Annotated in this window: 58 protein-coding genes (1 of these 58 cut by a window edge); 36 read left to right on the top strand and 22 right to left on the bottom strand. The window is 32.5% G+C overall.

Annotated features, from left to right (window positions below):
- Positions 1–224: the start of an N-acetylmuramic acid 6-phosphate etherase gene (gene murQ / locus FLAPXU55_RS21680; RefSeq protein WP_053473658.1), read on the bottom strand. The gene continues 589 nt to the left of window position 1, outside the view; 224 of the gene's 813 nt are visible here — the first part of the coding sequence; the start codon lies at positions 222–224; the stop codon falls past the left edge of the window.
- Between the two features lie 179 nt (positions 225–403).
- Here murQ and FLAPXU55_RS21675 point away from each other — a divergent pair, with 179 nt between their 5' ends.
- Together FLAPXU55_RS21675 and FLAPXU55_RS21670 are read left to right on the top strand one after the other, a co-directional pair.
- Positions 404–1,546: a helix-turn-helix domain-containing protein gene (locus FLAPXU55_RS21675; RefSeq protein ID WP_180861296.1), complete on the top strand. Its 1,143-nt coding sequence runs from the start codon at positions 404–406 to the stop codon at positions 1,544–1,546.
- Between the two features lie 157 nt (positions 1,547–1,703).
- The gene (locus tag FLAPXU55_RS21670) at positions 1,704–4,091 is read left to right on the top strand and encodes an outer membrane beta-barrel family protein (RefSeq protein WP_180861294.1); all 2,388 of its coding nucleotides are present in this window, start codon (positions 1,704–1,706) and stop codon (positions 4,089–4,091) included.
- A gap of 73 nt (positions 4,092–4,164) precedes the next feature.
- On the opposite strand, the gene FLAPXU55_RS21665 is transcribed toward FLAPXU55_RS21670, so the two are convergent.
- Both FLAPXU55_RS21665 and FLAPXU55_RS21660 read right to left on the bottom strand, forming a co-directional pair.
- Complete coding sequence (locus FLAPXU55_RS21665; RefSeq protein WP_053473655.1) at positions 4,165–4,833, bottom strand: ZIP family metal transporter; 669 nt, start codon at positions 4,831–4,833, stop codon at positions 4,165–4,167.
- A 96-nt stretch (positions 4,834–4,929) separates the two neighbouring features.
- Positions 4,930–5,694, bottom strand: a complete 765-nt coding sequence (locus FLAPXU55_RS21660) for a class I SAM-dependent methyltransferase (protein WP_053473654.1) — start codon at positions 5,692–5,694, stop codon at positions 4,930–4,932.
- 135 nt (positions 5,695–5,829) lie between these two features.
- Between FLAPXU55_RS21660 and FLAPXU55_RS21655 the strand changes: the two genes are divergently transcribed.
- The 3 genes from FLAPXU55_RS21655 to FLAPXU55_RS21645 all read left to right on the top strand — a co-directional run bounded on the left by FLAPXU55_RS21655 (position 5,830) and on the right by FLAPXU55_RS21645 (position 8,030).
- The gene (locus FLAPXU55_RS21655; RefSeq protein ID WP_180861292.1) at positions 5,830–6,993 is read left to right on the top strand and encodes a THUMP domain-containing class I SAM-dependent RNA methyltransferase; all 1,164 of its coding nucleotides are present in this window, start codon (positions 5,830–5,832) and stop codon (positions 6,991–6,993) included.
- Positions 6,994–7,082: 89 nt separating this feature from the next.
- Positions 7,083–7,319: a hypothetical protein gene (locus FLAPXU55_RS21650; protein WP_053473652.1), complete on the top strand. Its 237-nt coding sequence runs from the start codon at positions 7,083–7,085 to the stop codon at positions 7,317–7,319.
- 18 nt (positions 7,320–7,337) lie between these two features.
- Positions 7,338–8,030 (top strand): aspartate/glutamate racemase family protein, encoded by a 693-nt coding sequence (locus FLAPXU55_RS21645; RefSeq protein WP_180861290.1) that lies wholly within the window; start codon positions 7,338–7,340, stop codon positions 8,028–8,030.
- An 85-nt stretch (positions 8,031–8,115) separates the two neighbouring features.
- Here FLAPXU55_RS21645 and FLAPXU55_RS21640 read toward each other — a convergent pair whose 3' ends face one another.
- Genes FLAPXU55_RS21640 through rlmD form a run of 3 tightly spaced genes read right to left on the bottom strand, consistent with a single transcriptional unit; the run spans position 8,116 to position 10,911 of the window.
- Complete coding sequence (locus FLAPXU55_RS21640; protein ID WP_180861288.1) at positions 8,116–8,940, bottom strand: DUF6048 family protein; 825 nt, start codon at positions 8,938–8,940, stop codon at positions 8,116–8,118.
- Complete coding sequence (locus FLAPXU55_RS21635) at positions 8,912–9,484, bottom strand: DUF6452 family protein (protein ID WP_180861286.1); 573 nt, start codon at positions 9,482–9,484, stop codon at positions 8,912–8,914. The genes FLAPXU55_RS21640 and FLAPXU55_RS21635 overlap by 29 nt, the downstream gene beginning before the upstream one ends.
- A gap of 14 nt (positions 9,485–9,498) precedes the next feature.
- A complete protein-coding gene (gene rlmD, locus FLAPXU55_RS21630; RefSeq protein WP_180861284.1) occupies positions 9,499–10,911 on the bottom strand; it encodes a 23S rRNA (uracil(1939)-C(5))-methyltransferase RlmD in 1,413 nt (470 codons plus the stop codon).
- A gap of 333 nt (positions 10,912–11,244) precedes the next feature.
- Between rlmD and FLAPXU55_RS21625 the strand changes: the two genes are divergently transcribed.
- On the top strand, positions 11,245–12,120 hold the full coding sequence (locus FLAPXU55_RS21625; RefSeq protein WP_235992134.1) for a sensor histidine kinase: 876 nt from the start codon (positions 11,245–11,247) through the stop codon (positions 12,118–12,120).
- A 280-nt stretch (positions 12,121–12,400) separates the two neighbouring features.
- Here the strand turns inward: FLAPXU55_RS21625 and FLAPXU55_RS21620 are convergent, their stop codons facing one another.
- The 4 genes from FLAPXU55_RS21620 to epsC all read right to left on the bottom strand — a co-directional run bounded on the left by FLAPXU55_RS21620 (position 12,401) and on the right by epsC (position 16,461).
- Complete coding sequence (locus FLAPXU55_RS21620; protein ID WP_180861280.1) at positions 12,401–13,480, bottom strand: hypothetical protein; 1,080 nt, start codon at positions 13,478–13,480, stop codon at positions 12,401–12,403.
- A 147-nt stretch (positions 13,481–13,627) separates the two neighbouring features.
- Positions 13,628–14,614: an aldo/keto reductase gene (locus FLAPXU55_RS21615; protein ID WP_180861278.1), complete on the bottom strand. Its 987-nt coding sequence runs from the start codon at positions 14,612–14,614 to the stop codon at positions 13,628–13,630.
- Positions 14,615–14,780: 166 nt separating this feature from the next.
- Positions 14,781–15,668 (bottom strand): cysteine synthase CysM, encoded by an 888-nt coding sequence (gene cysM, locus FLAPXU55_RS21610; protein ID WP_180861276.1) that lies wholly within the window; start codon positions 15,666–15,668, stop codon positions 14,781–14,783.
- A gap of 1 nt (position 15,669) precedes the next feature.
- Positions 15,670–16,461, bottom strand: a complete 792-nt coding sequence (gene epsC, locus FLAPXU55_RS21605; protein WP_053473643.1) for a serine O-acetyltransferase EpsC — start codon at positions 16,459–16,461, stop codon at positions 15,670–15,672.
- Between the two features lie 190 nt (positions 16,462–16,651).
- Here epsC and FLAPXU55_RS21600 point away from each other — a divergent pair, with 190 nt between their 5' ends.
- Positions 16,652–17,353, top strand: coding sequence for a DUF1003 domain-containing protein (locus FLAPXU55_RS21600; protein WP_180861274.1), 702 nt, complete (start codon positions 16,652–16,654; stop codon positions 17,351–17,353).
- Positions 17,354–17,368: 15 nt separating this feature from the next.
- Here the strand turns inward: FLAPXU55_RS21600 and FLAPXU55_RS21595 are convergent, their stop codons facing one another.
- On the bottom strand, positions 17,369–17,635 hold the full coding sequence (locus tag FLAPXU55_RS21595) for a DUF2752 domain-containing protein (protein WP_317169660.1): 267 nt from the start codon (positions 17,633–17,635) through the stop codon (positions 17,369–17,371).
- A gap of 122 nt (positions 17,636–17,757) precedes the next feature.
- On the opposite strand from FLAPXU55_RS21595, the gene FLAPXU55_RS21590 reads away from it, so the two are divergent.
- Entirely contained in the window at positions 17,758–17,943 is a 186-nt protein-coding gene (locus FLAPXU55_RS21590; protein ID WP_180861270.1) for a hypothetical protein, read from the top strand.
- Entirely contained in the window at positions 17,933–18,484 is a 552-nt protein-coding gene (locus FLAPXU55_RS21585; RefSeq protein WP_180861268.1) for a Smr/MutS family protein, read from the top strand. Before FLAPXU55_RS21590 ends, FLAPXU55_RS21585 begins: the two co-directional genes overlap by 11 nt.
- A gap of 120 nt (positions 18,485–18,604) precedes the next feature.
- On the opposite strand, the gene FLAPXU55_RS21580 is transcribed toward FLAPXU55_RS21585, so the two are convergent.
- Positions 18,605–19,615: a hypothetical protein gene (locus FLAPXU55_RS21580; RefSeq protein WP_180861266.1), complete on the bottom strand. Its 1,011-nt coding sequence runs from the start codon at positions 19,613–19,615 to the stop codon at positions 18,605–18,607.
- Between the two features lie 86 nt (positions 19,616–19,701).
- Here FLAPXU55_RS21580 and FLAPXU55_RS21575 point away from each other — a divergent pair, with 86 nt between their 5' ends.
- The gene (locus FLAPXU55_RS21575) at positions 19,702–20,826 is read left to right on the top strand and encodes a cysteine desulfurase family protein (RefSeq protein WP_180861264.1); all 1,125 of its coding nucleotides are present in this window, start codon (positions 19,702–19,704) and stop codon (positions 20,824–20,826) included.
- Positions 20,827–21,041: 215 nt separating this feature from the next.
- Here FLAPXU55_RS21575 and FLAPXU55_RS21570 read toward each other — a convergent pair whose 3' ends face one another.
- Both FLAPXU55_RS21570 and FLAPXU55_RS21565 read right to left on the bottom strand, forming a co-directional pair.
- Entirely contained in the window at positions 21,042–21,614 is a 573-nt protein-coding gene (locus FLAPXU55_RS21570) for an L-threonylcarbamoyladenylate synthase (protein ID WP_053473636.1), read from the bottom strand.
- A 39-nt stretch (positions 21,615–21,653) separates the two neighbouring features.
- Entirely contained in the window at positions 21,654–22,730 is a 1,077-nt protein-coding gene (locus FLAPXU55_RS21565; RefSeq protein WP_180861262.1) for a DegT/DnrJ/EryC1/StrS family aminotransferase, read from the bottom strand.
- Between the two features lie 251 nt (positions 22,731–22,981).
- Here FLAPXU55_RS21565 and FLAPXU55_RS21560 point away from each other — a divergent pair, with 251 nt between their 5' ends.
- The 7 genes from FLAPXU55_RS21560 (at position 22,982) to FLAPXU55_RS21530 (ending at position 28,796) form a co-directional block, all read left to right on the top strand.
- On the top strand, positions 22,982–23,212 hold the full coding sequence (locus FLAPXU55_RS21560; protein ID WP_056206255.1) for a phosphopantetheine-binding protein: 231 nt from the start codon (positions 22,982–22,984) through the stop codon (positions 23,210–23,212).
- Positions 23,213–23,216: 4 nt separating this feature from the next.
- Positions 23,217–24,272 (top strand): ketoacyl-ACP synthase III, encoded by a 1,056-nt coding sequence (locus FLAPXU55_RS21555; RefSeq protein WP_180861260.1) that lies wholly within the window; start codon positions 23,217–23,219, stop codon positions 24,270–24,272.
- 1 nt (position 24,273) lies between these two features.
- Complete coding sequence (locus FLAPXU55_RS21550; RefSeq protein WP_180861258.1) at positions 24,274–25,011, top strand: SDR family NAD(P)-dependent oxidoreductase; 738 nt, start codon at positions 24,274–24,276, stop codon at positions 25,009–25,011.
- A 5-nt stretch (positions 25,012–25,016) separates the two neighbouring features.
- Entirely contained in the window at positions 25,017–26,105 is a 1,089-nt protein-coding gene (locus FLAPXU55_RS21545; protein ID WP_180861256.1) for an aromatic ring-hydroxylating oxygenase subunit alpha, read from the top strand.
- Positions 26,095–27,102: a 3-oxoacyl-ACP synthase III family protein gene (locus FLAPXU55_RS21540; protein ID WP_180861254.1), complete on the top strand. Its 1,008-nt coding sequence runs from the start codon at positions 26,095–26,097 to the stop codon at positions 27,100–27,102. Before FLAPXU55_RS21545 ends, FLAPXU55_RS21540 begins: the two co-directional genes overlap by 11 nt.
- A gap of 2 nt (positions 27,103–27,104) precedes the next feature.
- A complete protein-coding gene (locus FLAPXU55_RS21535) occupies positions 27,105–27,740 on the top strand; it encodes a PglD-related sugar-binding protein (RefSeq protein ID WP_180861252.1) in 636 nt (211 codons plus the stop codon).
- A gap of 87 nt (positions 27,741–27,827) precedes the next feature.
- Complete coding sequence (locus FLAPXU55_RS21530) at positions 27,828–28,796, top strand: glycosyltransferase family 2 protein (protein WP_180861250.1); 969 nt, start codon at positions 27,828–27,830, stop codon at positions 28,794–28,796.
- 3 nt (positions 28,797–28,799) lie between these two features.
- Here the strand turns inward: FLAPXU55_RS21530 and FLAPXU55_RS21525 are convergent, their stop codons facing one another.
- Positions 28,800–29,819 (bottom strand): glycosyltransferase family 2 protein, encoded by a 1,020-nt coding sequence (locus FLAPXU55_RS21525; RefSeq protein ID WP_180861248.1) that lies wholly within the window; start codon positions 29,817–29,819, stop codon positions 28,800–28,802.
- Between the two features lie 119 nt (positions 29,820–29,938).
- On the opposite strand from FLAPXU55_RS21525, the gene FLAPXU55_RS21520 reads away from it, so the two are divergent.
- Positions 29,939–30,802 (top strand): hypothetical protein, encoded by an 864-nt coding sequence (locus FLAPXU55_RS21520; protein WP_180861246.1) that lies wholly within the window; start codon positions 29,939–29,941, stop codon positions 30,800–30,802.
- A 3-nt stretch (positions 30,803–30,805) separates the two neighbouring features.
- Here FLAPXU55_RS21520 and FLAPXU55_RS21515 read toward each other — a convergent pair whose 3' ends face one another.
- Complete coding sequence (locus FLAPXU55_RS21515; RefSeq protein ID WP_180861244.1) at positions 30,806–31,879, bottom strand: glycosyltransferase family 4 protein; 1,074 nt, start codon at positions 31,877–31,879, stop codon at positions 30,806–30,808.
- 85 nt (positions 31,880–31,964) lie between these two features.
- Between FLAPXU55_RS21515 and FLAPXU55_RS21510 the strand changes: the two genes are divergently transcribed.
- A complete protein-coding gene (locus FLAPXU55_RS21510; protein WP_180861242.1) occupies positions 31,965–32,735 on the top strand; it encodes a Kdo domain containing protein in 771 nt (256 codons plus the stop codon).
- Here the strand turns inward: FLAPXU55_RS21510 and FLAPXU55_RS21505 are convergent.
- From FLAPXU55_RS21505 to FLAPXU55_RS21495, 3 genes are all read right to left on the bottom strand, one after another.
- Positions 32,713–33,501 (bottom strand): glycosyltransferase family 2 protein, encoded by a 789-nt coding sequence (locus FLAPXU55_RS21505; protein WP_180861240.1) that lies wholly within the window; start codon positions 33,499–33,501, stop codon positions 32,713–32,715. The two genes, FLAPXU55_RS21510 and FLAPXU55_RS21505, sit on opposite strands and share 23 nt — an antisense overlap.
- A 2-nt stretch (positions 33,502–33,503) precedes the next feature.
- Positions 33,504–34,568, bottom strand: coding sequence for a glycosyltransferase family 9 protein (locus tag FLAPXU55_RS21500; protein WP_235992132.1), 1,065 nt, complete (start codon positions 34,566–34,568; stop codon positions 33,504–33,506).
- Positions 34,569–34,675: 107 nt separating this feature from the next.
- The gene (locus FLAPXU55_RS21495) at positions 34,676–35,491 is read right to left on the bottom strand and encodes a 2,3,4,5-tetrahydropyridine-2,6-dicarboxylate N-succinyltransferase (RefSeq protein ID WP_053473621.1); all 816 of its coding nucleotides are present in this window, start codon (positions 35,489–35,491) and stop codon (positions 34,676–34,678) included.
- 274 nt (positions 35,492–35,765) lie between these two features.
- On the opposite strand from FLAPXU55_RS21495, the gene FLAPXU55_RS21490 reads away from it, so the two are divergent.
- The 5 genes from FLAPXU55_RS21490 to FLAPXU55_RS21470 all read left to right on the top strand — a co-directional run bounded on the left by FLAPXU55_RS21490 (position 35,766) and on the right by FLAPXU55_RS21470 (position 39,116).
- Complete coding sequence (locus FLAPXU55_RS21490; RefSeq protein ID WP_180861238.1) at positions 35,766–36,398, top strand: PAS domain-containing protein; 633 nt, start codon at positions 35,766–35,768, stop codon at positions 36,396–36,398.
- A 138-nt stretch (positions 36,399–36,536) separates the two neighbouring features.
- Positions 36,537–36,767, top strand: a complete 231-nt coding sequence (locus FLAPXU55_RS21485) for a hypothetical protein (RefSeq protein WP_180861236.1) — start codon at positions 36,537–36,539, stop codon at positions 36,765–36,767.
- Positions 36,757–37,038, top strand: a complete 282-nt coding sequence (locus FLAPXU55_RS21480; RefSeq protein ID WP_180861234.1) for a type II toxin-antitoxin system RelE/ParE family toxin — start codon at positions 36,757–36,759, stop codon at positions 37,036–37,038. The genes FLAPXU55_RS21485 and FLAPXU55_RS21480 overlap by 11 nt, the downstream gene beginning before the upstream one ends.
- Before the next feature lie 43 nt (positions 37,039–37,081).
- On the top strand, positions 37,082–37,498 hold the full coding sequence (gene ruvX / locus FLAPXU55_RS21475; protein WP_073482460.1) for a Holliday junction resolvase RuvX: 417 nt from the start codon (positions 37,082–37,084) through the stop codon (positions 37,496–37,498).
- 124 nt (positions 37,499–37,622) lie between these two features.
- Complete coding sequence (locus FLAPXU55_RS21470) at positions 37,623–39,116, top strand: malate:quinone oxidoreductase (protein WP_180861232.1); 1,494 nt, start codon at positions 37,623–37,625, stop codon at positions 39,114–39,116.
- Between the two features lie 366 nt (positions 39,117–39,482).
- Here FLAPXU55_RS21470 and FLAPXU55_RS21465 read toward each other — a convergent pair whose 3' ends face one another.
- A complete protein-coding gene (locus FLAPXU55_RS21465; protein ID WP_180861230.1) occupies positions 39,483–41,705 on the bottom strand; it encodes an FUSC family protein in 2,223 nt (740 codons plus the stop codon).
- Positions 41,706–41,904: 199 nt separating this feature from the next.
- Here FLAPXU55_RS21465 and def point away from each other — a divergent pair, with 199 nt between their 5' ends.
- From def to mazG, 4 genes are all read left to right on the top strand, one after another.
- Positions 41,905–42,495, top strand: a complete 591-nt coding sequence (def, locus tag FLAPXU55_RS21460) for a peptide deformylase (RefSeq protein WP_053473614.1) — start codon at positions 41,905–41,907, stop codon at positions 42,493–42,495.
- Positions 42,496–42,559: 64 nt separating this feature from the next.
- The gene (locus FLAPXU55_RS21455; RefSeq protein ID WP_056206213.1) at positions 42,560–43,048 is read left to right on the top strand and encodes a DUF5606 family protein; all 489 of its coding nucleotides are present in this window, start codon (positions 42,560–42,562) and stop codon (positions 43,046–43,048) included.
- A gap of 234 nt (positions 43,049–43,282) precedes the next feature.
- Complete coding sequence (locus FLAPXU55_RS21450; RefSeq protein ID WP_180861228.1) at positions 43,283–44,092, top strand: carbonic anhydrase; 810 nt, start codon at positions 43,283–43,285, stop codon at positions 44,090–44,092.
- 92 nt (positions 44,093–44,184) lie between these two features.
- The gene (gene mazG / locus FLAPXU55_RS21445) at positions 44,185–44,955 is read left to right on the top strand and encodes a nucleoside triphosphate pyrophosphohydrolase (RefSeq protein ID WP_180861226.1); all 771 of its coding nucleotides are present in this window, start codon (positions 44,185–44,187) and stop codon (positions 44,953–44,955) included.
- A 1-nt stretch (position 44,956) separates the two neighbouring features.
- Here the strand turns inward: mazG and FLAPXU55_RS21440 are convergent, their stop codons facing one another.
- A complete protein-coding gene (locus tag FLAPXU55_RS21440; protein WP_180861224.1) occupies positions 44,957–45,637 on the bottom strand; it encodes a Crp/Fnr family transcriptional regulator in 681 nt (226 codons plus the stop codon).
- 198 nt (positions 45,638–45,835) lie between these two features.
- On the opposite strand from FLAPXU55_RS21440, the gene FLAPXU55_RS21435 reads away from it, so the two are divergent.
- The 8 genes from FLAPXU55_RS21435 (at position 45,836) to FLAPXU55_RS21400 (ending at position 55,058) form a co-directional block, all read left to right on the top strand.
- Positions 45,836–48,223, top strand: a complete 2,388-nt coding sequence (locus FLAPXU55_RS21435; RefSeq protein WP_180861222.1) for a heavy metal translocating P-type ATPase — start codon at positions 45,836–45,838, stop codon at positions 48,221–48,223.
- Positions 48,224–48,338: 115 nt separating this feature from the next.
- Positions 48,339–48,530 carry a cbb3-type cytochrome oxidase assembly protein CcoS gene (ccoS, locus tag FLAPXU55_RS21430; RefSeq protein WP_053473608.1) on the top strand — a complete coding sequence of 64 codons (192 nt, stop codon included), beginning with the start codon at positions 48,339–48,341 and terminating at the stop codon, positions 48,528–48,530.
- Positions 48,531–48,533: 3 nt separating this feature from the next.
- A complete protein-coding gene (ccoN, locus tag FLAPXU55_RS21425) occupies positions 48,534–50,717 on the top strand; it encodes a cytochrome-c oxidase, cbb3-type subunit I (protein ID WP_180861221.1) in 2,184 nt (727 codons plus the stop codon).
- 7 nt (positions 50,718–50,724) lie between these two features.
- Positions 50,725–50,919, top strand: a complete 195-nt coding sequence (locus FLAPXU55_RS21420; RefSeq protein ID WP_053473606.1) for a CcoQ/FixQ family Cbb3-type cytochrome c oxidase assembly chaperone — start codon at positions 50,725–50,727, stop codon at positions 50,917–50,919.
- A gap of 2 nt (positions 50,920–50,921) precedes the next feature.
- Positions 50,922–51,860, top strand: coding sequence for a cbb3-type cytochrome c oxidase N-terminal domain-containing protein (locus tag FLAPXU55_RS21415; protein ID WP_180861220.1), 939 nt, complete (start codon positions 50,922–50,924; stop codon positions 51,858–51,860).
- A 10-nt stretch (positions 51,861–51,870) separates the two neighbouring features.
- Positions 51,871–53,289: a cytochrome c oxidase accessory protein CcoG gene (ccoG, locus tag FLAPXU55_RS21410; RefSeq protein WP_180861219.1), complete on the top strand. Its 1,419-nt coding sequence runs from the start codon at positions 51,871–51,873 to the stop codon at positions 53,287–53,289.
- A gap of 13 nt (positions 53,290–53,302) precedes the next feature.
- Complete coding sequence (locus FLAPXU55_RS21405) at positions 53,303–53,752, top strand: FixH family protein (protein WP_180861218.1); 450 nt, start codon at positions 53,303–53,305, stop codon at positions 53,750–53,752.
- A 604-nt stretch (positions 53,753–54,356) separates the two neighbouring features.
- Positions 54,357–55,058: a sulfite exporter TauE/SafE family protein gene (locus tag FLAPXU55_RS21400; protein ID WP_180861217.1), complete on the top strand. Its 702-nt coding sequence runs from the start codon at positions 54,357–54,359 to the stop codon at positions 55,056–55,058.
- Here the strand turns inward: FLAPXU55_RS21400 and hemN are convergent.
- The gene (hemN, locus tag FLAPXU55_RS21395; protein WP_180861216.1) at positions 55,055–56,419 is read right to left on the bottom strand and encodes an oxygen-independent coproporphyrinogen III oxidase; all 1,365 of its coding nucleotides are present in this window, start codon (positions 56,417–56,419) and stop codon (positions 55,055–55,057) included. The genes FLAPXU55_RS21400 and hemN overlap by 4 nt on opposite strands.
- Positions 56,420–56,608: the final 189 nt, after the last annotated feature.

Here is a 56,608-nt window from a genome sequence, read left to right as displayed (position 1 = left end):
CCTAAACGTCCAGATGTTCCTGCACCAATATAAAATATTTTACCTCCTAATTTTAGTTTAGCAACAACTTGAGCTACTAAAGCTTCAATTTGCGGTATTGCTTTTTCTACAGCATTAGGAACAGTTTTGTCTTCGTTATTAATATTTGTCAGCAGTTCGTGAACTGACATTTTCTCTAAATGTTCGTATTTTGAAGATTGTTCGGTTGTTTTTGTAAAGGTCATTTTTTGTCGAAATAGTTATCCTCCAAAATTAAACTTTTTTATGGCAAATAGGGAAAAACTAGAAAGCAAAGTCGCTAAGTTTTAAAAACTTTTTCAGGTGATTTTCTTTTAGATCAAACCACTTTATAAATCTTGTTAAAAGAACTAAAATATTATATTTGTTAAATAATGAAAGTTAAATGGATAAATTAGATTTATTACAAGGGATTGGCAGAATCTCGGTTTTTGTGTCTTTACTGCTCGCCTTTTTTTTATTTACGGTCAAAACAGAGAATAAATTGGCTAATCGCTTATTTGCCTGGTTTTTTATTTTTTCTGCGGTAGATCTTAGTGGCTTTTTTATTGAGACGACTACTCGCAGAGAACTAAATTTTGAGATTTTTAGATCGACAACCTGTTTGTTTGAAATGCCTTTGTTTTATCTTTTTGTGTTGGCTGTCTGTTATTCAGATTTTAGGTTAAAATGGAAACATTTAGTTCATTTACTGCCTTTTGTAATTGTCAATTTAGTTTTTATTCCGAGAATTTATCTAAGTGTAGATGTAGACAAAGATACTTTCGCTTCGGGACTTAATTTAATGCCGGAGATTTACTTTATCCAGATTTTAGTAGAATGTCAATATGTATTTTATATTGTATCTGTATTTTTGATTGTAAAAAAGTACAGAGAAATCTATTTAGAAAATTATGCAAATGCAAGCACAGCAACTTATAAATGGCTTTTTCAAATTACATGCGTATTTCTAACGGCACATATTATTGTGGCATTAAAAAATTTATTGCGTTACAGTGGTTTTAGTGAAATATTTCTGTGGGCAAATGTTCTTGTGGGAACCATTGCTTTATTTATCACTTGTTGGTTTATAATGAAAGCTTTAAATCATCCTGAGCTTTTTAGAGGAGTTAATTCGAAGCTGAAACTTACAAAAGACATTCTGCCGGAAGTTGAAGAAAAACCAGAATTAGTAAATGCTCAAAACGATTTGATTAACAATCAAATAACAACTTTGAAACAATATATGACAGAGAAAGAACCTTTTCTTGATCCGTCGCTTACCATTCAGGAATTGGCAAATCAAATTGATATTCCGGTTCGGGATTTATCAATTTTGATTAATCATCAAATGGATCAGCATTTTTTTGATTTTGTGAATGAATATCGCATTCAAAAAGCCATGCAGATACTAAAAGATCAGTCTAAAAGTCAGCTGACCGTTCTGGAAATTTTATATGAAGTTGGTTTTAACTCTAAATCTTCGTTTAATACTTCTTTCAAAAAATACACTAATTTAACACCTACAGCTTACCGAAACGCTTCATAATAAGTAGTTTGTAAAAAGTCGTACTTCGTGCTTAATAAAGTCGAACCAATTTCCTAAATAGAAATTGGTTCGACTTTTTTTTGTCGGTCGCGTATGGAGATTTTCTAAGGCAACTTTGCTTCAAATTAATCGAAACAAGTTTAAAAATTTAGAAATCATGAAAAAAGCAAACCTCCTTATCTTTTTATTATTGCCTTTATTTTGTTTAGCACAAGCATCATTTAAATTGAAAGGAAAGATAACAAGCGAAACAAGTTCATTAGAATGGGCAGATGTTTCCATCTTAAATTCAGAAGGAAAAATTATTGATGGAACGACAACGAAACAAGATGGAAATTTTGAATTTAATCTTAAAAAAGGATCTTATAAAATAGGAATCAATCTTTTGGGATTTACAGATTATGAAAAAGAAATTTTAATTGAAAAGGATACTGTTTTAGGAACAATTATTTTGAAAGAAAGCGCCACTAATTTAGTAGAAGTTATTATTCAGTCAAAAAACAAAACAGTGGAACAAAAAACAGATCGATTGGTTTATAATCCTGAAAAGAATGTTACAACGGTTGGCGGAGATGCTTTAAACGCTATTAATACGGCGCCTGGAGTTGTGGTAAAAAATGATGTGATTACGATTTTAGGAAAAGGAACTTCCAGAGTTATGATTGACGGAAGAATGATAGAACTGGCAGGTGAGGAATTGAATAATTTTTTGAAATCTATTTCGGCAAGTGATATTAAAAATATTGAAATTATAAGTAATCCGCCGGCAAAATACGAAGCGGAAGGAGCTGGAGGATTAATCAATATTATTATGAAAAAAGGAATGCGTGATTCCTGGAAAAACACAACGACTGTTTCTTACGACCAGAATAAATACGGAATTTACACTTTGAGAGATAATTTCTATTATAACAAAAATAAATTTAGATTTTCTGCGAGCGTTAATGGAAAAACAGGTTATAAAAATGCAGATGAATCTTTGGAAATGTATTTTCCCGACGGACTTTCAGTTATGAAAAGTGAAACGAAAGTAAAAAATGAAAATCTTTCTGGAAAATTGGCTTTAGATTATGATTTTTCAGAACGTACAACTGTTGGTTTTCAGTTTTTGAATGACAGAAATAATCCAGATTTTGGATCGGATATTAGAATTGAAAAGTATAATACTCAAAATCAATTAGACAATGTTACACTGAATAATAGTTATACAGATAAAGGTTCTGGAAATCAAACTTATAATGCGCATTTGATCACTAAATTAGATTCTTTGAATAGAAAGTTATCTTTTGATGTGGATTATTTCAATTACAATTCAAAGTTCGATAGAAGTTTTATTGCTAATAATTATACGCCGGATATGACTTTTGTAGATGTAAATCAGTCGGGAAGAAATATCTCAAATCAGGATATTGACAACTGGAGTTTTAAGGCCGATATAGAACATCCGCTTCAGGCTTTAAATTTATCTTATGGTGCTAAAATGAGTTTTACAAATAGTATAAGTGATGTGCTTTATTATAATACAATTACCGGAACTCCGGAATTAGACCCAGCGCAATCAAACCGATTTAAATACACTGAAAATAATCAGGCAGTTTATATTAACGGAGATAAGAAAATGGGTGAAAAATGGAATTTTCAAATGGGTTTAAGATTAGAAAATACACAGACAAACGGATTTTCTGAAACAATGAATCAGGAAACAGTCAATAATTATTTGAAATTATTTCCAACAGTTTACGCTTCGTACAAGAAAAATGAAAACAATACTTTTAGTTTAAATTATGGGAAAAGAATCAACAGACCTCGTTTTGACTTATTGAATCCGTTTAAGGTTTATATTAATAGTAATAGTTATTCTGAAGGGAATCCGTTTTTGAGACCTTCATTTAGTGATAATTTTGAATTTGCTCATTCTTATAAAGAAGTCTTAAGAACAAGTGTTTTTGTAAATGTAATTACAAATGGTTACGGAGTTTTGTTTACTTCAAATCCCGAAACAAATACACAAATTGTAACGCGTGAGAATTATTTTAAAAACATAAATTATGGTATTGGTGAAAGTTATTCGGCGAATTTTGCAGAATGGTGGTCAAGTGAAAATTCATTGTACTTTTTAGGTGCAAAAACAGAGTTTATAAAGAATATTAATTCCACTCCGTCAAATAGTTTACAAATTGATTTTTCGACAAATAATACTTTTGTATTAGGCAAAACAACAAAACTGCAAGTTGATTTTAGTTATAGTTCGCCTTTTAAAAGTGGTTTGTATAAAGTAGGATATGTATCGAGTTTTGATATTGGTTTTAAACAGGATTTGTTTAATAAAACAATGCAGATTGCGCTTTTGGCAAATGATATTTTTAATACGTCTTATTTAAAAGATTTTGCTTCGGTTGTAAATGGGGTAAAACAAGTTTATAGCCAGAATGAGAGTAACAGGTTCGTTCGTTTTTCTGTGGTTTATAATTTTGGAAACAAAAAAATCAACATAAAAGAGCGCGCTTTTGGAAATCAGGATGAGAAAAAGAGAACGGGAAATTAAATCAGATAATTAGAAAATGTGTCAATTAGAAAATTATCTCATTATTTAATTGACACATTTTCTAATTAATTTATTATAAAAAGAATGCCAATAAAATTCCCAAAACAATCATGGATACTTTGGCAACATTAAATTTATGTCCTTCGCTGCTTTCAAAAATAATTGTTGACGAAATGTGGAATAATATACCAATTACAATTGCAGTTATTTCGGTATAATAATCGTTTAATATTGGGAGATATTCAGATGCAACGGTTCCAAGCGGCGTCATGATGGCAAAAGTCAGCATGAAAGCAAAAATGGCTTTTTTGTTTAAATCGGCATTGATGAAAAATGTCGTTAAAATCACGGCAATTGGCAAATGATGAATCGCAATTCCTACGGCTAAATCGTGATGATGGCTTACCGGAAACCCTTCTAAAAAGGCATGAATGCAAAGGCTTATAAATAAAAGCCAGGGAATTTGCGACATTTTTGCGTGGCCGTGAACGTGTCCGTGTTCTGCGCCTTTGGAGAAAAACTCCAAAACGATCTGAAACAGAATCCCGACCATTATAAACAAACCAATTTTATGATTGTGCGAACTGTAAACTTCTGGCAGCAGATGCATTACGGTTAGCGATAACAAAAATGAACCGCTAAATGCAAGCAGTAATTTTAAATTGGTTTTGTTGGTTGGTTTTAAAAACAAAGCCACACTATATCCTAAAAGTACAGAAAATAAGGGTAGTAGATAATTCATTTTTGTTTAATCGGGTTTTTGTTTAATCGTTTAATCGGTTTTTTCTGTGTCAATTTGTTCAGGCAATTAAACAAATTAACAGTTAAACGATTAAAGCTATTTAAAAATCATGATTAATCTTTCGCTTTCAGTTTTATGGAATTTTTTGAGTTTGTAATCTCCAAAAATATCTAAAAGATAAATTCCGGCTTCATCCATTAAATCCTGAAAATCTTTTAAAGTCAGGGCTTTTACTTTTTCGGTAAAATGAAATTTTCTGCCTTGGTCTTCAAAATCAATTTCTTTAAAAATATGACCGTCTTCAACATATCTTTTGATGTGAAAATCAATTCCGTCAACGGTTTTAACCTCTTGAGGAACCAAAGTTTCAATTACCTGATTCACATTCATAAAATCAATAACGGCAAATCCATATTCAGATAAACTTTCTTTGATGGCTTTAAGCGTTGTTAAGTTGTCATCGTCACTTTCGAAGTAACCAAAACTAGTAAAAAGGTTAAAAATAGCATCAAATTTTTCTTCAAAAGGTTCGCGCATATCGTGCACTTTAAAATGAAGATGTTCGTTACTATTTTTATTGGCTTCGGCAATGCTGTTTTCAGATAAATCAGCACCTAAAACATTAAACCCTAATTGATTCAGGTAAATAGAATGACGTCCTTTTCCGCAGGCTAAATCCAGCACTTTTGCTTTTTCGGGAAGATTTAGATAATGCGTTAAATTGTCCATAAAAATCTGAGCTTCTCTATAGTTTCTATCCTTGTACAGAATGTGATAATATGGAGTATCAAACCATGATGTAAACCAGTTTTCGGTATTTCTATCCTGATTTGGTGTTGATGAGTTGGGTGCGTCAGACATTTATTCTATTTCAATTAATATAAAGTACCGCAAATTTAGTGTATTTTTGCCGAAAAATAACTATTTCGCAAGGATACCTAAATAAACGTTGGCATCTGCCTGCGATTGGAGTTGTTTTTTAATACAAAAATAAAGATGGAAGAAAATTTTAGAATGATAGCCAAATGTTTTTTTGGCTTTGAGGAGATATTAGAACAGGAATTGCGTACGCTTGGGGCTCAGGATGTTGAAAAAGGAGTGCGAATGGTGAGTTTTAAAGGAGATAAAGGTTTTATGTACAAAGCTAATTTATCGCTTAGAACGGCACTAAAAGTCCTAAAACCTATTTACTCTTTTAGAGCTAATAATGAGCAGGCACTATATAAAGGAATTTCGGGAATAAACTGGTCTAAATTATTGAATGCCAATCAAACTTTTGTGATTGATGCTACGGTGCATTCGACTTATTTTAACCATTCTGAGTTTGTTTCTCAAAAATGTAAAGATGCAATTGTCGATCAGTTTAGAGAAAGAACAGGACAAAGACCAAGCATTGATAAACAATATCCGGATTTGAGAATCAATATTCATATTGATAAAGATCAGGTTTCGGTTTCATTAGATACTTCAGGAAATTCGCTGCACCAGCGCGGTTACAGAACGGCAACAAATATTGCGCCTATAAACGAGGTTTTGGCAGCTGGAATTTTATTATTATCGGGCTGGGAAGGACAAAGTCACTTTTTAGATCCAATGTGTGGTTCTGGAACTTTCCTTGCCGAAGCGGCGATGATTGCCTGCAATATTCCGGCAAACATTAACCGTAAAGAGTTTGCGTTTGAAAAATGGAAAGACTGGGACAACGATTTATTTGATCAGATTGTAAACAGTTTGATGAAGAAAACCAAAGAGTTTCATTACACTATAAAAGGTTTTGATAAAGCGCCAAGTGCGGTAAGCAAAGCCAAAGATAATATCAGAAATGCAAATCTTGAAGATTACGTAACGATCGAAGATAACAACTTTTTTGACAGCGAAAAAGCGGTTGAAGGAAAGCTTCATATTGTTTTTAATCCGCCGTATGATGAACGTTTAGATATTCATATGGAAGAATTCTACAAAAACATAGGCGATACTTTAAAGAAAAATTATCCGGGAACAAATGCCTGGTTTATTACTGCAAATCTTGAAGCTTTAAAATTTGTTGGATTAAAACCGTCAAGAAAAATCAAACTTTTTAACGGAAGCCTTGAAGCACGTTTGGTAAAATACGAAATGTACGAAGGAAGTAAGAGAACGAAATTTCAGGTTTCTGAATAGTAACAAAGGGACAAAGGTTCAAAGGAGCAGAGGTTTAAAAACTTTGTCTCTTTGAACCTTTGTAACTCTGAACCTCAAAAAAGAAAAAAATGACAAAACTACAAGTAAGAGCGTTTCTATACCAATTAGGAAGTTTCGCGATTCTGTTTATTTTAGGAAGATTTATAATTGCAGAATATACAGGATTAACCGGAATCTGGATTCCGATGACATCGTTTGTTGCGGCGACAATTATTGCGCCTAAGTTTCAGGCTGTGAAAACAAAAGACGGCGAAAAACTTTTTATGAAATGGATTTTTATAAAAGGCATTAGAGTTATTGGATAAATTTTTAAAATCAGCAATATGAGGAAAATTGGACTTATTGGCGGTATAAGCTGGGTTTCGACTACAGATTATTACAAACTTATAAATCTGGGAATTAACGAAAAGCTGGGAGGGTTAAACTTCTCTGAATGTTTGGTTTATTCTTTTAATTATGCTGATATAAAAAGAAATAACGACAATAACGATTGGGATTCGACTTTTAAGATGCTTTTTAAAGGCTGTGAATTTTTAAAATCGGGTGGGGCAGAAGCTATTATTTTATGTGCCAATACCATGCATTTAATTGCAGATAAACTTCAGGACGCGATCGATTTGCCTGTTATTCATATTGCGGTTGAAACGGCAGTAGAAATTCAAAAACAGCAATTAAAAAAGGTTGGTTTATTGGGAACTAAGTTTACAATGGAACTGGACTTTTTTAAAGATAAATTGGCTGCTCAAGGTATCGAAGCCATAATTCCTGCCAGCGAAGATGATAAAGATTTTATTCATTATACGATTTTCGAAGAGTTGGGAAGAGGAATTGTAACCGATGAAATGAAAAAACGTTATATAGAAATTGCTAATGAACTGATTCAAAACGGTGCAGAAGGAATTATTTTAGGTTGTACCGAAATTCCTTTGGTAATAAAAGAAGGAGATTTATCGGTTCCTATTTTTGATACAACTTTAATACACGCAAAATCGGCTGTTGAATTTCAGTTGTCTTAAATAAAATAAGTATAAAAAAAAGCCACGAATTCAGTAATTTAAAATATTAGATTCTTGAATTCGCGGCTTTTAATTTTTTGTAAAACTATTTCTTTTTAGGAGCTTGTTTTTGAATTTCAGGCACAATTACCTTTTTTTTGTAAATAGGAATGAAATAAGAAACGGTATAATTAAAACCTACACCAAAACTTCCGTCATAAGTTCTGTTGAAACCCGGAATATAAAGGTTGTCAAAGCCCGAAGGTTTATTGTTCATCACTAAAAGTTTTAACTGCACGCCAAAACCTACGAATAAATTATCGAAAACTTCTGCTTTAATTCCTCCTGCAACTTCAAGCCATGCGGCACTTAAACCGCTGTTTTTTTGATTTGCTTCGATTGAAGGTTTTTCTCCCCAATACGGATTTGAATTGTAAATTTTATAACTGTTTAAATCTTGGCTGAAAGAACTGAAACCGCCTCGTAAACCAATCGTAATAAGGTTTTCCATATCAAGCCAGTTGTCATACAAATTGTAATCAAATCCTCCTTTAATATAGGTTCCTGTAGCTGTAGAGTTTAATCTGTCGTCATCTGTAGTTTTGTCTTCAAAACCCAATTCGGCAGCTAGATAGTATCTTTTTGTTAAACGCCAGTCACCGGTAAATTCTACACCTTTATAATCCTTATCATAAAAACCTCTGGTTAATTTGTACAAATCAACACCCACACGCAAACCGTAACGATCTGTTTTGGGCGGAACAATAGTGTCTGCTTTAACTTCCTGAACCGCGGGTTTTGCAGTTTTAGTTTTTGGTTTTTCGGTAACTATTGGTTTTGTTGCTGTCGAATCTTTTATTTCCTGAGCATGTCCCAAAAGCATTGCAAAAACGAAACAAAGACTAAAATAATATTTCAAGGTGTGTTTCATTTTCCAGTTCAATGTTACGGGTTTTTAAATTTAAAGTCTTCATCCAAACGCCATCTCCTGTATCAGGATCATCTGTACGTATATAGCCAGAAGTATTAGGTAATTCAGTAGTTTGCTCGTTAAGCAAAAAAATGGTTTTAAAACCACAAGCTCTGGATACGTAAGAAGTTTGACGTGTATAGTTAAATGTTATTATATCGCTGTTTGTGACATCCGGATTTGGATCATCAGAATCTAATATAAATTTATAACCAGTGATATCTTCATCTATTTTTAGCGGTATAGAAATTGTATTTCCGTTTGCCAGATATTTTGTTGTAGATGTACCGTTTTCATTAAAAACAATTCCGTTAGGATCAGCGCCCGGGCCAATACCAACAACTCTTAAATTGGTAACACTTCTTGGTGTAGACGGATCTGCACTGCTGTAAAATTTAATTACTAATCTTGGAGTAGTAGGTGTATTTGCGTCGCAGATATCATCTTTTTCACAGCTGGATAAACCAAATGTAAAGACTAATAAAAGAGAAATTATTTTTTTCATCTAGCGTTTTATAATTATCGAAGTTCTAAAAGTACAACATTTTCAACATGATGCGTCTGCGGGAACATATCAACCGGACGTACGCGGGTTACTTTGTATTTTTCGTCCATTAAGGCTAAATCACGTGCTTGTGTTGCAGAGTTACAACTTACATAAACTACCTTTTTTGGAGCAATTTTTAAAATCTGATCAATTACAGCAGCATGCATTCCATCTCTCGGCGGGTCAGTAATAATAACGTCAGGTTTTCCGTGTTGTGCAATAAAAGCTTCGTTGAATACCACTTTCATGTCTCCAACAAAAAACTCACAATTCGTAATATTATTGCGTTCAGCGTTTGCTTTAGCGTCTAAAATTGCTTCTGGAACACTCTCTACACCAATTACTTTTTTTGCTTTTTTAGAAACAAACTGAGCAATAGTTCCTGTTCCTGTATATAAATCATAAACGGTTTCTTCTCCTGTTAATCCTGCATAATCACGCGTTATTTTGTATAATTCGTAAGCCTGATCTGAGTTAGTCTGGTAGAAAGATTTAGCGTTAATGCTAAATTTTAAACCTTCCATTTCTTCTAAGATATAATCTCTTCCTTTATAAAGTTTAATATCCTGATCGTAAATTGTATCGTTTGGTTTCGCATTTACCACATATTGTAAAGAAGTAATCTGCGGAAATTTTTCGTATAGATGATCTAAAACCAATTCACGATTTGCTTTATCATCTTCAAAAAACTGAATTAAAACCATGATTTCGCCTGTCGAAGCCGTACGAATCATTAAAGTTCTTAATAATCCAGAATGTTCTCTAGGATTAAAAAAGGCTAAATTATGCTCGTTTGCAAAGGCTCTGATTTCGTTTCTGATGGCATTTGAAGGATCTTCTTGTAAATGACATTTTTCGATGTCAAGAATTTTATCCCACATTTTCGGAATATGAAATCCTAAAGCATTTCTGTTTCCTAAATCTTCTGTACTTCCAATTTCTTTTTCAGTTAACCAACGGCTGTTAGAAAACGAAAATTCCATTTTATTTCTGTAGAAAAACTGTTTATCTGAACCCAAAATAGTTTCAAATTCCGGTAATTCAACTTTTCCAATACGCTGTAAATGATTTTTTACCTCGTTTTGTTTGTAATACAGCTGCTGGCTGTATTTCATGTTTTGCCATTTACATCCGCCGCAAACACCAAAATGATCGCAGATTGGATCAATACGATGCTCTGATAATTCGTGAAATTTTACGGCTTTTCCTTCGTAGTATGCTTTTCTTTTTTTGAATGTTTGTACATCAACAACATCGCCAGGAACGACATTCGGAATAAAGATTACTTTTCCGTCAGGAGCTTTTGCTACTGAGACTCCCTTTGCTCCGGCATCAAGAACCTGAATTTGATGAAAGACAACTTTGTCTGTATTTTTTCTTCCCATAGCGCAAAAATAAGGGTTTGTAAACTTTTACAAATTTTATTTTCATAATATTTTATCAAATTGTGTAATTTACTAGTTTAATAAACTTTAAAAGTTAACTTTGTTCCTGATATTCAGCCCCAAGCTACAATATATTATCAATAGTTTTGTTATGTTTTTATGAAGTTGTATCATAATCTTTCACAAATTAGCTTTTTGAAAAAAAGTTATGCGTTAAAATTTTTATTTGTCGCTTTTATAGGAATACATATTCCATTAATTGGAATTTTATTTTTTGTTCTTTTTTTCGAACAGACTATTTCACCCACATCGATTCTGATTTTTTCATTAATAATGACATTATTGGCAACCGTTGTTACTCTTGTTGTCTTAAAACAGCTCATAAGACCTATTTCTATTGCCTCAAGATCATTAGACGATTATAGAAATAAAAGAAGATTATCAATTCTCCCAACAGAATATACCGATGAAGCAGGGCTTTTAATGTGCAATATTCAGGAATCGATTTATGAGGCTGAAAGTTTTATAAATGAAAAGCAGGATTTAATTTACATGCTTTCACATGATTTAAAAAACTTTGCCGGAAATCCGCAAGGTTTGGCAAAACTAATCTTAAGCGAAAATCCCTCTGAATCTGTTAAGCATTTGGCCGATTTAATTTGTGAGTCGACCAATTTGCAATTCCGATACATCGAAAACTTTATTAAGCTGTTAAAAGAACAAGATCAGGTTCTGAAAGTAAATCAGGAAACTAAAACTATTTATTTTGAAAATATTCTTCCTTTTATCAATGAACAGGTTGAACAGCGATTAATAGATAAAAATATACTCTTGAACTTAAGTGTTGAAATTGACGAAGCTAAACTTTGGATTGATGAAGGTTTGCTGGTTCAGGTTTTGGTAAATTTAATTAGTAACGCTATTAAGTTTTCTTATTTTGACAGTGATATTAAAGTCAGAATTTATAAAGAAAACTTAAATCTTGTTATTACTGTTGCAGACAGAGGAATTGGTTTTGATAAACATCAGATGGAAGAATTATTTAAAAAATTCACCAAAATGAGCCGTTTAGGAACTGCTAATGAATCCTCAACCGGAATCGGACTTTATTTATGCAAAAAAATTATCGAAAAAAATAAAGGCCGATTAACTGCCATAAGTGAAGGCAAAAATAAAGGTGCTGAGTTTAAGATTGAGTTTGAGATCTAAGATTCTAAGATTCTAAGTTTCTGAGATTCTAAGGTTTTGAGTTTTTTCTTTGAACTTAATTTTTTATTTGTTCATCCATTAATTCTTCATCATCCCTTTCGCGGGAAAGAATTAATAGACATACAACTTTTAGATAAAAACTTATATTTTTCATGGTTATGAGTTTGGTGAGTTTTATTATGAAGATGTTTACTTTTTAAAAAGGTTGCGTAAATATGAAAAATAAACCTTAAGTTCTGAACTTTATAAAAAATGCAGAACTTAAAGCTTCATTTTGAAATTAATTATACATTAATGTTGCTTTTCCGTTAACACACTCAACTGATTTTGGTCTATTTGGAATATCGCAAAATGAAATAACCTTCCACTTATGGTTAAATGATTCCTGCATTATACTATAGTAATTCACTTTAGCCAAAAAATCTGTAGTGTTAATTTTTAAAGAATAAGGAATGTATTTTTCTGGACCTCCGCAAGCTTTTGAACCTATTGCAGTAAAATCCCAATCTCCTGTACATGGCTTATTGATGTCAGAAAGTGCAATAATTTCATTATATAATTTTTCTAAATCTTGTTCTTCTTTAGTTCTTTCAGCTTCATATAGTAAATTTCCTTTTCCATTAATACAAGTGGCAGATACTGGTTCAGCAACAACGTCACAAGTTGAATTAACTTTCCACTTATGGTTAAATTCCATTTGTTTTGCTTTATAGATATTGACCTTATTAAAAAAATCAGTTCTATCGATATTTACATAATAAGGAATGTATTTTTCTGGACCTCCGCAAGGTTTTGATCCTATTGCAGTATAATCCCAATCTCCAAAACATGATGCATTGTTGGTTGAAAGTGCAATAATCTCATCATGTAATTTTTGTAAATCTTGTTTTTCTATATTTCTATCTTCTTCATAAAGTAATGTTGCTTTTCCATCAACACAAACGGCAGCTAAAGGTCTGCGTGCAACATCACAAGTGGAAGTAATATTCCATTTTGTATTAAATATTTCTTGTTGTATAGCATAGGAATTGACTTTTGCTAAAAATTCACTCCTATCAATTTTTAGAGAATAAGGAATATATTTTTCTGGCCCTCCGCAAGGTTTTTTCCCTATTGCAATAAAATCCCACTCTCCAGAGCAAGCAGAATTGCTGTCTGAAAGTGCAATAATTTCATCATACAATTTTTCTAAATTTTTAGAATCTTCATCTTGTGTAGAATCTTCATTTTTTAATGATTCTTTTTTTTGCGTGTTTAAAGAATCTTGAAGTTTAATTTCACTGTCTGAATCACATGCAGTAAAACTTAAACAAATCATAAGGGTAATTAAGCTAATTTTCTTCATGGTTTTGATTTTCATGCAAAGAAGAAAGATTTAGGCTTAAAACACAGCTACTAAAAGATTGTAAAATAATAAAATAAGACAAAATTTAAACTTAAAGCAGAAAAAATTTAAATGTAAATCTTTTTCTGCTTTTATTTTTTTTGGGAATTGTTGATGAATCTTTTACCAAAGATGATGTACATCTTGTTTTATATACTTTTCGTAAATTTTATTCATTTCCGAAATTTTCTCCGAACTTAATTTTGGTAAATTATATACAGATAAATTAGAAAGCACATGACTTTCTTTTGAAGCTCCGGGAATAATACAGCTAATTTCGTTAAAACTCAAAATCCATTGCAAAGCAATAGGAGCAAGGTTTGCAGTTTCAGGAAATAAAGCTTTTAATTCTTCAACAGCTTTTAAACCTAAATCATAATCGATTCCTGAAAAAGTTTCGCCTTTATCAAACGCATCACCGTTTCTGTTGAAATTTCTATGATCTTGTGCGTCAAAAGTGGTTTTTGCATCAAATTTACCCGTTAAAAGTCCGCTTGCAAGAGGAACTCTCGCGATGATTCCGATATCTTTCTTTTGGGCTTCTGAGAAAAATAATTGTGACGGACGCTGACGAAATAAATTGAAAATAATCTGAACTGTCGTTACATTCGAATATTCGATTGCTTTTAAAGCTTCTTCGACTTTTTCGACACTCACGCCCAAATTCAAAATTTTGCCCTGATCTTTCAAACGATCAAACATTTCAAAAATTTCAGGTCGGTAATACACTTCCGTAGGCGGGCAATGTAGCTGAATCAAATCTAAAGTTTCTAATCCGGTTCTTTTAAGGCTGTCTTCAACAAATTTCTGAAGTACTTTTGGCTGATATCCATCATTCACATGCGGATTAATCTGACGTCCGCATTTTGTCGCAACATAAATACGTTCAGAACGCGAACGAACCACTCGTCCAACAGCAGTTTCGCTTAATCCATTTTCATAAACATCGGCAGTATCAATAAAATTTACGCCATTGTCAATTGCTGTATTGATAAGTTCATCAGCAGTTTTATCATTAAATCCTGATCCCCATTTTCCTCCAACCTGCCAGGTTCCAAGTGAGATTTCAGATATATTAAAGTTTGTTTTTCCTAGTTTTCTGTAGTTCATTTTCTTTTTAAGTTACAAAGGTTCATAGGTACAAAGGCACAAAGGTTTTCTGTAGAGGCGCACAGCAGTGCGTCTTTAGGGCAGTTATAAAGGCTTGTAACAAGTTTATAAAACTAGCTCAGATGAGCCTTTGTTCCTTTGAACCTTTGTCGCTTTGTCCCTCTTTTTAATCAAATAAATCCGAAGACAAATATCTATCACCGCGATCGCAGATAACGGCAACTATAACCCCAGATTCTAATTGTTCTGCGAGTTTTAAAGCTACGGCAACAGAGCCGCCGCTGCTCATTCCGGCGAAAACACCTTCTTCAAGCGCTAATCTTTTAGTCATTTCTCGTGCTTCATCTTCGCTTACATCTATAACAGTATCTACTTTTGAAGCATCAAAAATTTTGGGTAAATATTCCTGAGGCCATTTACGAATTCCCGGAATTTGAGAACCATCGCTCGGCTGTGCGCCAATAATTTGAACAGCAGGATTTTTTTCTTTTAAATAAGTCGAAGTTCCAATGATGGTTCCTGTAGTTCCCATTGCCGAAACAAAATGTGTTACCGTTCCATCAGTATCATTCCAAATTTCAGGACCGGTAGTTTTGTAATGCGCTTTCCAGTTGTCATCATTTGCAAACTGATTTAGCATGATATAACCGCCTTCGGCCACTTTTTTGTCGGCATAATCCCTCGAACCAATAATTCCCTCTTCAGCGGGCGTTAAAATAACCGTAGCGCCATACGCACGCATAGTTTGTGTTCTTTCTTTTGTAGAATCTTCCGGTAAAATTAATTCTATCTCTATTTGAAATAATTGTGCAATCATTGCAAGGGCAATTCCGGTATTGCCGCTTGTTGCTTCAATTAATTTATCTCCTTTTTTAATTTCTCCTCTTTCAAGCGCTGCAGCAATCATATTGTATGCCGCTCTGTCTTTTACACTTCCGCCAGGATTATTTCCTTCCAGTTTCAGTAAAAGCTTAACGTTTTTATTCTTAACCAAATTGACGGTTTCCATTAATGGAGTATTTCCAATTAGGTTTAGTAACTTCTGTGGGCCCATTTTATTTTTTTTCTTTTATTTTAACTTCTGTTGTGGTGGTATTCAGTACAATCGAATCTTCGGGAATTGATTTCGTAATCCATGAATTTCCGCCAATAATACTATTTTTTCCAATGATGGTTTCGCCTCCTAAAATCGTTGCATTGGCATAAATGCACACATTTGCTTCAACGGTTGGATGTCTTTTTGCATTTTTCATGTCTTTGCTTACACTCAAAGCTCCCAGTGTAACACCCTGATAAATCTTAACGTGTTTTTTAATAACGCTGGTTTCACCAATAACAATTCCTGTGGCGTGATCTATAAAAAATGGCGAAGCAATATCGGCACCGGCGTGAATATCAGTTCCGGTAATTCTATGTGCATATTCGCTCATTAATCTTGAAAAAAGCAATAAATCTAACTGATATAATTCGTGGCTTAATCTGTAAATGGCAATCGCGTAAAAGCCGGGATAAGCTAAATAAACTTCATCGATGCTGTTTGATGCAGGATCATTTTCAAGAATATATTCGGCATCCTGATTTAATTTTTCTAAAACGCCCGGAAGTTTTGCCACAAATCTGTCCCATATTGATTCGCATAAATTTTGAGGTTTTTTGCAGGCTAAAACAGCTATTTCTTTAAAGCGGATTTCAAGTTCATCGATACTTTCGTCGAGAGCAGCATTTGAATCAAAAAGAGTGTAAAAAAGCTTCTCGGTAAAATCTTCAGTTTTGGTTTTGATACCGTAGTTTATATTAGAATGGCTTTTTAAAGCCTTAATATTTTGTATGATATTGTCTTTAGTCACAATAGTAAAATTGAATGGATATTTTAAAACGTTAAAAGTAAGGTGTTTTTTGTAAATAAGGACACGATTTAACGAAAGAAATTTTGCTTTCAGAATTGTATTTGTGATAAATAAAAGATTAATAAATGCTTCTGTTTTATATGATTCTTAAGAAGTTAATTGTGTAAATTAGCGGATAAAATCTACAAAAATGAAAAATAATTCAACTTTTAAAAGTTCGATTTCTGATATTTCTTTTCCTGAAAGTGAGAAAATTTCCGGTAATTCTATTCACGATCCCATTTTAGGCCTTATTTTAAAAGATCATCCTTCATTTTGTGATGATGACTCTATTTCGGTTCAGGAATTGAATGAATACCGTCAAAAATATATTTCTAATTATTTATCAACTGAAATTGGAACACTTTCTGACCTTGAAAAAAGTGTTATCTCTTCTTTAAAAGAAGATAAATCAATTGTGAGTATTGTTGAAGATGAAGATGAAAAAAGAAGTTTTGGTCAAAAAATAGCCGATAAAGTGGCAGACTTTGGCGGAAGCTGGACTTTTATTATTTCGTTTATAGCTTTTATTGTCGTTTGGATTGGTTCCAATGTTTATTTTTTACTGGATAAAGGTTTTGATCCGTATCCGTTTATTTTATTGAATTTGATTTTATCTTGTATAGCCGCACTTCAGGCGCCGGTAATTATGATGAGCCAAAACCGTCAGGAAGAAAAAGATAGAAACCGTGCCAAAAAAGATTATATGATTAACCTGAAATCTGAATTAGAAATAAGAATGATTCACGATAAAATCGATCATTTAATTATGCACCAGCAGCAGGAATTAATCGAAATTCAGAAAGTTCAAATTGAGATGATGAATGATATTTTAAATCAGGTTAAGAAATAAAACAGACCTAAAATATTAAAGATAAAAGTGTTTGTAGTAATAACCCACACACATAAAAATGATATTTATTCCGGCAGCTTTCCAGATGATTTTTTGGTAGTTTCTGGATTTATCCAAAAAATATAAAGCCAGTAAAATTAAAAATAAAAGGGTAGTGTAGATGGCCGGATACATCTTAAAAGCGGCCGAAAAATCGCCTTGAAAAAGTAAGAATAAAGAGCGCTGAAAACCACAGCCCAGACACTCAATTCCGAAGAGTTTTTTGAAGAGGCAGGGGATCATATATTTCTCTAAATTCACAGCGTATTTTTTTACAATTTTACAAAAAAATATTCGATAACATTTCAGAAGAAAGAAACTTCTATTTTAAAGTTTTATACTTTTGGATTCTTAAACTTTAGAAAATGAAAGCTTTTAAAATTTTAATTATGATTCTTGCCATTTCAGTTGCATTATATGAGCAGGTTTCTGATGATAAAAATATCTATATAATGGTAATTGCAATTGCCGTTTTTATGTATGGAATGATGCAGTTAAGCGCAAAAACGCCGAGTAAAAATCAAGAAAAAGAGGAGCACGATGTTGACTAAAGGAGATAAAGTTTCGGTATTAGACGAAGCAATAAACGGAACAGTGGTTTCGGTGAAAAATAAAGAAGTTTTAATAGAAACTGAGGATGGATTCATGATGACATTTTCTGTCAACGAATTACTTAAAATTCAGGATTCCAGTAATTTAATGAATTCTATTAAAAGAATTGATTTAGAAGAGGTTTCAAAAGAAAAAGCAGAACCAAAACCACGAAGTTTTGTCAAAGAAAAGAAAGATAAACGCGAAATTGTGGCTCCGGAATTTGATTTACACATCGAAAAACTGGTTCCAAATAAACGTGGAATGTCAAATTATGATATCCTGACACTGCAGACAGAAACGGCAAAAAGACATATTGAATTTGCGATTAAAAACCGCATTCCAAAAATCGTTTTCATTCACGGTGTCGGCGAAGGAATTTTAAAAGCCGAACTTGATTTTTTATTGGGTCGTTATGACGGAATTGATTTTCAGGATGCCAATTATCAAAAATACGGCTTAGGTGCGACGGAAGTTTATATTCGCCAAAACAATAAATAAAAGAATTTTTAAGACTTAAAATTCTTTATTTTTAAGCATAAAAAAACGTCTGTTTTTTGAATCTGATTTAATAGAAAACCGGATCAAAAAACAGACGTTTTTTGTAAGAATATTTTTTTGCTATTTTTTAGCTGTAGGCGCAGTGACAGGTGGATCTGTTATTGTACCAAGAACAAAATTATCTGCTAAATAAAAGCTGCTGTTTCCTTTTTTAAGAGTAACATTTTTTATGGTAATAGTATGCTTGTAAACAATACTTGTTGTTCCTGTTGCTGTTGTTGTAACTTCAACAATACCTTTGTTATCTGCTACGCTATTCCATACTGTGCTTATAGCTGGTGCTGAAGGTGCCGGGGTTATACAAAAGTACGAGCTGGTTAAAGTACCTGTATTAGATTTAAAAGTAGTATAATTTATATTGTTTGCTGCTGCTGTTATGGCTGCAGATCTTGTACCTACTACTTGTTTAATAAGTGTCTGGTCCAGATTATTAACCTGCATAAAAGAAGTTGGATTAAAATTATAAACTTGTTTCTTATCTGTACATTGTAATGCCGGAGTTGTAAAAGTTAAATATAGCGGATCTGGTGAAGTTGTGTAATTTCCAAAAACAAATTCTTCTTCTGTTTGAGGACCCGCAGGTTTTAAGAAAGTAATATTTCTAAAAACAATTTGATGATTGTAACCTGTAATTCTTGTACTTCCGTCAGTTTGGCTTTTATCTCCTGTAACTTGTGATGATGTAATTTCAATTATACCTGCTGTAGCCTGCCATTCTTCTGTTACATTTGGTGTTCTTGGCGGTATTGTACCGCAAATATTATCAACTGCAACTTTACCGTCATAAGCTCTGTAAAGTACACGATAAGTTGAATTATTTATATCGTAAATAAGCGGATCACCATCTGGTGTAGCATCGTTTTTAATACTGTTTGCCGGCAGCTGAAGTATTAATGCTTCCTGAGTTTTTAATTTATAAATTAGAGTTGGCGCAGTCTCGTCAGTACTTGAATTAGGACATTTTGCCGAAGTCTGAATATCTTCAAAATTAATTGTATCTACAGTTAAATCGCCGTCGTCGCATCCGTTTAACAAAAGAGCCAATATTAAAAGGCTTACATATTTTTTCATCGTAATTTTATTTGGGTCAAAAATAGTGAAAAATTTGGCAAATGAACTTTTAGATTAGACAATTGATATTTCATAACTTTGCATCAATGAAAAAAGTATACCTCGATAACGCCTCAACAACTGCTATGCGACCTGAAGTAATTCAGGAAATGACTAAAATTATGGCAGAAGATTTTGGTAACCCGTCTTCTACGCATAGTTTTGGACGAAATGCTAAAACAGTTTTAGAACTTTCAAGAAAAAGTATTGCCAAACATTTAAACTGTTCTGCGCAGGAAATTATTTTTACTTCTGGCGGAACAGAAGCAAATAACTGGATTTTGAGATCGGCAGTTGAAGATTTAAAAGTAGAGCGTATCATAACTACAAAAATTGAACATCATGCTGTTTTGTACAGCGTTTTGGCATTGCAGTCAGATTACAATATTCAGGTAGATTATGTAAATGTTAATCAAGACGGAAGTATTGATTTAACGCATCTTTCTAATTTGCTTTCTGATGAAAAGAAAACCATTGTTAGTTTAATGCACGTAAACAACGAAACTGGAACTGTTTTAAATTTGGATAGAGTGGGAGTTATTTGCAAACAATATAATGCTTTATTTCATTCAGACACCGTTCAGTCGGTTGGAAAAACAGAAATCGATCTTCAAAAAATTCCTGTAGATTTTATTCTGGCAAGTGCGCATAAATTCCATGGACCAAAAGGCGTTGGATTTGCTTTTATCCGAAAAAATTCTGGTTTGCAGCCGTTGATTTTTGGCGGAGAACAAGAAAAAGGGCTTCGTGCCGGAACAGAAGCTGTACATCAAATTGCAGGAATGGCAAAGGCTTTGTCTCTTTCTTATGAAAATTTAGAGGCAGAAAGAAATCATATTTATGACCTTAAAAAATATCTTATAGAAGAATTGGAACTTAATTTTCCTGGTTTTAGAATTAACGGAAAAAAAGATGATTTTTATAATATCATCAATATCACGTTACCTTTTTCTTCAGATAAAACTTCAATGCTGTTATTTAGTTTAGATATGAAAGGAATTGCAGTTTCAAGAGGAAGTGCCTGCCAGTCCGGAAGTATAAAGCCTTCGCACGTTTTAAAAGAAATGCTCTCAGAGGATGATTTAAAATTACCAAATCTCCGAATTTCATTTAGTCATTATAATACTAAAGAAGATATCGATTGGTTGATTGAGAGTCTTAAAGTTGTTTAGTTTTTAGGTGCAAAGGTTCAGAGTTACAAAGGGACAAAGTTTTCTAAGGCTCTGAGGTACTAAGATTCTAAGTTCTAATTGAAATATCCTTCGACTTCGCTCAAGATGACATTATAGACCTGTCAGGCTGAGCGAAGTCGAAGCCCTTTACTTAGTTGCTAAGGTTCTGACTTCTTTATTCAAAAAATCTAAAATCTACACTCTAAAATCTAAAATTACTTACGAATAACTTTTACCTGCGAATCATTCGTCAATTTGATAATTGTTGATGGTTTTCCGGCAATTTTATCCTGATTTAGTTTTACAACATAATCAACACCTTTAATGATTTCTGGATTAATGTCTTTGAAAGAAATTGGAGTAGGCTGTCCTGAAATGTTTGCAGAAGTTGAAACTAATGGTTTTTTCATTCTTTCCATTAACTTGAAACAAAAAGGCTCTTTTACCAATCTTATTCCTAATGATTTATCGGCTGCAATAATATTATGTGCAACGTTTCTGGCTTCGTCTAAAATTAGAGTGGTTGGTTTTTCAGATAAATCCATAATCTGCCAGGCCACTTCAGGAACGTTTTTAAAAACGTTGTAAATCATTTTTTCTCCATTCATTAAAACGATCATGCTTTGTGTTTCTGCGCGTTGTTTTAGTTTGTAGATTTTGGCAACAGCTTCAGGGTTAGTAGCATCACAACCTATTCCCCAAACAGTATCTGTAGGGTAAAGGATAATGCCGCCTTCTTTAATCACTTCATAAGCATTGTGAACTTCAGTATTTATATCTTGATTCATGACCTAAATATTTTAATAATAACAGAATAATGCTCTGTATTACGATGTTTGTGTATTTATAATTTGAGTTATATTTTTTAAATCTGCTTCAGAAATTCCCACATAAAGCGGTAAACATAAAATTCGCGATGCGATAGATTCAGAAACAGGCATTTTTTCTCCTTTTGTATATTCTATAGTATTCAAAGAAGGATAAAAATAACGTCGGGGAATTATATTGTCATTTGCTAAAGCTTCCAAAACTTTTAATAAAGTTTCTTCAGAATCTAAAATTACAGGATAATAACTATAATTCCATTCTGTGTTTTCTCTTATTTTTAAAGTTTTTACAGTATTGAAATTTAAATTGTTATTATAGAAATCAACCACTTTTTTTCTTTCAGAAATAATATGGTCCATATATGGAAGAACCGCCAGGCCTAATGCAGACTGTAACTCAGAAATTTTAGCATTTATTCCTAAACCATGAAAAGCTAAAGGACCATTATGACCAAAATTATGACTGTAATAAAGTTGGTGAAAAATGGCTGCATCGTTGCAAAACATAGCGCCGCCTTCTCCGGTATGAAATAATTTAGTGGCATGAAAACTACAAGTGCTTACATCTCCAAAATTAAATACAGACTGATTGTTGAATTTAACTCCAAAACAATGTGCAGCATCATAAATAACTTTTAGATTGTGTTTTTTTGCAATATTTTCGATAGCAATAACATCACAAGGATTTCCAAAAACATGAGTTGCTAATATGGCAGTTGTTTTGGGTGTTATTGCAGCTTCAATTTTGGTTTCGTCAATTGTTAAATAATCCGGATTGATATCTACAAATACAGGCTTACAGTTTTCCCAAACAATTGCCGCAGATGTGGCAACATATGAAAATGGTGTTGTAATGATTTCACCGCCTTCTCCAAACAGTTTTAAGGCAATTTGAATAGGAATTGTACCGTTATTAGTAATTATCAAATTAGAAACGCCAAGAAGATTTTTAAGTTTATCTTCTAATTCTAAAGTAAGTTCGCCTCTATTTGTTAGCCAAACTTTATCCCATGCACGTTTTACATAAGAATTATATTCTTCTTGCGGGGGCAAAAAAGTTTTGGTTACAGGAATCATTTAATTATGGATTTAATGAGTTTAATTTATCATTACGGATAAACTATTGTTATATTTGCGGGGTAAAATTAGGAAAAGAAACCTTAATTTTTGACATTAATAACTATTATAACATTGACGGTAGTTAAACACGTTATTAACGTGCTTGACAAACAAGGTTTTAAGTGGTTTTTGTGAAATTATAGGAATGCTTTTTGATGTTTTCGAAAATCAACATTAAAGAATAAACAAAAATAAATTATAGGATTACTATGGAAATCAACGCTTTTTTGAAAAATTTTGCAGATATTTTAGATGATACAGATGCGGCTTTAATCACTCAGGAAACTGTTTTTAGAGATTTAGATGAGTGGAACTCATTGACAGCTTTATCATTAATTGCAATGGCTGATGAGGAATATTCTGTGAAGTTAACGGGAGATGATATTAAATCTTCAGATTCATTAAATGATATCTTCGAAATAATTAAAAATAAAGGATAATTAAATGGCCGTTTTTTCAATAAATGATATTGTAATAAAAGGTATTTCTTGCTGTGTTCCTAAAAATAAGGAACGCAATATTGACTTGGATATATTGACAAAGGAAGAAATTCAAAAATTTATAGATGTAACAGGAGTTGAAGAACGACGCATTGCTTCAAAAGAAATTTGCACGTCTGATTTATGCTGTGAATCTGCCGAAAAACTAATTAAAGATTTAAACTGGCAGAAAGACGAAATCGAAATTCTTGTTTTTGTTTCACAAACAGGCGATTATATTTTGCCAGTTTCTGCCGCTATTCTTCAGGACAGATTAGGTTTATCTACCAATTGTATTGCTTTTGATGTTCCGCTAGGATGTTCAGGATATGTATACGGAATGTCTATTATTGCAGGAATGATGAAAGCAACAGGTTTAAAAAAAGGTTTGCTTTTGGCAGGAGATACAATTAGTAAAATTGTTTCAGATAAGGATAAAAGTACATTGCCGCTTTTTGGAGATGCCGGAAGCGCAACTGCATTTGAACTTAATGAAAATACTGGAAACTTTCTTTTTGATTTAGGAACAGATGGGTCAGGTTATAAAACCATTATTGTACCCGATGGAGGATCAAGAAACAGAATAAACGCTGATTCTTTAGAAATAAAAATTATTGAAGAAGGAATTAGCCGAAATTCCTGCGATTTAGTTCTTGATGGTATGGACGTTTTTGGCTTTGGAATTTCGCAAGGGCCTAAAACCGTAAATAAGTTATTGGAAAAATACGCGATTGATAAAGAAAAAATAGATTATTTTATTTTTCATCAGGCAAATTTGATGATGAATAAAATGATTGCCAAAAAGTTAAAACTTCCAGTTGAAAAAGTTCCGTATTCATTACAACATTTTGGGAACACTTCTTCAGCTACAATTCCGTTGACAATAGTATCAGAATTAAAAGATAAAATAGAAAATAAGTCTTCTAATTTATTAATGTGCGGTTTTGGTGTGGGATTATCATGGGGAACTGTGTTTGTTGAAAATTGTAAAATAGAGGTTCTGGATTTAATCGAATTATAGAATGATTACATTACAAGATAAAAATATATTAGTTACAGGCGCATCTCAGGGAATTGGAAGAGAAATTGCAATTTCGGCTTCAAAATTAGGAGCAACTGTTACTATAGTAGGAAGAAATGTAGAAAAACTGCAGGAAACCATTTCATTATTAAGCGGAAGCGGCCACAAAATACATGCTGTTGACCTTTCTAAGCCTGCAGATATTGATGAATTAATTGCGCAAAGTTTACCTTATGACGGCGTTATTTTTAATGCTGGTATTGTAGAATATCTGCCAGTTAAATTTTTGAACGAAAGTAAAATAGATGCTGTTTTTTCTGTAAACTTTGATAGTAATGTTATTCTAAGTCAAAAACTAATCAAAAAGAAATTGCTGAATAAAAAAGCATCTCTTGTTTTTATATCATCCATTTCCTCAAAACTAGGCGTGGGTGGAACTGCTATGTATGCAGCATCAAAAGCCGCCTTAATATCTTTTTCTAAAGTATTGGCTACAGAGCTGGCTCCGCAGGGAATTAGATCAAACAGCATTTGCCCCGGAATTGTTAAAACAGCAATGACGGAACAGGCAAGTGATGCAGCTTCTGAAGAAGAATTGAAAAAAGCTGAATTAGAATATCCGCTGGGATATGGAGAACCATCAGATGTTGCCGGACTGGTTATGTATTTATTAAGTGATATGAGTAAATGGATGACAGGTTCTGACTTAATTATTGATGGCGGATTCACATTAAAATAAAAATTATGAATTCAAACATACCTGCTTTTCATTATTATGATGATGCTGTTTTTGGGCAAGAAAACAATATGCTTTTTAAAAAAGTGTGGCATTTTGTGGGATTCAGATCTGATTTTTTAAATGATAATGACTTCATTGCTTTAAAAATTGCAGGCATACCAGTTGTGGTTCAAAATGTGAGAGGAGAGATTAAATCATTTTTAAACGTTTGTTCACACCGTTTTTCCATAATTCAGCAAGAAGCATCTGGAAACAGACCTTTGGTTTGTCCTTATCATGGATGGGCGTATGATAAAAACGGAATTCCAAGCGGAATTCCGAAAAAACCTTTGTTTAAAAAATTCTCTAAAGAAGAACTTTGCGAAATGAAATTAAAGGAGTTTAAAATTTCATTTTGCGGAGATTTATGTTTTGTTTCTTTAGATGAAGACATTGAGCCTTTAGAAGATTTTATAGGCGTATTTTATGATGAATTAAAAACAATGTCATTAAGTTTAGGAAATAGAATTGATGTTAATTCTATGGAAATAAATGCAAACTGGAAAGTGATTGTCGAAAATACGCTGGAAAGTTATCACGTGGGTTTAGTTCATGCTGAAACTCTTGCTAAATTAGAACCTTCGGGATTAGATTTTACTTTTGATAAAACTAATTCAAGCTGGACCAGTGATTTGAATATCGTAAAAGATAAAGGAGGATATAAAAAAATCAATTCCTATTATTCACCAAGAAGTTACGATATTGAAGGCTACAAACATATATTGATTTTTCCTAATTTGTTGATATCAAGTACACACGGTATTTCGTTTAATTATTCTTTAATTGAACCAATTACACCAGACAGTACAAAATTTACAAGTTATGTTTTTACAACCGCTACAGCTGATTCTGAAAAAACTCCAATTGTAATTAAAGCTTTTGAAGAATCTTTAATTGGTTTTAACAGACAGGTTTTTGATGAAGATAAAACAGTTTGTCAGCTTGTTCAGCAAGGCGTAAGACATACCAATTTATCAGGAAAACTTTCTGATGAAGAAGAACGAGTACATCATTTTCAAAAACAATATTTAAAATTCCTGGAAAATGAAAGCTAATATAAAAGCCATATCTTATTATCTTCCAGAAGAAGTTCTGTCGAATGATTTAATAAATAAAGAATTTCCGGAATGGGATATTGAAAAAATCAGTTCTAAAACGGGAATCAATTCAAGACACATAAGTGCAAAAGATGAATTTTCATCTGATATGGCAGTAAAAGCTGCAGAACGATTATTTGCAGAACACAATATCGACAAATCGACTATTGATTACTTGTTATTTTGTACCCAAAGTCCAGATTATTTCTTGCCTACAACGGCTTGTATTATTCAGGACAAATTAGGACTAAATACATCAATTGGAGCTTTAGATTTTAACCTTGGATGTTCGGGATTTGTTTATGGATTAAGCTTAGCAAAAGGTTTAATAGCTGGTGAAATGGCAAAAAATGTTTTGCTGATTACCTCCGAAACCTATTCTAAATTTATTCATCATAAAGATAAAAGTAACAAAACTATTTTTGGAGACGCCGCTGCTGCAACATTAATATCAAGCGAAGAAGGATTTTGTTCTCTTGGTAAATTTATTTTTGGAACAGATGGAAAAGGGGCTGAAAACTTAATTGTAAAACAAGGCGGAATGCGTTTTCCGGTTTCTAATGAAAATGAAGATATTCACGATGAATATGGAAACGTTCGAAATGATAAAAATTTGTACATGAACGGTGCAGAAATTTTCAATTTTACAGGAGAATTTGTTCCGAAACTTACGGAAGCTATTTTAGAGAAATCGAATTTAACTAAAGAGGATATCGATTTATATATCTTTCATCAGGCAAATAAATACATGCTTAATCACCTGAGAAAGAAAATAAAAATTCCCGAAGAGAAATTTTTTATTGCTATGGAAGAGTGTGGAAATACAGTTTCATCAACAATTCCGATTGCTTTATATGAAGCTCAAGAGCAAGGGAAATTAACAGAATCCAAGAATTTGATATTGGCAGGATTTGGCGTAGGATATTCCTGGGCTGCTTGTAACTTAATAATTTAAAGATGAAAAATTTAATCATAATAGGAGCAAGAGGATACGGCCGTGAGGTATGTGGGCTTGCAAGACAATGTTCAGGCTATAATACTGAATATACTATAAAAGGTTTCTTAGATGATAAATTAGATGCTTTAGACGGTTTTGAAAATTACCCTGCAATCATTTCATCAGTAGAAAATTATGAAATTCAGGATAATGATGTATTTGTTTGCGCACTTGGAGATCTGAAATGGAAAAAACATTATGTCGAAATAATTTTATCAAAAGGAGGTCAGTTTATTAATTTGATTCACCCAACGGTAGTTTTTACATCAAACGTAAAATTGGGTAACGGTATAATTATATTCATGTATTCTAATATAAGCAATGACTGTGTACTTGATGATTTTGTAACAATTCAGGGATTTGTAGCCATTGGGCACGATTCTAAAATTGGTAAATGGTGTCATATAAATGCCTATAGTTTTACGGGAGGTTATGCTGTTTTAGAAGAAGAAGTATGCTTAAATACACGATCTACAGTTTTACCTAATGTTATCGTTAGAAAAGGCGCAACAGTTGGAGCTGCGAGCCTTGTTATTAAAAACGTAAAAGAAAATACTACTGTTTTTGGCGTTCCTGCAAAAAAAATGGAGTTTTAAAAATCCTTACTAAAGACTTAGATTTTTGTAAATCATAAAATAATGATGGCAATATTGCTAGGTTTTGTTTAGTGAATAAATTCAAATATGAGAGATCAAAACGATATCGTTTCAAGTTGGGAAAATAGTAATACAAATCCTTTAGTAAGTATTATTTGCACCACATTTAATCATGAAAGTTTTATAGGTGAAACGCTAAACGGATTTTTAATTCAAAAAACTACATTTCCATTTGAAATAATCGTGCATGATGATGCTTCGACAGATAATACTGAATCTGTAATTAATGATTTTGCTGTAAAATACCCTTTAATAATAAAACCAATTTTACAGAAAGAAAATCAGTATTCTAAAAAAGAGGTTAATATATGGAGTGATTTTACTTTTCCAAAAGCACAAGGAAAATATATTGCATTGTGCGAAGGAGACGATTATTGGATTGATGAATTAAAACTGCAAAAGCAAGTTGATTTTTTAGAAAACAATTCAGAGTATGTAATTACATGGACTGATTTTTATACTAAAAAAGAAGCTGAATTAATACCAAACGATTTTAACAGCACTTTGCCAGACATATACACAATTGATTTTAATACTATTTTTAAGCCGTATTGTACTTATACTTTAACGAGCGTTTTCAAAAAAGATGCAGTTGATCCTTTAGATTACAAAAAGTTCCAATACAGTAAAGATAACACGCTTTATGCTTTAGCTCTTTGTAACGGAAAAGGAGCTTTCCTGAATTTTCAAGGCGCAGTTTACAGATGGCATTCAGGCGGAATTTATTCTTTGCAGACACCATTCCTGCAACGTTATTCATCTTATCTGAATTTAAAAGAGATATTTGATAACATTCCGCAGTCCAGGACACAAAACATTAAAAGAGTTTTGGAAACTTTGCTAAAAGCTTCGGCTTTTGAGGCTTTGAAATTACGTAAAAACAAAGAATTCAAAAACGGCAAAGATCATGAAAACGCTATAAATGAATTTTTAGATAAAGCCAGCTTGTCATTAAAAATGAAATACCTGTGGCGTTATATTAAAACAAATATATAATTATTACTTCCCGGTTAGCGATTTAAAATAAAGAATCACTTTATCAACGAAGTTTATTTTTTGGAATAATGCCCCTTCGTTATTTTTCAAATGCTTATAAAATGAAAGTTTATAAGAACCTGCATTTCGAACAATGCGGATTAAATTTTTAGTGATATGCTTTTGAAAAATCTCATGATTAAAATATCTCAACTTTTCATTTTGCAAAAGCAGGAATTTTGACGCATTAATAGTTTCGATAATTTCTTCTGGAGAAAGACCTTTTTTAAACGAAACAGCATTTAGGTAAAAATCAATTTTTGGATCAGCAGGATCAATTTCAAGCGAAGCCAATTGATTTACTTTAACTCTTTTTACAGACCGGTTTACATTATCAATTTTTGTTTTACTGATATTGTTATTGTGCTGTCTGTAATTTAATAGAGATTCAGGAATATTATAAAAGTTAGTTTTCGCCAATAATCTGCTCCATAAATCATAATCTTCGACAGGAACATAATCGTTATCGAATTTTAAATCTCTTAAAACCTCTTTCTTAAACATTACAGTTGGATTCCCGATGTTACAACTGTGTAAAAAAGATACTTTTATAGCATCAGGATTTGTATTATGCTTTATGATTTTATCTTTTTTTGATCCAAAAAAGGTGAACCATGTTCCGCAAACTCCAATTTCCGAATTGTTTTTTAATACTTCAATTTGTTTTTCAAAACGGGTTGGCAAAGCAATATCATCAGCATCCATCAATGCAATATAAGTGCCTTTTGCAGCGTTAATACCTTCATTCCTAAGGTTTGCAGGTCCAACATTCTGTTCTTTGTCTATAATAATTATTCGATTATCTTTAGCTTGAAATTTTTTAATTATTTCTAAACTTTCATCAGTAGATTTATCGTTTAATATGATAAGTTCAAAATCTGAGAATGTTTGACTTAAGATACTTTCAATGCTTTCGTGCAAAAATGAAGCTGCATTAAACACAGGAATTATCACAGAAATTTCAGGAAATTGAAGAATTTGCATGGTTTTTGTTTTATAATGCAAAGATAATGTTTAAGTTAAAATTATCTTAAAAATTCGAAAGCAAATTTCGTAGATAATTTCGGAATGTTTTTATCTTTGCCCCTAACAAATTTAATTAAATGAAAAAAATTCAGGTCGGATTTTTAGTGTCGTATGATTATGAATTGCTTAAAATTGCTATTCCACAAGTATATAAAGAATCTGACTCAATTTTTTTAGCAATTGATAAAGAAAGAAAGACCTGGAAAGGAGAATCTTTTGTTATAGAAGACGATTTTTTTCAATGGTTGAGGACGATTGATGTCGATTCTAAAATAGAAATACTAGAAGATAATTTTTATCATCCGGAACTGACCAGCATGCAGTGTGAAGTTTTGGAAAGAAAAATTCTTGCCGATAAAATGGGTATAGGAAACTGGCTCATTCAATTAGATGCAGATGAATATTTTTTAGATTTTAAAGGATTTGTAAAATTTTTAAAGTCAAAAAATCATTTTCTGGATAATCCCGAAAAAAATCAGGTTCAGATTTCTCCATGCCTTATAAACCTTTATAAAAGATTGGATAAAGGAGTATTGTATGTTAAAAAGCCGACCAAAATCATGGTGGCTACAAACTATCCTAGTTATAAAATAGGAAGACAAACCCGTAAAAGAATCATTTATTTTAAAGGGCCAATTTTACACGAATGCATATCCAGAACAAAAGAAGAACTGGAAATGAAGTTTAACAATTGGGGACATGATACGGATATCAATAAAGAAGAATTCCTGAATAAATGGGAAACTGTAAACGAGTGCAACTATAAAAGCATGCGAAACTTCTTTTATATGGAACCGGAAAAATGGAAAAAACTGGCGTTTGTTAAAGGTTCAACTTTTAATGAAATCAAAAATAATCTGGACTTTTTTAAAGTTCTGCCCTCAGATTTTTTCATTTGGAAAAAAAACGTCGGGCAGTGGTTTAAACATTTAAATAAATAGAATTTATTTTACGATCTCTTTATAAACATTAAAATATTCAGCAGCTGCAACTTTCCAATCGAAACTTGCAGCTCTTTTTTTAAGCTGATTTTCGATTTCGGTTTTATTATTGTCAAAATTCGTTAATCCGCTAAAAAGAATCTCTTTCATGTATTCAGGATCAAAATTGTTCCAATAATTAGAAACATCGCCTCCAATTTCAGGCAGCGAAGTTCTATCAGATAAAAATACCGGTTTGCCAAAACTCATCGCTTCAATTGGCGGAAGTCCAAAACCTTCGCGAATTGATGGAAAAAGAAATGCGGTACAGTTTTTCATATAAAACTGTTTCCCTTCATCAGACACTTTTCCGGTTAAAAAAACCTGATTTTCTAAATTATTATCAGAAATGAGTTTTTTGATTTCTTCACCGTATTTTTTATCGTTATTTCCTGAAATAATTAAATTAAAATCTTTTATCAATTTCATCATATTAATGATCGAACTGTAATTCTTTCTTTCAATAAAATCTCCAATACAATAAAAGAAAGGCTTATCGACAGGAACATTTGAAACAAAAGCAGAAGTATCTAAAAGTGTTGAAATTGGGTTTCCGTTATAAATAACATATTCAGGAACATTTGGAACATTAAAATGTTCGTGTGTATGTTTCTTTGCAAATTCTGAGATATAAGTAATCGCAGTAGATCTTTCTAGTTTTTCTGCAAAAAGCTTCTTTAATTTAGGACTTTTATCGTTTGAAACTTCTTCTACAAAATGAATATCGTGAACAGTTAGCAGATAATTAATTTTATGAAAAGGCTCAACTTTAATATTTTGATTTACAGAATGCCATAAATCGTATTTTTTTCGAATTCTAAACAACGGATGTCTTGAAAGACTGCTGTATTTATGGTATTTAAATTTATCCTTAAATTCGTCTTTTAAAAGTTCCGGCTTTGCACTGTTCAGCGTTAATTCGTAATTATCAAAATCTAACGTAGATAATCCTTTAATTAATTCATAATTAAAAGTTCCTAAACCTGATGCTCTGTTGTTGATATTATGCGTTTCTAGAAAGATACTTTTTTGGGACATTATTTTTCTTTTTTTACGAAAGTACAATAATAATTTGAAGTCTTAAATCGTATCCGTATTTTTGTCCCTTTATAAAAAACTACTGATGAATTTTAAAGTAAATCCTTCTTTCGAAAATAATACTCCAGCAATTTTGGTCACCATCAAAACGTTTGGCTCGTCTGGCGAACTTTTTGGAAACGGAGATCGTAATAAGATAAAATTGTTTGATTTAGATGGAAAAAAAATCAATATCAAATCATTTAAAATTCCGAATATAGTTAACAAAATTGCTTACCGATATTTTAGAAAATCAAAAGCCAGACGTTCGTTTGAATATGCCACGATTTTATTAGAAAAAGGAATTGGAACTCCGGAACCAATTGCATTTCTTGAGAATTTTAATTTAGTGGGTTTAAAAGATAGTTATTATGCCAGCGAACATTTAGTTACAGAGCTGACTTATAGAGAATTGGTAGAAATTCCAGAGTATCCTGATAACGATAACATTTTAAGACAGTTTACAAAATTCACTTTTGATCTTCATGAAAAAGGAGTAGAGTTTCTTGATCATTCGCCGGGAAATACATTAATTAAAAAGAACGAAAACAATATCTATAGTTTCTTTTTGGTCGATTTAAACCGAATGAATTTTCACGATAATATGAGTTTCGAACAGCGCATGAACAATTTTAGCCGTTTAACGCCTAAAAAAGAAATGATCGCTGTAATGAGTAACGAATATTCTAAATTCTATACTGATAAATCTGAAGCTGAAATTTTTGAAAAAATGTGGCAGGCAACTTCTACTTTTCAGGAAGAATTTGCAAGAAAGAAAAGATTGAAAAAGAAACTTAAATTCTGGAAGAAATCTTAATTTGTTTCTGTATTTTTTTAAGTTCCTGAAAACGAACCGATACACTCAAAGCATTTAAGTAACAGATAATAATTCCCTTTCTTCCGTCTAAAAATCCAAGCCTTAATAAATATTGGTTTAAAAACTGATAAACAGGTCGAATATAGAAATGAAAAAAGTTAGGATTAGTGTTTTTTGTTAACTCTTCCTGCGCTTTTAACTGTCCGTAGAAAATCATTTTTTGCTTATAATTTTCGTAATCAGAATAAGAATGATGTGTTAGTTTGTGCTTTAATTTTTTAATTTCCCCTTTTACAATTAGTTTTTCGTGCACAATTTTATTGTTGTTATAGCGTGCATCTTCTTTTCTAAAAAGACGAATAATTTTATCATTCTGCCAGCCGCTAAAGTACAGTTTCTTGTTTTCGAAGATAAAATCTCTACGAAAAAAATAAGCAGAAGCACTTTTTGGCTGATTTATTTCACTAATAATTTCTCGCTGCAATTCCGGACTTATTCGCTCGTCGGCATCGATAAAAAGAATCCATGAATTTGTAGCTAAATCTATTGTATAGTTTCGCTGAATCGCAAAATTATCAAAAGCACGCTGAACAATTTTTACATTTTTGTAAGTCGATGCAATTTCGAAAGTTTTGTCGGTACTAAAAGAATCAACGACAATTATTTCATCGGCAAAAGCCAAATTATCAAGAACTTCACGTATGTTGGATTCTTCATTATAAGTTATCAATAAAGCCGATAAAAGTTGTTTTGGAGACGAAATCATTTTTAGAGGATATTTTTTTCTAGAAATGATTCAATTTTGTCTTTAAAAAATTCAGGTTTAAATTCCTGATACAAAGACAAAGCTTCTTTTTTAAGCATTTTTTCGGATTTCTGCTCAAATAAATCCGAACGATAATCTTTTAAATGCACCGATAAATGGTGGATTTCGTCTTCAAACGTAGCCCAGATTTTCTTTTCAATCCAAGGAGAAAAAATGATGAACGAAGGTTTCTCCAAAGCTTTTGCCATATTTATGGCACCGCCGTCATTTCCTATAATTAAATCACATTGATTCATAATCGCAATGAAAGAACGCAAATCGCTGCCTAATAAATCAAAATATATCTTTTCCTGAGTTGAAGGTTTACAGGCGTTAAAAACAGTTTTTGCATCTTCAATCTGCTTCGGGAAATAATTAAAAAGAATATTTACATCGGCATTATCTGCAATATAATCCACTACTTTCGACATGAATTCAAGCGGATACGTTTTTAATTTTTCGCTTCCTAAAAGACTGATCATTACTGTTTTTCTGTCTTTGCGAACATTATGTTTTTCAAAAACAGCTAAAGCTTCCTGATTTTCTTTTTCAGAAACAAATAACTTCGGGATTGGATTTATTGCAATTTTTAAATCTAAAGGTTCTATTAATGAAAGTCTTCTTTCAATTGCTAAACCTAAATTAGTTTTAGGAAAAGGTGCAAACGGAACATTATCGGTATAAAGAAAGTTTCTTCCCGGTTTTTTATAAGAGATTTTTCTTTTGGCGTTGCTTAAAAATACTAAAATCCAGCTTTCTAATTTTGAATAGGCATCAATAACCAGATCGTATTTTTCATTTCGAATTTGAAAACCAAGTTTCAATAATTCTTTTTTACTTTTTCGATGTTTTTCTTCAAATAAAATGATGTTGTCCATACTTGCATTACCTTCTAAAACTGGAGTTGTCGAAGCATAAACCAAATAATCTATTTGAGCATCTGGATAAGCAGCACGCAGATTATTGCAAATAATACTGCTGACTAAAACGTCTCCAATCATTTTTTGTTGAATAACAAGTATCTTCATCTAAAAAGGGAATCTTTTAATTGGTTACAAATTGAAGCAAAAAAAATCCAAATTCCAATCATAATCAATTGGAATTTGGATTTTTTAATTTATTTGTTCTTTATAAATTATACCGCAACGTCGTATTCGCGAAGTGCATTATTTAATGAAGTTTTCAAATCTGTAGATGGTTTACGAGTACCAATGATTAAAGCACATGGAACCTGAAATTCACCGGCAGCAAACTTTTTAGTGTAACTTCCAGGAATTACAACAGAACGTGCAGGAACAAAACCTTTCATTTCAACTGGTTCATCGCCTGTAACGTCAATAATTTTTGTTGAAGCAGTCAAACAAACGTTAGCACCAAGAACAGCTTCTTTACCAACGTGAACACCTTCTACCACAATACAACGAGAACCAATAAAAGCACCGTCTTCAATAATTACCGGAGCAGCTTGCAATGGCTCTAAAACACCGCCAATACCAACACCACCGCTTAAGTGAACGTTTTTACCAATTTGTGCACAGCTACCTACAGTTGCCCAAGTGTCAACCATAGTTCCTTCGTCAACATAAGCACCAATATTTACATAACTTGGCATTAAAATTACTCCGCTTGAAATATAAGCTCCGTAACGCGCCACAGCATTTGGTACTACACGAATTCCTTTTTCAGCATAACCTTTTTTTAGCAACATTTTGTCGTGATATTCGAAAATACCAGATTGCCATGTTTCCATTTTTTGAATTGGGAAATACATTACAACCGCTTTCTTAACCCATTCGTTTACCTGCCAGGCATCACCAACAGGTTCAGCAACACGTAATTTTCCTGCATCAACTAATTCGATAACTTCTCTAATAGCGTCAGTTGTAGTTTGTTCTTGTAATAAAGCTCTGTTTTCCCAAGCTTGTTCAATTATAGTCTGTAAAGAATTCATAGTTTAAATTTTTGGCAAAGATAACGTATTTACGGAAAAGCAAAAAAGTAAACGGAGTTGAAAGTGTTATAAATATAACTTTTTGTTTTTAATTTGATAAATTATGTTTTCTTAATATAATTTCGGTTTCAATAATATACCACTAAAAGTTTTTTTTATATCAAAATATGACAAATGTCAGATTCTTTGCTTTTTCTTCCAGCTACTTTTGCCGGATTAATTCTGAGAAATCAGCATTAAAAATCCAATCCAAAACATAAAAAATCTACTAGACATGAATCAGGAAAATCAACTTCGAACCCCAGTAACAGTAATCGATAAGGAAGTTACGTGGGATAAAACGCAGGTAATTATGAGTAAAACAAATGCCTTTGGTATTATTGAATATGCCAATGAAGTTTTTGTTGATGTTTGTGGTTACGAAGATTATGAATTAATGGGACAGCCGCATAATATTATTCGCCATCCCGATATGCCAAAAGTTATTTTTAAAGTGCTATGGGAAAATCTTAAAAACGGAAAAAACTTTCATGCAATCGTAAAAAATTTAGCAAAATCAGGAAGATATTATTGGGTCATTACAGATTTTGATATTGCAAGAGATGAAAATGGGGTTATTGTGAATTATTTTGGAAGAAGACAAGCTGTACCGCAAGAAGTGATTGCGATGCATATTGAACCATTGTATAAAAAATTACTTCAAATTGAAGCCGCAAGCGGAGTAGAGTTTAGCGAGAAATATTTGATAGGTTTTTTAGAAGAAAAAAAGAAATCATATGTTGAATATATAAAGGAGTTAATTTACGATCATGAAAAAAATCAGGCAAAGTTTGCTCATTATGAAGAAGAACAAGATGGAGAAGAAGAGGAGCATAAAGGTTTTTTCGGCAGATTATTTAACCGATAAAAAAGAATAATTTTTAGTTTTAAATATTTAGGTTCGGGCCCGTTTTGAGTTTTCAAGGCGGGTCTTTTGGTTTTAAGATTAATTTAAAAAAACATGAATCCAAAAAAGGTTATATTTGTATTGTAAAATGATAGTATTATGGAAGCGATAAGATTAGAATTTCAGCCGGAGATTAGAGAGAAAGTTCTTAAATTATTAAGTGAGTTTTCTCCTAGTGAATTGAGAATTATTGAAGATTCTGATTTTGAAAATGATAAAAGAAAAGTGCATGCAGCTTATGCTAAATTAAAAAGTGGCAATGAAAAGTTGTATTCGATAGATGAAGTAGATTCGATTTTAGATAATACATTTTTGGAATATGACAATTAAAATTTCTAATGAATTTTTAAAATTATTAAAAGAACAAGTTCATTATATTTATAAAGATAAACCCGGAGCAGCTCTAAAGTTTAGGAAAGATTTGCTTAAAAATATTAAAAAAGATTTAAAACATCCTTTTCATTTTACTAAGTCGAAATACTTTGATAATGAAAATATTAGAGATTATGTTTTTAAAGGTTACGTTTCTGTTTATGAGGTTGATATAGAGAAAAATATTGTTTTAGTTTTCAGTTTTATAAAATATAAAGACTCACTTTAAAGATTATAATTTTCCTTTCTATCGTTTATCAAAATTTCAAAAAATGCCAAGAATCCTTTCCATAGACTACGGACAAAAACGCACCGGAATTGCTGTTACAGACGAAATGCAGATTATAGCATCAGGTTTAACTACGATTCCTACTCATACTTTAGTTGATTTTCTAAAAGATTATTTTGCTAAGGAAAAAGTAGAAGCAGTCTTAATTGGCGAACCAAAACAAATGAACGGTCAGCCATCAGAAAGTGCGTCTGTGATTAATGGATTTGTAACCCATTTCTCAAATATTTTTCCAGAAATGAAAGTCATTCGTGGTGATGAACGTTTTACTTCAAAAATGGCATTTCAAACCATGATCGACAGCGGACTTAGTAAAAAACAACGCCAAAATAAAGGGCTTATTGATGAAATTTCGGCAACCATTATGCTTCAGGATTATCTTTCTTCTAAGCGTTTTTAAGTTTATTTCTGATTAAATTTCCTTTTTTAGAAAAATTTATAATTTCCTAACTTTTATCATGTAAAAATTAGTTTTTTTTTGCGATTGAAAAAAGTACCTTTGCATTTTAAAACAAATTACTGTTATGCCTGACAATACAATACGTTCCAATAGTGAAGTAGTGCTTATTGGAGCTGGAATTATGAGTGCAACTCTTGGATTAATTTTAAAAGAGCTGCAGCCAGATATAAAAATTGAAATTTACGAAAGATTAGATGTGGCAGCTGCCGAAAGCTCGGATGCCTGGAATAATGCAGGAACCGGACATTCTGCCTTTTGTGAATTAAATTATACTCCAGAAAAAGCAGATGGAAGTATCGATCCCAAAAAAGCAATCAGCATAGCAGAATCTTTTGAAATTTCACGCCAGTTCTGGTCGTATTTAGTACAGGAAAATAAAGTTCCTTCTCCAGAAAATTTTATTAAAAGCGTTCCCCACATGAGTTTTGTATGGGGAGATAAAAATGTTGAATATCTTAAAAAGAGATTCGAAGCACTTCAAAGCAATCCTATTTTTGCTGAAATGACTTTCAGTACAGATTTCAATCAGCTGAAAGAATGGATGCCTCTTGTAATGGAAGGCAGAGAAGAAGGAGAAAAATTAGCAGCAACTCACATGGAAATTGGTACTGATGTTAACTTCGGAGCCTTAACCAGAAGCATGTTTAATTATCTTGAAAAATTAGACGGGGTAACTTTATATTTTAATCACGAGGTTAAAAAACTAAGACAGCGTGAGGATAAATCTTGGAGAATTAAAATCACAGATTTAGCTACAGGTCAAAAAAGAAAAGCCTATACCCAATTCGTATTTATTGGAGCGGGCGGCGGTTCATTACCATTATTAGAAAAAGCAGATGTTCCTGAAGGTAATGGTTACGGAGGTTTCCCTGTAAGCGGACAATGGCTAAAATGTACAAATCCGGAAGTTATTGCAAAACATCAGGCAAAAGTGTACGGAAAAGCAAGCGTAGGTGCACCTCCAATGTCTGTTCCGCATATTGATACACGTGTAATTGATGGAGAAAAAGCACTTCTTTTTGGACCATTCGCAGGATTCTCAACACGTTTCCTTAAAAATGGATCTTATTTAGATTTACCATTATCAATAAAAGCAAACAATTTAATTCCGATGCTTTCTGCCGGATTTCATAATATTCCACTAACAAAATATTTAATTGAGCAGGTTCGTCAGTCTCCAAAAGACAGAATGAAAGCACTTAGAGAATATTTGCCAAGTGCACGCTCTAAAGACTGGAAATTAGAAAAAGCAGGTCAGCGTGTGCAGGTAATTAAAAAAGGTGAAAATGGCGGTGGAGTTTTGGAGTTTGGAACTGAAGTTATTACAACACACGACGGAACTTTAGCAGTATTATTAGGAGCTTCTCCGGGAGCATCAACTGCAGTTGCCATTATGGTTGATTTAATAAGCAGATGTTTTACAAACCAAATTAAAACACCGGAATGGGAAGCTAAAATGAAAACAATGATTCCATCTTATGGTAAAACGCTGAACGATAAACCAGAGCTTTTAGCAGAAATGAGAAAACATACAGCAGAAGTTTTAAAAATTAAATAAAACTTCCGTTAAAAATAAAAAAAGAAGCTGTCTCAACTTTTGAGACAGCTTCTTTTTTTATTTTATATGCTTCCATGTTCCGTAGGAACATTTCATTGGTAGAAAATTATATTATTATAATGGTTTACGTTCCGTAGGAACGTTTGATTTTTGCATTGTTTTTTAATAACCTGACCTATCAAACGTTCCTACGGAACGCAGATTTGACTGATTTTTATTTTTTTCTACCTACGAAACATTCCTATGGAATGAAAAATAGGATATCAAAAAGTGATCAATTAAGTCACTAAAAACAAACAAAATAATTATAGTAAAAGAGCTGTCTCAAAAGTAGAGATAACCTCATTTTTTATTGATATAAACGATTTAATCGTTATTTACCGCTTTTAATTCTTTTGTTATTTTTAAAATTTTCTCTGCAAGATTACTCATCCAGATCAATTGTTCAATAACCATCGATGCTTCCTGCATTTTAGCCTGACGCGTTTCTTTATCCAGTTCATCGTCTGTTGCAAGGCGCGTAAAATTTTTACGTTTGAGTTCTTCAAACTGTAAAGTCACATCTTCTTTATCAAAAAAAGTATCTGTTATAATGGTTTCGTTTCTTAAAATAGAAATTGAATGCTCTAAGTTTAATAAAATAGTTTTTATAATATAATTGAATGATTCTGATGCCGATGTTGTTTGATGTGATTGAATATAAGTCGATAAAGACGCTAAAGCAGATAAAAGCGAATGATTTAAAACTACCAGTTTATTAACCAGCGGCATTGTTTTCTGCTTCGATTTTGGTTCCTGCATCATGCGCTGAAAAGAAGTCATTAAATTTCCTATTTCAACAAAAGCATTCTTTCTGGATAATCTGTAAGACGTTGGTATTTCACCTTTTTTATTATAAAAATCGGCAATTTCTTTAAGATAATTTCGATTTGCCCTGATCGAATTTTCGATATGGATTGGCGTATTAATAAATTCCCACGCAGGCCATAAAAACTGATTGGCAATAAAAGCTAAAGTTGCTCCCGCAAGCGAATCTAATATTCTAAACTGAATTACTTCAACAACATTTGGCGTTAAAATTCCATAAATAAATACCACATACATCGTTACAAACGTGGCACTTATTTTATAATTAATCTGCGTAAACGAAATTCCCAAAAGCATACATACAATCGAGAAAATACTCAAAGCAACATGATTTTGAATTACAGAAACAATTCCAAACGCAAGAAGTCCTCCTAAAATAGTTCCGAAGATTCTGTTATAAGAACGCTCTTTGGTTAAACCATAACCCGGACGCATAATTACTACAATGGTCAATAAAATCCAATATACATTTTGAAACGGCAGAAATTTTCCGATTACAAAACCAATTAAAATCGTAATCGTTAATCGAAGCGAATGCCTGAATATGGACGAAGAATAACTGAAATTTTCAATAAGGGTTCTTATAGGATAATATTGCGGTGTTAAGAATTTTTCTAATTCCTTGTCCTTATCTTTCAACTTGTAAGACTGCATTGCCAGCGAGAAAGCACGCTGAATAATTTTAATTTTCCCAACCTGATTTTTGGCATACTTGAGCATATTGGTCAGCATCAAGACACCTTCTGCAGCTTCTTCTTTACCTAAAGTTTTTTCGTAATCAAAAATGGCAAATTCAAGCGCATCTAATTCATTTTTCAAATCATTTTTATCTACATAAACCGCAATATGGTGCACGTTTTTTGAAAGCTTTTTAAGAGTAGAAGCTAGTTTGTAAGCAACATTTTGATACGTACGAAGCACTTCAGGATGTTTGGCAAACTTTTCATGAAGTTTACTGTGATCAAATGACGTGTAAAGCGCCAATTCCTGAATTTCAACCAAAGTGATAAATACCAGAAGCATTTTTCGATTTTGCGTTGTAGTTGCAGATGCATTTTGATTTCCAATAAGCATTTTACGTAAATCTTCATGAATCAAATTAAGATCAACTTGTATCGCTAATTGTTTTTCTATAATTTTTTGACGATCTGCAGCGGGGCTCCATAAATCACCTCTTAATTTTAAATACTTTGCAGTCAGTTTTATACCCTCGGCAATTTGTAATTCTACATATTTATAAGGCTGTACAAAATGAAAAACCAGTGAAACTATAAGATATAAAATTCCTCCCGTAAAAATAAATCCGGAATATTGCAAAGCTTCCCAGCCAGTATGCAAATGCCCAAATGATAAAGAAATCGACAATAAAGCAGAAAACGAAACCAAAGTAGCACGCTGTCCGTAAACTGAAATCATCGAACATAAAAACAATAAAAAACCTAAAAACGGATAAAATAAAAGAGGAAAGGGATAAGCAAGATTTACTAATAAATTTACACCCGAAACAATTAAAGAAGCAACAATTAATCCTTTGATTTTGTGGCTTAATGAACTCGGAATATCACTTGGATACGTATAAAAAGCACCAAGCGCAATAGTAAAACCTATTTCAAAATGCCCTAAAAAATTCAAAATTACAACAGGTACAACCGAAGCAATAGTAACTTTTGATGCATTTAAAAAAGAAGTACTGTTGGTAAATTTCGAGATTCGATCAAACATATCGTGAGGTTTACTAGCAAAGTTAAGAATTGTACGAAATATTTTGGCATAATTATAGCGGAGTTTTCCAAAGCATATAAAAAATTGTTATAATGTGGCTTTACAGCTAATCGTTGAGTATTTTTTACTATTTTTGCCAGCTGAAATATGTTAACCCTAATATAACGTTTTCATTAGATAAAACATTAAATAATTACAAATGATTTTACCAATTGTAGGATATGGTGATCCTGTTTTAAGAAAAGTAGGAACGGCAGTTACGCCAGATTATCCAAACTTAAAAGAGACAATAGCAAACATGTATGAAACCATGTATAATGCTTTAGGAGTTGGACTTGCAGCACCGCAGGTTGGTCTTCCTATTCGCCTATTTGTTATTGATACAACTCCTTTTAGCGACGATGAGGATTTACCAGAAAATGAACAGAAAGACTTAAAAGGTTTCAAAAAGACTTTTATCAATGCTAAAATCGTTAAAGAAGAAGGTGAAGAGTGGAGTTTTAATGAAGGATGTTTGAGTATTCCTGACGTTAGAGAAGATGTTTACAGAAAACCAACTGTTACGATTGAGTATTGTGAAGAAGATTTCGTAATGAAAACAGAGGTTTTTGACGGTTTAATCGCAAGAGTTATTCAACACGAGTACGATCATATCGAAGGCATTTTATTTACTGATAAAATATCTTCTTTAAAAAAGCGTTTGATTCAAAAGAAATTAAAAAACATCACCGAAGGCAAGACTTTTCAGGAATACAGAATGAAATTTGCCGCTGCAAAGAAAGGAAGATAAAAAGTTCTAAATAATTAGAACATTAATAAAAAGACAAAAATTCTTAATACTAATTTTAATAAACATGAATTTAGACAAAATTTTAGCCATTTCTGGGAAACCAGGTTTATATGTATTGAAAGTGCAGACTCGTACAGGTTTTGTGGCAGAATCATTATTAGACGGAAAAAAAATTACAGTAAACTTAAAAAGTAATGTAAGCTTACTATCAGAAATTTCAATTTATACACACGAAGGAGAAAAACCATTGACTGAAGTAATGCAAAAAATTGCTGCTAAAGAAAACAAAGGTCAGGCGATTTCTCACAAAGAAGATAATGCAACTTTAGCTGCTTATTTTAAAGAAATTTTACCGGATTATGATGAAGAAAGAGTTTATCCTTCAGATATTAAAAAAGTATTAAACTGGTACAACACACTTCAGGCTAAAGGTTTAGTTACTGATTTAGCTCCAGCTGCTGCTGAAGCTCCGGAAGAAACCCCGGCTGTTGAAGAAAAGCCAAAAAAAGCACCAGCTGCTAAAAAGCCAAAAGCTAAAAAAGAAGAAAAATAATTTTTTCTGAATTCAAATACATTTGATCCCGTTAAGATATTTCTTAACGGGATTTTTTATTTAAAATTAGTTGCTATTTAAGTTTTAAACTATAATTTTGTAAGAAAAATAGTATTTCACAATAACATAAAATTGGATTTGATTGTTTGTGTTTTTGTACATGAATGCATTGTTTTCGCAGTTGTTTTGAAATTTTTTTTTGGCTTTGAAACTAAATTTTAAATGATAGGAAAAATGAAAAAGGGAATAAAAATTTTTGCCGTAATAGCAGCTTTAGTATTAGCGACAGCCTGCAATAACAAATCAAAAGAAACAGAACAATCTGTAACTTCATCAGATTCAACAAAAACCGAAGAACACCACAAGAAACATTGGGAATACGAAGGTGAAGCTGGGCCAGATCATTGGTCAGAAATCGATCAGAATGATTGCGGAGGAAAAACACAATCTCCAATTGATATTGTAGAAACAGAAAAAGATAAAACAATAAAACCTATTGATTTTCATTACAATCAAAAAACAAAAATTCACGATGTTGTCAATAACGGGCATACTATTCAATTTGATTTTGAACCTGGAGATTATATTGTAATCAATGGAGATCAATACGAATTAAAACAATTTCATTTTCATGAATCAGCAGAACATACTATAAAAGGTGTGCGATATCCGTTAGAAATTCACATGGTTCATAAAAATAAAGACGGAAAATTTGCCGTAGTTTCTATTATGGCACAAGAAGACAAGAAAAGCAATGAAACTTTTGAATTTCTTGATAAGTATCTGCCTAAAAAAGCCAACGATACTGTAAAAGTTAACAACGATTTTAATATCAATAAAGTTCTTCCTCAAAATAGATCTTTTTACACTTATACGGGTTCATTGACAACACCGCCTTGTACAGAAAGTGTACAATGGTTTATTTTTAAAACTCCAATAGAAGTTTCTATTAAAATGATAACAGATTTAAAAAAGATAATGCCATTGAATAATTTTAGGAACGTTCAGGAATTAAACGGCAGAAAAATTAAAGAGTCAATCTAAATAAAAAGAAGGTATTTTGCCTTCTTTTTTAGTTTATGAAAGAGTCATTTAATTCGCAAATTGTTTTAATTTTGGTATCTTAAAATAAAAAAATGAGCAAAGAACTTCAACTCAAAGCCTTCGAAAGATTATTAATTATCATGGATGAACTTCGTGAACAATGTCCGTGGGATAAAAAACAGACCTTGCAGACATTAAGGCATTTAACGATTGAAGAAACCTATGAATTAGGCGATGCCATTTTAGACAACGATTTAAACGAAGTAAAAAAAGAACTTGGAGATTTACTGCTGCATATTGTTTTTTATGCTAAAATAGGTTCAGAAACCAATGATTTTGATATTGCAGATGTCTGCAATGAAATCTGTGATAAATTAATTCACCGTCATCCGCATATTTATTCGAATACAGTTGTAAAAGATGAAGAAGAAGTAAAACAAAACTGGGAGAAACTAAAACTTAAAGAAGGTAAAAAATCTGTTTTAGAAGGAGTTCCAAAAAGTTTACCGGCATTAGTAAAAGCAAGCCGAATTCAGGATAAAGTAAAAGGTGTAGGTTTTGACTGGGAGGAACCGCACCAGGTTTGGGATAAAGTTCAGGAAGAACTAAACGAATTGCAGGTTGAAGTTCAAGCCGGCGATCAGGATAAAATTGAAGCAGAATTTGGAGATGTTTTATTCTCGATGATAAACTATGCCAGATTTTTAAATGTAAATCCGGAAGATGCTTTAGAACGCACGAATAAAAAATTTATTAAGCGTTTTCAATATCTGGAAAGTAAAGCAGGTGAATTAGGAAAACCTTTAATGGATATGACTTTGGCAGAAATGGATGTTTTTTGGAACGAAGCTAAAAAACAGTAGTTTATTCTGCCATTCGTTTTAATGCCTTTACATTTTTAAGCATTATTTTTTTACCAACTAATTCAATTAATTCCAGTTTATTAAAGTCAGATAATAAGCGGATGCAGCTTTCAGTTGCTGTTCCTATTATTCCCGCAAGTTCTTCTCTGGTAAGCTGTACTTTTAGGGTTTTATCTTCATTTTCTCCAAACTCATTATGTAAATGCAATAAAGTTTCTGCCAAACGCTGTTTGACCGTTTTTTGAACCAAAGCAATTTTATCATTTTCAGATTCTTTCAAATCCTCGCATACAGACTGCATCAAATTCAGGGAAAACTGATTATTGTTATTAAAGAAATGTATAATTTCAGATTTCGGAATAAAACAAACTTCCATATCAGCAATAGCTTTTGCAGATAAATTTGCAGGTTCATTGCTAATCATGGAACGCTGTCCTAAAAGTTCTCCGGATTTTACAAGCTTAACGATTTGATCTTTTCCGTTGGCACTCAATTTTGAAAGCTTTCCAACTCCGTCCTTAACGCAGAAAACGCCATTTGTAACATCGCCCTCTTCAAAAATAGCTTCGCCTTTTTTAATCGTATAGGTAGTTTTGCTATTAGCTAATTTTATAACTTCATCTTTATTTAGGGCTTTTAGAGAAGAAAGCTGACGAACAATACATTGATCACATTTATTCATAGCAGGAGTAATTTGGAGCAAAATTAACCAATTCCTGCGGTTTAAAAGTACTTTTACGTCTAAAAATGCGTAGAAAAAGGTATTATTTCAATTTGACAAATTATTTCATTACTTTAGGATTAGATTTCGTTATAACATGATAAATGTCATAGTTATAGTCACTGCCTTTTTTGAATTTTGCAAATTAAAAAACAAATTATGAGCGAGCAGAGTTGTTTTCATTGCGGGCTGACTATTCCTAAAAATGAAGAAATCAATTTTGATGAAAAAAAGTTTTGTTGTACTGGTTGTAAAACAGTTTACGAAATTTTTAGTCAAAATGATTTAACCTGCTATTATGATTTCGAAAAATCCCCTGGCGCTACTCCTCAAGACATTCAGGGCAAATATGACTTTTTAGACAACGAAGCAATTTTAGCTAAAGTTCTCGAATTTCAAGAAGCAAATACTTCAATAGTTTCATTAAATATTCCGCATATTCACTGCAGTTCATGCATTTGGATTCTCGAAAACCTAAATCGTTTACAGCCCGGAATCAGCGCTTCGCAAGTTAATTTCCCCGAAAAAAAAGTTCGAATTACCTTCAATTCAGAAACCGTTTCTCTTAAATCAATTGTATACCTATTAAGTTCAATAGGTTATGAACCCTATATTAGTTTAGAAAATTACGAAACAGGTAAAAATAAAGTAGACAGAAGTTTAACTTATAAAGTAGGGGTTGCCTTTTTCTGTTTCGGAAACATTATGCTGCTTTCATTTCCAGAATATTTCGAAATCAAAGAATTCTGGTTAGATAGTTATAAACCGTTTTTCAGGATTTTAATTTTTCTTTTAGCGTTGCCGAGTTTTTTCTATTCTGCAAGCGGTTATTACGTTTCAGCTTATCATAGTATAAGAACCAGAATGCTAAACATTGATATTCCTATTGCTTTAGGGATTATTATAATGTTTATCCGCAGCAGTTATGATATGTTGATGGATCACGGACCGGGATTTTTTGACAGTTTGGCCAGTTTGGTTTTCTTTATGCTGCTGGGTAAAATGTTTCAAACCAAAACCTATAGTTTTTTAAGTTTCGAAAGAGATTTTAAATCCTATTTCCCAATTGCAGTAACCAGAATCAACGCTGATTTTTCAGAAGAAAATGTTCCAATTTATGATGTTTTAAAAGGAAACAGATTATTGATTCGAAATCAGGAATTGATTCCCGTAGACGGAATTTTAATGAACGAAAAGGCCGAAATTGATTATAGTTTCGTAACCGGAGAAGCTGTTCCAATCACAAAAAAATCAGGAGATAAAATATTCGCAGGCGGAAAACAAATTGGAAAAGTAATCGAAATGGAAGTCCTGCATTCTGTTTCACAAAGTTATCTGACCCAATTATGGAGTAACGAAATTTTTCAAAAAAAAGTAGAACAAAAACACAAAACGATTACAGATGCTTTAAGCCGTTATTTTACGCCTATTTTATTGTTAATTGCCTTTGCAGGATTTGGTTACTGGATATTTATCGATGCCAATACTGCTTTTAATGTTTTTACCGCAGTATTAATTGTGGCATGTCCTTGTGCACTTGCGTTAACGGCCCCGTTTACTTTTGGAAACATTCTCAGAATAATGGGTAAACAAAAAATGTATCTTAAAAACGCCTTAGTAATCGAACAATTGGCTAAAGTTGATACTATTGTTTTTGATAAAACCGGAACGATTACGACCAATAAAAAATCTAATATTTTATACGAAGGAATTGATTTTTCAGATAAAAATTTACAATTAATAAAAAATGTACTCCGAGGTTCAAATCATCCTTTAAGCAGAATGCTGTATGACTTTTTACCAGAATATGACAGAGTTAAAATTGATGATTTTCAGGAAATTACTGGGAAAGGAATTTTGGCTTTCGCCGAAGAAAAAGAAGTGAAAATAGGTTCTTCATCATTTGTTGAAAGCCCGATTTTAGACTCTTCAGAAATAGAACGAACCTCGCTCCATATTAAAATCGACAATATATACTACGGAAAATTTGTTTTCCAAAATCAATATCGTGAAGGACTTGAAAAGTTGTTTGCAACGCTTAGCAAAGAATATAATATAAAAGTGCTTTCTGGTGATAATGATGGCGAAAGAGAAAATCTGGAAGCCATTTTACCAAAAAATACAGAATTGGTTTTTAACCAAAAGCCAGAGCAGAAATTAGACTTTATTAAAAAACTGCAGGAAACAGGGAAAAACGTTATGATGGTAGGAGATGGTTTAAATGATGCCGGAGCCCTTGCACAAAGTAATATTGGAGTTTCTGTATCCGAAAACGTAAATGTATTTTCTCCGGCCTGCGATGCAATTCTCGATGCAGGCGAATTTTCAAGATTAAACTATTTCTTAAAGCTTTCTCATAAATCGATCCTGATTATTAAAATGAGTTTTGGCCTGTCACTTCTATATAATATCGTAGGTCTTACGTTTGCTGTTACGGGAAATTTGCTTCCTATTGTTGCGGCAATCATTATGCCTTTAAGTACAATTACGATTGTTAGCTTCGTTACTTTTATGTCTAATTACTTCATTTGTAAGAATTTAAATTGATTTTATGTAATTTGTAAGATTATTTTACTTAATTTTAACATTCTTCTATAAGCATGATAATTATCATATTTTAAACGCCACTGACCTAGTAATTTTGTTAACATAAATTTACGGTATGAGTGTTATTTATCTTTTAATTTCAGTAAGTATTTTCGTGGCAGTCTGTTTCTTTATTGCCTTTATCGTTGCTGTCAAATCCGGACAATATGATGACGATTATACGCCCTCGGTCAGAATCCTTTTTGATGACGAGACAAAAATTATTTCCCCAAATAATAATTCACCAATCGAAGAAAAACAAGTATAAATTATGGAAATGGAACAGTTTTATTACGACAACAAAATTGTAAAAAAATTCATTTACGCCACCATTCTTTTTGGAGTTGTGGGTATGTTAGTGGGGCTGACCCTGGCGGTTATGTACCTTTTTCCCAATATTACAGATGGGATTTCATGGCTTAGTTATGGTCGTTTAAGGCCATTACACACAAACGCCGTTATTTTCGCCTTTGTTGGGAATGCTTTTTTTGCAGGTATGTATTATTCAATGCAAAGATTGCTAAAAGCCAGAATGTTTAGTGATTTTTTAAGTAATCTGCATTTTTGGGGCTGGCAGTTAATCATTGTCGCCGCAGCCATCACATTACCATTAGGATATACTTCTTCGAAGGAATATGCAGAACTTGAATGGCCTATTGATATTGCTATAGCGTTAATTTGGGTTGTAATGGGGATTAACATGATAGGAACCATGCTGCGTCGTAGAGAGCGTCATTTATATGTAGCAATTTGGTTTTATCTGGCAACATTTGTAACGGTTGCTGTATTGCATATTTTCAATAATATCGAAATTCCTGTTTCAGGATTAAAAAGTTACTCTGTATACGCAGGTGTACAGGATGCATTAGTACAATGGTGGTACGGACATAATGCGGTTGCATTTTTCTTAACAACACCATTTTTAGGATTGATGTATTATTTCGTTCCTAAAATTGCAAATCGTCCTATTTACTCTTATAGACTATCTATTATTCACTTTTGGTCTTTAATTTTTATCTATATCTGGGCAGGGCCTCACCACTTATTATATTCAGCATTACCAAACTGGGCCCAAAATTTAGGTGTCGCATTTTCAATAATGCTTATTGCTCCATCTTGGGGAGGTATGATCAACGGACTTTTAACTTTAAGAGGTGCATGGGATAAAGTTCGTGAAGAACCAGTTTTGAAATTCTTCGTAGTAGCCATTACAGGTTACGGAATGGCGACTTTTGAAGGACCAATGTTATCGCTGAAAAATGTAAATGCTATTGCGCATTATACAGACTGGATCGTTGCACACGTACACGTAGGTGCTTTAGCATGGAACGGATTTATGTCATTTGCTATTATTTACTGGTTGATTCCACGAATGACAAAAACAACATTGTTTTCTAAAAAATTAGCAAACTTCCATTTCTGGATTGGTACCCTTGGTATTATTGTATATACAATTCCGTTATATGTGGCTGGTTTTCAACAAGCATCAATGTGGAAACAATTTAATCCAGACGGAACTTTAACTTACGGAAACTTCCTTGAAACAGTAACTGCAATTATGCCAATGTATTGGATGAGAGCAATTGGAGGTAGTTTGTATCTAATAGGAATGCTGACATTGGTATACAACATTATCATGACAGTTAGAGTTGGTGAAACAATCGAAGATGAATTAGCACAAGCTCCGGCGTTACAAAAAATCAGCAGTAATAGATTAAGTGGCGAAAGATTCCATTCATGGTTAGAAAGAAAACCAATCCAGTTAACCATTTTAGCTACAATTGCTATTTTAATTGGAGGAGTTATTCAGATCGTACCAACAATTATGGTGAAATCTAATATTCCAACTATTTCAAGTGTAAAACCATATACACCATTAGAACTTGAAGGACGTGATTTATATATCAGAGAAGGCTGTGTGGGTTGTCACTCACAATCAGTTCGTCCGTTTAGAAGTGAAGTTGAACGTTATGGACCTCAGTCAAAAGCAGGAGAATTTGTTTATGATCATCCATTCTTATGGGGATCAAAACGTACAGGTCCGGATTTGTTAAGAGTAGGAGGTAAATACAATGACAACTGGCACTTTAACCACATGTGGAATCCGCAAAGTACATCTGCAGGATCAATTATGCCGGGTTATAAATGGTTATTTGATAATAAACCTTTAGACATTTCATTGACTCAAAAGAAAATGAATGTGATGATTTCACTTGGAGTTCCTTATTCGGCAGAAGAAGTTGCAAACGCACAAAAAACTTTAAGAGATCAGGCGGTTAAAATTGAGAAAAGTTTAGAAAATGATCCTGACTTTGTAAAAAGTTATGAAAAAAGCCGTGAAAAAGCAGCTGCAACAGGTGAAAAATTCATTCCTATGAATAAAAGAGAAATTGTCGCTTTGATTGCTTATATACAAAGACTTGGTACTGATATTAAAGTAAAAGAAACTAAATAACAGCATTATGTTTGAACAAATAAAACACAATATGGAAACGATATCGGGTGTAGAAATTTACCCGATACTTTCCCTCTTGATTTTCTTCTTCTTTTTCGTAGGATTAGGCATTTGGGTGTTCTCTTATAAAAAAGATAAAATTCAGGAAATGAGTAATATACCTTTAGAAGAAGGGCAAGTTATAATCTCAAAAGATAGATAAAAATGAAAAAGTTTTTCCCAGTATATGTTAGAGTACCGCTGATTTTCTTCATCGTATTCGCTTTGATGGAATATTGTATAGATTCAGGCGACAGACCTGCTTTTATAAAATACCCAATGGTATCTGTCTTTTTACTTGTTTTTCTGTTTATTTTAATTGCGATCGAAGTTACACTTACTGCTGTAAACAAGGTAATGTATCAACTATTGTCGCCAGAAGAAAAAGCAAAATTAGATTACGAAAATAGTTTAAGTCTTCAGGAAAGTACTTGGTTCAAAGAATTAATGCATAAGCTTACTAAGACAGAACCAATGTCTAAAGAAGCTGATTTATTGATGGATCATGATTATGACGGAATCAAAGAGCTTGATAATAATTTACCGCCGTGGTGGGTTTACTTATTCTATATCTGTATCATTTTTGGAGTAATCTATGTAGTCCGTTACGATGTTTTAGGAGCCGATGATCAGGAAATGGAACTTAAAAAAGAAATGGCACAAGCTAAAATTGATGTCGAAGAATACTTAAAAACAGCTCCGGATTTAATGGATGAAAAAACGGTTGTTTTACTGACTGATGATGCAAGTTTAGCAGAAGGAAAAGAAATTTTCGCAATGAATTGTGCAGCTTGCCACAGAGCAGATGCAGGAGGGCAAATTGGACCTAACTTAACAGATGATCATTGGATTTTAGGCGGAGGTATTAAAAATGTATTTCATACCATTACTAACGGTGGACGTGATGGAAAAGGAATGGTTTCGTGGAAAACAAATGGTATGAAACCAAAAGAAATTCAAAAAGTGGCGAGTTACATTTTATCACTGCAAGGATCAAATCCAAAAGATCCAAAAGAGCCGGAAGGAGATGTTTGGGTAGACGAAAGTGCTCCTAAAACAGATGCAGCAGCTACAAAAAAAGATACCACAGCAGTTAAAAAATAATTATAATATCATGTCAAATTTACCAGACGAAGCTTTTAGAGATACCATTGGAACTATAGATGAAGGTGGTAAAAGGAAATTTATTTTTCCAAAGAAACCGTCTGGTAAATTTTATGATTACCGTAAAATTGTCAGTTATGTTTTATTGGCAATTTTGATAGTAAATCCGTTTATAAAAGTAAACGGAAACCAGTTTATGATGTTCAATATCATTGAACGTCGTTTTAATATCTTCGGCTTCCCTTTTTGGCCGCAGGATTTTTACCTCTTTGTAATTTCAATGCTTATTGGCGTTGTTTTTATACTTTTATTTACCGTTGTTTTTGGCCGAATATTTTGCGGATGGATTTGTCCGCAGACCATTTTTCTTGAGATGGTTTTTCGACGAATCGAATATTGGATTGATGGCGACCGCGGTTCACAATCCCGCTTGGCAAGACAGGAATGGAACGCTGAAAAAATCAGAAAAAGATTGACTAAATGGACGATTTTCTTTTTGATCTCTTTTGGAATTGCAAATATTTTTCTGGCTTATTTAGTAGGAAGTGATTCTTTACTATTAATGGTGGAACAAGGCCCAATTCAGCAAGCAAGTAATTTTATTGCACTACTTATTTTTACCGGAGTTTTCTATTTTGTTTTTGTCTGGTTCCGCGAACAGGTTTGTATAATTGCCTGTCCGTACGGAAGACTGCAAGGCGTTCTTTTAGATAATAAATCTATAAACGTTGCGTACGATTTTGTGAGAGGAGAAAAAGAAGCAGGAAGGGCAAAGTTCAATAAAAAAGAAGACAGAGCTTTAACCGGAAAAGGAGATTGTATTGATTGCCTTCAATGTGTTCATGTATGCCCAATGGGAATTGACATTAGAAACGGAACTCAGTTAGAATGTACAAACTGTACCGCATGTATTGACGAATGCGATCACATAATGGAAAGTGTAGGATTGCCAAAAGGTCTTATTCGTTACGCATCAGAAGATGAAATCGTTAAAAAAGAGCCTTTTAAGTTTACTGCCAGAATGAAAGGTTACAGCGCCGTTCTTTTCATTTTATCAGGCATTTTTGTTGGAATGCTATTTTTAAGAACAGATGTTCAGGCTGTTATCCTGCGATTACCAGGACAGCTTTTTCAGCATAAAGGAGATAAAATAAGTAATGTTTATACCTATAAAATTGTCAACAAAACCATGAAAGATTATAACGATATTCATTTTGAATTAATCGATCAGAAAGGTGAAATTAACAATGTAGGGAAAGAGCATTTTAAAGTGGCAAAAGAAGCTATTTCACAAGGAACTTTATTTATCGAAATAGAGGAAGTTTTACTGGAAAGTGATAAAACGAATGTAAAAATTGGTGTGTATAACGGCAAGGAACTGCTGGAAACAACCACTACAAATTTCTTAGGGCCACGAAGTTTTAATTAAAATATACAGTATTATGAAAATTAATTGGGGAACCGGAATTGTCATTGCATTTGCTTTGTTTATGACGTTTATATTATACTTTGTTTTTGAAGTACAATCGAATAGTAAATATGACAACGACTTGGTTGTAGAAGAATATTACAAACACGACACCCATTTTCAGGAAGAAATGGCCAGAATTCAAAATGCACATGATTTACAGCATAAACCTTCAGTAAAGTTTGAAGAAGATGGTGTAAAAGTTACTTTTCCTGCCACTTTTGAAAGTGATAAAATTAAAGGGAATATTTTGTTGTACCGACCTTCAAACAAAAAATTCGATTTTAATACTGAAATCGCTTTGACGAATTCTTCAATTGTAATTCCGCATAAAAAACTAATCAAAGGTCGTTGGGATGTTAATATGGAATGGCAATATGAAGGGAAAAAATACCTGACAAAAGAAGTTATTTACGTAAAGTGATTTAGTCTTTTTTGCGTAAAGTTTAGTCCCTACGGGGCAATAGAAGTACTCGACTATTTCTTTTCTACCGATATTTTATCTCTACTAGATATGTCCAGTTAGGAACAACTCATCGGTAATAATAAATGATTTATAAAATAGATTATTAGTTATATAGTAAAAAACATGCTCCGTTAGGAGCAACATATGGGGAGAAATAAAGCATATCGATAATGTAAAATGTCCCGTAGGGACTATACGTTAATATTGATTTAGCTTTTGGGCAAAATGTTTAGTCCCTACGGGACAATAGAGTATTTGAGTATTTTCTTTTTTACCGATATTTTATCTCTACGAGATATGTTTGAATAATATGCTGTCAAAGGAAAATATCGCTAATTAATTTAAATAAGATCTGCTCCTTTAGGAGCAACATATCGGTAGAAAAAAACATATTAATAATGTAAATGTCCCGTAGGGACTACAGTATTTTACATATATAAAATTTTTACGAGATATGTTCCGTTAGGAACAACTGATTGGTAGAAAAAATATAAAATTCCATAAAAAAGTATCCCGCAGGGACACATGATAATCGAAAATTCATCAATAAAAATCAATAAAAATGTTATTTTCAGCATTCATATTAGGTCTTATCAGCAGTCTGCATTGTGTTGGCATGTGCGGGCCAATTGCTATGATGCTTCCAGTTGATCATCGGAATGAAGCTAAAAAAGTGACACAGATTATAACGTATCATTTAGGAAGATTAACCGCTTACTCAGCAATTGGTTTAATCTTCGGATTACTGGGAAGAGGTTTTTTCTTAGCAGGAATGCAGCAAAAAATGTCTATTTTTATTGGCATTGCAATGATTTTAATTGCTCTGATACCTGAAAAAGTATTCGCCAAATACAATTTCTCAAAACCCGTTTACAGAGTTATTTCAAATATAAAAACAAGTTTAGGAAGCCAGTTTAAAAAGAAAAGCTACAAATCTCTTTTTACAATTGGTTTGTTAAACGGATTCTTGCCATGCGGAATGGTATATGTGGCTCTGTTTGGAGCAATTGCTATGCAGAGTGCTGGCTTTGGAGTTTTATATATGTTTTTATACGGATTAGGAACAATTCCGTTAATGACAGTTGTAGTTTACGTCAATTCATTATTAAAATTACCATTTCGAAATAAAATTCAAAAAGCAATTCCCTATGTTGCCGTGATAATTGGAGTATTATTTATTCTAAGAGGTTTAGGTTTAGGAATTCCCTATTTATCTCCTTCAAATATGAGTTTGTTTGTTCAGGGAACTCCTAATTGTCATTAAACCGTCATCGAAAACAAGTTTGTTTCTGGTGATTTTCTTTTTAAATGTAAATCAAAAGCCATACAAATATTGCGAACAAATGGTCTGCCAGCTTCAGTGATTTTGATTTTATCTTCTTCAATTACAATTAATTGATCGTTCTCTATTTCCTTCAGGTCCATTAAAACTTGAGGCAATTCTTTAAAATATAAAGAATCTTTACTCCAGGAAGTTTCAAGCTCGCAGGTTAAATTCAAAATATGTTTTCTAATGATAAGATCTTCATCAGTTAAAATGTGACCTTTTACAACCGGAAGCTGATCCCATTCTAATAGCTGATAATAATCTTCTAGATTTTTAGTGTTTTGAGCAAATCCGTACCAGCTGTCGCTGATTGAAGAAACACCCAAACCAATCATAAGTTGTGTTTTTGAAGCACTATAACCCATAAAATTTCGATGCATCTTTTTGTTGTGCGCAGCATGAAATAAACTGTCTGAAGATAAAGCAAAATGATCCATTCCAATTTCATTATAACCATTGGTTGAAAGCAATTGTTTGCCAATTTCATAAAGCTGTCGTTTTTCAGCATCTTTTGGAAGATTTTCATCGTTGAATCCGCGTTGACCATTTCCTTTAATCCACGGCACGTGAGCATAGCTGTAAAATGCCAGCCTATCTGGTTTTAAGGAATTTGTTTTCTCAACCGTATCAACAACATCATCTAAAGTTTGAAAAGGCAGTCCGAATATAATATCGTGTCCGATAGATTTATAACCAATTTCTTTTGCCCAAAAAGTAACCTTGGCAACATTATGAAAAGGCTGAATTCGATTAATGGCCTTCTGTACTTTTTCTGAATAATCCTGAACACCAAAACTCACTCGGCGAAAGCCCAAATCATATAATTTTTTAAGCTGTTCGTAAGTTGTATTATTAGGATGTCCTTCAAAGCTAAATTCATGATTTTCAGCTTTATTTGCAAAACTGAAAATACCATTGATAAGATGTTCTAAATTATTGGTTGAGAAAAAAGTAGGCGTTCCTCCGCCTAAATGTATTTCTTTAATAAAAGGTTTTTCGGGCAGTTGTTTGCAATACAAACTCCATTCTTTTAAAAGCGCCTGAATGTATTTTTCTTCGACAGAATGATTTTTTGTAATTCGTTTGTTGCATCCGCAAAAGGTGCACATACTTTCGCAAAAAGGAAGATGAATATATAGACTAATTCCATTTTTTGAATTGCTTTCGGCAAATGCTTTTTGAAAAGATGTTTTCCATTCTCCAACTGTGAAAGCGGTTTCATTCCAATAAGGAACCGTAGGATAACTGGTGTATCTTGGGCCAGGCACATTGTATTTCTGGGTCAATGAAATTTTCATAAAGACGGATTTAGTTTATATCAAAATTACTGTTTGAACCACAGACATAAAATGACAAATATCATGTATGAGACAAAAAAAAGAGACTCATAATGAACTGCCCCCAAAAAGTTAGACACTATTTGGGGGCATTTTTATGGAAAGAAAAGTCAAGTACAATTGTGAATTTAAACTTCGTTGTGTAGAAGA

The organism is Flavobacterium panici (genome assembly GCF_903819335.1).
Taxonomy (GTDB): Bacteria; Bacteroidota; Bacteroidia; order Flavobacteriales; family Flavobacteriaceae; genus Flavobacterium; species Flavobacterium panici.
This window is presented reverse-complemented; position numbering and strand designations above follow the sequence as displayed.

Bases quoted from the DNA above. Each gene is read 5' to 3' on its own strand.
- FLAPXU55_RS21675 (WP_180861296.1), top strand. From the start codon at position 404: ATGGATAAATTAGATTTATTACAAGGGATTGGCAGAATCTCGGTTTTT.
- FLAPXU55_RS21670 (WP_180861294.1), top strand. From the start codon at position 1,704: ATGAAAAAAGCAAACCTCCTTATCTTTTTATTATTGCCTTTATTTTGT.
- FLAPXU55_RS21665 (WP_053473655.1), bottom strand. From the start codon at position 4,833: ATGAATTATCTACTACCCTTATTTTCTGTACTTTTAGGATATAGTGTG.
- FLAPXU55_RS21660 (WP_053473654.1), bottom strand. From the start codon at position 5,694: ATGTCTGACGCACCCAACTCATCAACACCAAATCAGGATAGAAATACC.
- FLAPXU55_RS21655 (WP_180861292.1), top strand. From the start codon at position 5,830: ATGGAAGAAAATTTTAGAATGATAGCCAAATGTTTTTTTGGCTTTGAG.
- FLAPXU55_RS21650 (WP_053473652.1), top strand. From the start codon at position 7,083: ATGACAAAACTACAAGTAAGAGCGTTTCTATACCAATTAGGAAGTTTC.
- FLAPXU55_RS21645 (WP_180861290.1), top strand. From the start codon at position 7,338: ATGAGGAAAATTGGACTTATTGGCGGTATAAGCTGGGTTTCGACTACA.
- FLAPXU55_RS21640 (WP_180861288.1), bottom strand. From the start codon at position 8,940: ATGAAACACACCTTGAAATATTATTTTAGTCTTTGTTTCGTTTTTGCA.
- FLAPXU55_RS21635 (WP_180861286.1), bottom strand. From the start codon at position 9,484: ATGAAAAAAATAATTTCTCTTTTATTAGTCTTTACATTTGGTTTATCC.
- rlmD (WP_180861284.1), bottom strand. From the start codon at position 10,911: ATGGGAAGAAAAAATACAGACAAAGTTGTCTTTCATCAAATTCAGGTT.
- FLAPXU55_RS21625 (WP_235992134.1), top strand. From the start codon at position 11,245: ATGACATTATTGGCAACCGTTGTTACTCTTGTTGTCTTAAAACAGCTC.
- FLAPXU55_RS21620 (WP_180861280.1), bottom strand. From the start codon at position 13,480: ATGAAAATCAAAACCATGAAGAAAATTAGCTTAATTACCCTTATGATT.
- FLAPXU55_RS21615 (WP_180861278.1), bottom strand. From the start codon at position 14,614: ATGAACTACAGAAAACTAGGAAAAACAAACTTTAATATATCTGAAATC.
- cysM (WP_180861276.1), bottom strand. From the start codon at position 15,668: ATGGGCCCACAGAAGTTACTAAACCTAATTGGAAATACTCCATTAATG.
- FLAPXU55_RS21600 (WP_180861274.1), top strand. From the start codon at position 16,652: ATGAAAAATAATTCAACTTTTAAAAGTTCGATTTCTGATATTTCTTTT.
- FLAPXU55_RS21595 (WP_317169660.1), bottom strand. From the start codon at position 17,635: ATGATCCCCTGCCTCTTCAAAAAACTCTTCGGAATTGAGTGTCTGGGC.
- FLAPXU55_RS21590 (WP_180861270.1), top strand. From the start codon at position 17,758: ATGAAAGCTTTTAAAATTTTAATTATGATTCTTGCCATTTCAGTTGCA.
- FLAPXU55_RS21585 (WP_180861268.1), top strand. From the start codon at position 17,933: ATGTTGACTAAAGGAGATAAAGTTTCGGTATTAGACGAAGCAATAAAC.
- FLAPXU55_RS21580 (WP_180861266.1), bottom strand. From the start codon at position 19,615: ATGAAAAAATATGTAAGCCTTTTAATATTGGCTCTTTTGTTAAACGGA.
- FLAPXU55_RS21575 (WP_180861264.1), top strand. From the start codon at position 19,702: ATGAAAAAAGTATACCTCGATAACGCCTCAACAACTGCTATGCGACCT.
- FLAPXU55_RS21570 (WP_053473636.1), bottom strand. From the start codon at position 21,614: ATGAATCAAGATATAAATACTGAAGTTCACAATGCTTATGAAGTGATT.
- FLAPXU55_RS21565 (WP_180861262.1), bottom strand. From the start codon at position 22,730: ATGATTCCTGTAACCAAAACTTTTTTGCCCCCGCAAGAAGAATATAAT.
- FLAPXU55_RS21560 (WP_056206255.1), top strand. From the start codon at position 22,982: ATGGAAATCAACGCTTTTTTGAAAAATTTTGCAGATATTTTAGATGAT.
- FLAPXU55_RS21555 (WP_180861260.1), top strand. From the start codon at position 23,217: ATGGCCGTTTTTTCAATAAATGATATTGTAATAAAAGGTATTTCTTGC.
- FLAPXU55_RS21550 (WP_180861258.1), top strand. From the start codon at position 24,274: ATGATTACATTACAAGATAAAAATATATTAGTTACAGGCGCATCTCAG.
- FLAPXU55_RS21545 (WP_180861256.1), top strand. From the start codon at position 25,017: ATGAATTCAAACATACCTGCTTTTCATTATTATGATGATGCTGTTTTT.
- FLAPXU55_RS21540 (WP_180861254.1), top strand. From the start codon at position 26,095: ATGAAAGCTAATATAAAAGCCATATCTTATTATCTTCCAGAAGAAGTT.
- FLAPXU55_RS21535 (WP_180861252.1), top strand. From the start codon at position 27,105: ATGAAAAATTTAATCATAATAGGAGCAAGAGGATACGGCCGTGAGGTA.
- FLAPXU55_RS21530 (WP_180861250.1), top strand. From the start codon at position 27,828: ATGAGAGATCAAAACGATATCGTTTCAAGTTGGGAAAATAGTAATACA.
- FLAPXU55_RS21525 (WP_180861248.1), bottom strand. From the start codon at position 29,819: ATGCAAATTCTTCAATTTCCTGAAATTTCTGTGATAATTCCTGTGTTT.
- FLAPXU55_RS21520 (WP_180861246.1), top strand. From the start codon at position 29,939: ATGAAAAAAATTCAGGTCGGATTTTTAGTGTCGTATGATTATGAATTG.
- FLAPXU55_RS21515 (WP_180861244.1), bottom strand. From the start codon at position 31,879: ATGTCCCAAAAAAGTATCTTTCTAGAAACGCATAATATCAACAACAGA.
- FLAPXU55_RS21510 (WP_180861242.1), top strand. From the start codon at position 31,965: ATGAATTTTAAAGTAAATCCTTCTTTCGAAAATAATACTCCAGCAATT.
- FLAPXU55_RS21505 (WP_180861240.1), bottom strand. From the start codon at position 33,501: ATGATTTCGTCTCCAAAACAACTTTTATCGGCTTTATTGATAACTTAT.
- FLAPXU55_RS21500 (WP_235992132.1), bottom strand. From the start codon at position 34,568: ATGAAGATACTTGTTATTCAACAAAAAATGATTGGAGACGTTTTAGTC.
- FLAPXU55_RS21495 (WP_053473621.1), bottom strand. From the start codon at position 35,491: ATGAATTCTTTACAGACTATAATTGAACAAGCTTGGGAAAACAGAGCT.
- FLAPXU55_RS21490 (WP_180861238.1), top strand. From the start codon at position 35,766: ATGAATCAGGAAAATCAACTTCGAACCCCAGTAACAGTAATCGATAAG.
- FLAPXU55_RS21485 (WP_180861236.1), top strand. From the start codon at position 36,537: ATGGAAGCGATAAGATTAGAATTTCAGCCGGAGATTAGAGAGAAAGTT.
- FLAPXU55_RS21480 (WP_180861234.1), top strand. From the start codon at position 36,757: ATGACAATTAAAATTTCTAATGAATTTTTAAAATTATTAAAAGAACAA.
- ruvX (WP_073482460.1), top strand. From the start codon at position 37,082: ATGCCAAGAATCCTTTCCATAGACTACGGACAAAAACGCACCGGAATT.
- FLAPXU55_RS21470 (WP_180861232.1), top strand. From the start codon at position 37,623: ATGCCTGACAATACAATACGTTCCAATAGTGAAGTAGTGCTTATTGGA.
- FLAPXU55_RS21465 (WP_180861230.1), bottom strand. From the start codon at position 41,705: ATGTTTGATCGAATCTCGAAATTTACCAACAGTACTTCTTTTTTAAAT.
- def (WP_053473614.1), top strand. From the start codon at position 41,905: ATGATTTTACCAATTGTAGGATATGGTGATCCTGTTTTAAGAAAAGTA.
- FLAPXU55_RS21455 (WP_056206213.1), top strand. From the start codon at position 42,560: ATGAATTTAGACAAAATTTTAGCCATTTCTGGGAAACCAGGTTTATAT.
- FLAPXU55_RS21450 (WP_180861228.1), top strand. From the start codon at position 43,283: ATGAAAAAGGGAATAAAAATTTTTGCCGTAATAGCAGCTTTAGTATTA.
- mazG (WP_180861226.1), top strand. From the start codon at position 44,185: ATGAGCAAAGAACTTCAACTCAAAGCCTTCGAAAGATTATTAATTATC.
- FLAPXU55_RS21440 (WP_180861224.1), bottom strand. From the start codon at position 45,637: ATGAATAAATGTGATCAATGTATTGTTCGTCAGCTTTCTTCTCTAAAA.
- FLAPXU55_RS21435 (WP_180861222.1), top strand. From the start codon at position 45,836: ATGAGCGAGCAGAGTTGTTTTCATTGCGGGCTGACTATTCCTAAAAAT.
- ccoS (WP_053473608.1), top strand. From the start codon at position 48,339: ATGAGTGTTATTTATCTTTTAATTTCAGTAAGTATTTTCGTGGCAGTC.
- ccoN (WP_180861221.1), top strand. From the start codon at position 48,534: ATGGAAATGGAACAGTTTTATTACGACAACAAAATTGTAAAAAAATTC.
- FLAPXU55_RS21420 (WP_053473606.1), top strand. From the start codon at position 50,725: ATGTTTGAACAAATAAAACACAATATGGAAACGATATCGGGTGTAGAA.
- FLAPXU55_RS21415 (WP_180861220.1), top strand. From the start codon at position 50,922: ATGAAAAAGTTTTTCCCAGTATATGTTAGAGTACCGCTGATTTTCTTC.
- ccoG (WP_180861219.1), top strand. From the start codon at position 51,871: ATGTCAAATTTACCAGACGAAGCTTTTAGAGATACCATTGGAACTATA.
- FLAPXU55_RS21405 (WP_180861218.1), top strand. From the start codon at position 53,303: ATGAAAATTAATTGGGGAACCGGAATTGTCATTGCATTTGCTTTGTTT.
- FLAPXU55_RS21400 (WP_180861217.1), top strand. From the start codon at position 54,357: ATGTTATTTTCAGCATTCATATTAGGTCTTATCAGCAGTCTGCATTGT.
- hemN (WP_180861216.1), bottom strand. From the start codon at position 56,419: ATGAAAATTTCATTGACCCAGAAATACAATGTGCCTGGCCCAAGATAC.